The 42,291-nt window shown below is 33.1% G+C and carries 38 protein-coding genes, 1 tRNA gene, 1 pseudogene and 2 riboswitches; of the genes and pseudogenes, 33 read left to right on the forward strand and 7 right to left on the reverse strand.

From position 1 onward, the window contains the following. The first annotated feature begins 331 nt into the window (after positions 1-331). The 10 genes from MUN42_RS03065 (at position 332) to MUN42_RS03105 (ending at position 11,469) form a co-directional block, all read left to right on the forward strand. Entirely contained in the window at positions 332-523 is a 192-nt protein-coding gene (locus tag MUN42_RS03065) for a helix-turn-helix transcriptional regulator (RefSeq protein WP_243342886.1), read from the forward strand. Positions 524-1,384: 861 nt separating this feature from the next. Continuing rightward, positions 1,385-1,552 carry a hypothetical protein gene (locus MUN42_RS03070; protein ID WP_243342887.1) on the forward strand — a complete coding sequence of 56 codons (168 nt, stop codon included), beginning with the start codon at positions 1,385-1,387 and terminating at the stop codon, positions 1,550-1,552. 694 nt (positions 1,553-2,246) lie between these two features. Further along, positions 2,247-3,599: a radical SAM protein gene (locus tag MUN42_RS03075; RefSeq protein WP_243342888.1), complete on the forward strand. Its 1,353-nt coding sequence runs from the start codon at positions 2,247-2,249 to the stop codon at positions 3,597-3,599. Between the two features lie 398 nt (positions 3,600-3,997). Beyond that, positions 3,998-4,180, forward strand: coding sequence for a S41 family peptidase (locus tag MUN42_RS09780; RefSeq protein WP_279323789.1), 183 nt, complete (start codon positions 3,998-4,000; stop codon positions 4,178-4,180). A 216-nt stretch (positions 4,181-4,396) separates the two neighbouring features. After that, a complete protein-coding gene (locus MUN42_RS03085) occupies positions 4,397-5,101 on the forward strand; it encodes an ABC transporter ATP-binding protein (protein WP_243342889.1) in 705 nt (234 codons plus the stop codon). 1 nt (position 5,102) lies between these two features. Beyond that, positions 5,103-7,022, forward strand: a complete 1,920-nt coding sequence (locus tag MUN42_RS03090) for a hypothetical protein (protein WP_243342890.1) — start codon at positions 5,103-5,105, stop codon at positions 7,020-7,022. Between the two features lie 15 nt (positions 7,023-7,037). Beyond that, positions 7,038-8,678, forward strand: coding sequence for an ABC transporter ATP-binding protein (locus tag MUN42_RS03095; RefSeq protein ID WP_243342891.1), 1,641 nt, complete (start codon positions 7,038-7,040; stop codon positions 8,676-8,678). Positions 8,679-9,023: 345 nt separating this feature from the next. Beyond that, entirely contained in the window at positions 9,024-9,134 is a 111-nt protein-coding gene (locus MUN42_RS09830) for a hypothetical protein (RefSeq protein WP_347708754.1), read from the forward strand. Positions 9,135-9,834: 700 nt separating this feature from the next. Then, complete coding sequence (locus tag MUN42_RS03100; protein ID WP_347708755.1) at positions 9,835-10,605, forward strand: hypothetical protein; 771 nt, start codon at positions 9,835-9,837, stop codon at positions 10,603-10,605. Between the two features lie 267 nt (positions 10,606-10,872). Next, positions 10,873-11,469 (forward strand): hypothetical protein, encoded by a 597-nt coding sequence (locus tag MUN42_RS03105; protein ID WP_243342894.1) that lies wholly within the window; start codon positions 10,873-10,875, stop codon positions 11,467-11,469. A 195-nt stretch (positions 11,470-11,664) separates the two neighbouring features. On the opposite strand, the gene MUN42_RS03110 is transcribed toward MUN42_RS03105, so the two are convergent. After that, the gene (locus MUN42_RS03110) at positions 11,665-13,026 is read right to left on the reverse strand and encodes an aspartate kinase (protein WP_243342895.1); all 1,362 of its coding nucleotides are present in this window, start codon (positions 13,024-13,026) and stop codon (positions 11,665-11,667) included. Between the two features lie 221 nt (positions 13,027-13,247). Continuing rightward, a riboswitch (Lysine riboswitch) is annotated at positions 13,248-13,391 on the forward strand. Between the two features lie 56 nt (positions 13,392-13,447). Between MUN42_RS03110 and lysA the strand changes: the two genes are divergently transcribed. The 8 genes from lysA to metF all read left to right on the forward strand — a co-directional run bounded on the left by lysA (position 13,448) and on the right by metF (position 22,580). After that, entirely contained in the window at positions 13,448-14,752 is a 1,305-nt protein-coding gene (gene lysA, locus MUN42_RS03115; RefSeq protein WP_243342896.1) for a diaminopimelate decarboxylase, read from the forward strand. A gap of 1 nt (position 14,753) precedes the next feature. Continuing rightward, positions 14,754-15,731, forward strand: a complete 978-nt coding sequence (locus MUN42_RS03120; protein WP_243342897.1) for an aspartate-semialdehyde dehydrogenase — start codon at positions 14,754-14,756, stop codon at positions 15,729-15,731. Further along, positions 15,732-16,610: a 4-hydroxy-tetrahydrodipicolinate synthase gene (gene dapA, locus MUN42_RS03125; protein WP_243342898.1), complete on the forward strand. Its 879-nt coding sequence runs from the start codon at positions 15,732-15,734 to the stop codon at positions 16,608-16,610. It abuts the gene before it with no gap. Beyond that, positions 16,603-17,361, forward strand: coding sequence for a 4-hydroxy-tetrahydrodipicolinate reductase (dapB, locus tag MUN42_RS03130; protein WP_243342899.1), 759 nt, complete (start codon positions 16,603-16,605; stop codon positions 17,359-17,361). Before dapA ends, dapB begins: the two co-directional genes overlap by 8 nt. A gap of 1 nt (position 17,362) precedes the next feature. Continuing rightward, the gene (locus tag MUN42_RS03135) at positions 17,363-18,319 is read left to right on the forward strand and encodes a diaminopimelate dehydrogenase (RefSeq protein ID WP_243342901.1); all 957 of its coding nucleotides are present in this window, start codon (positions 17,363-17,365) and stop codon (positions 18,317-18,319) included. A gap of 113 nt (positions 18,320-18,432) precedes the next feature. Further along, positions 18,433-19,356, forward strand: a complete 924-nt coding sequence (locus tag MUN42_RS03140) for a LysR family transcriptional regulator (protein ID WP_243342903.1) — start codon at positions 18,433-18,435, stop codon at positions 19,354-19,356. A gap of 112 nt (positions 19,357-19,468) precedes the next feature. After that, positions 19,469-21,748: a 5-methyltetrahydropteroyltriglutamate--homocysteine S-methyltransferase gene (gene metE / locus MUN42_RS03145; RefSeq protein WP_243342905.1), complete on the forward strand. Its 2,280-nt coding sequence runs from the start codon at positions 19,469-19,471 to the stop codon at positions 21,746-21,748. Then, a complete protein-coding gene (gene metF, locus MUN42_RS03150; protein ID WP_243342907.1) occupies positions 21,726-22,580 on the forward strand; it encodes a methylenetetrahydrofolate reductase [NAD(P)H] in 855 nt (284 codons plus the stop codon). The genes metE and metF overlap by 23 nt, the downstream gene beginning before the upstream one ends. 115 nt (positions 22,581-22,695) lie before the next feature. Here metF and MUN42_RS03155 read toward each other — a convergent pair whose 3' ends face one another. Genes MUN42_RS03155 through MUN42_RS03165 form a run of 3 tightly spaced genes read right to left on the reverse strand, consistent with a single transcriptional unit; the run spans position 22,696 to position 26,235 of the window. Then, positions 22,696-24,576 carry a fructose-specific PTS transporter subunit EIIC gene (locus tag MUN42_RS03155; protein ID WP_243342909.1) on the reverse strand — a complete coding sequence of 627 codons (1,881 nt, stop codon included), beginning with the start codon at positions 24,574-24,576 and terminating at the stop codon, positions 22,696-22,698. Beyond that, positions 24,563-25,486, reverse strand: coding sequence for a 1-phosphofructokinase (pfkB, locus tag MUN42_RS03160; protein ID WP_243342910.1), 924 nt, complete (start codon positions 25,484-25,486; stop codon positions 24,563-24,565). Before pfkB ends, MUN42_RS03155 begins: the two co-directional genes overlap by 14 nt. Then, positions 25,486-26,235, reverse strand: coding sequence for a DeoR/GlpR family DNA-binding transcription regulator (locus tag MUN42_RS03165; protein WP_243342912.1), 750 nt, complete (start codon positions 26,233-26,235; stop codon positions 25,486-25,488). The genes pfkB and MUN42_RS03165 overlap by 1 nt, the downstream gene beginning before the upstream one ends. Before the next feature lie 191 nt (positions 26,236-26,426). On the opposite strand from MUN42_RS03165, the gene MUN42_RS03170 reads away from it, so the two are divergent. The 4 genes from MUN42_RS03170 (at position 26,427) to MUN42_RS03185 (ending at position 28,907) form a co-directional block, all read left to right on the forward strand. After that, complete coding sequence (locus tag MUN42_RS03170) at positions 26,427-26,657, forward strand: hypothetical protein (RefSeq protein ID WP_243342914.1); 231 nt, start codon at positions 26,427-26,429, stop codon at positions 26,655-26,657. A 165-nt stretch (positions 26,658-26,822) separates the two neighbouring features. Further along, the gene (locus tag MUN42_RS03175; RefSeq protein ID WP_243342915.1) at positions 26,823-28,238 is read left to right on the forward strand and encodes a CapA family protein; all 1,416 of its coding nucleotides are present in this window, start codon (positions 26,823-26,825) and stop codon (positions 28,236-28,238) included. Continuing rightward, complete coding sequence (locus MUN42_RS03180) at positions 28,235-28,804, forward strand: phosphatase PAP2 family protein (RefSeq protein WP_243342916.1); 570 nt, start codon at positions 28,235-28,237, stop codon at positions 28,802-28,804. The genes MUN42_RS03175 and MUN42_RS03180 overlap by 4 nt, the downstream gene beginning before the upstream one ends. Positions 28,805-28,820: 16 nt before the next feature. After that, a tRNA-Leu gene (locus tag MUN42_RS03185) sits at positions 28,821-28,907 on the forward strand. Positions 28,908-28,945: 38 nt separating this feature from the next. On the opposite strand, the pseudogene MUN42_RS03190 reads toward MUN42_RS03185, so the two are convergent. The 3 genes and pseudogenes from MUN42_RS03190 to MUN42_RS03200 form a co-directional block, all read right to left on the reverse strand. Continuing rightward, positions 28,946-29,137: pseudogene (locus MUN42_RS03190) on the reverse strand (transposase); the annotation flags it as partial. A gap of 319 nt (positions 29,138-29,456) precedes the next feature. After that, entirely contained in the window at positions 29,457-31,079 is a 1,623-nt protein-coding gene (locus MUN42_RS03195) for an ABC transporter ATP-binding protein (RefSeq protein WP_243342917.1), read from the reverse strand. Continuing rightward, a complete protein-coding gene (locus MUN42_RS03200) occupies positions 31,076-32,356 on the reverse strand; it encodes a radical SAM protein (RefSeq protein ID WP_243342918.1) in 1,281 nt (426 codons plus the stop codon). The genes MUN42_RS03195 and MUN42_RS03200 overlap by 4 nt, the downstream gene beginning before the upstream one ends. Positions 32,357-32,737: 381 nt before the next feature. On the opposite strand from MUN42_RS03200, the gene MUN42_RS03205 reads away from it, so the two are divergent. The 11 genes from MUN42_RS03205 (at position 32,738) to MUN42_RS03255 (ending at position 42,064) form a co-directional block, all read left to right on the forward strand. Then, positions 32,738-33,292, forward strand: coding sequence for a hypothetical protein (locus tag MUN42_RS03205; RefSeq protein WP_243342919.1), 555 nt, complete (start codon positions 32,738-32,740; stop codon positions 33,290-33,292). Positions 33,293-33,470: 178 nt separating this feature from the next. Further along, a riboswitch (TPP riboswitch) is annotated at positions 33,471-33,571 on the forward strand. 131 nt (positions 33,572-33,702) lie between these two features. After that, positions 33,703-33,900, forward strand: coding sequence for a sulfur carrier protein ThiS (gene thiS, locus MUN42_RS03210; RefSeq protein WP_243342920.1), 198 nt, complete (start codon positions 33,703-33,705; stop codon positions 33,898-33,900). After that, positions 33,900-34,517: a sulfur carrier protein ThiS adenylyltransferase ThiF gene (gene thiF / locus MUN42_RS03215; protein ID WP_243342921.1), complete on the forward strand. Its 618-nt coding sequence runs from the start codon at positions 33,900-33,902 to the stop codon at positions 34,515-34,517. The genes thiS and thiF overlap by 1 nt, the downstream gene beginning before the upstream one ends. Beyond that, positions 34,507-35,271 (forward strand): thiazole synthase, encoded by a 765-nt coding sequence (locus MUN42_RS03220; RefSeq protein ID WP_243342922.1) that lies wholly within the window; start codon positions 34,507-34,509, stop codon positions 35,269-35,271. The genes thiF and MUN42_RS03220 overlap by 11 nt, the downstream gene beginning before the upstream one ends. A 1-nt stretch (position 35,272) precedes the next feature. After that, entirely contained in the window at positions 35,273-36,427 is a 1,155-nt protein-coding gene (thiH, locus tag MUN42_RS03225; protein ID WP_243342923.1) for a 2-iminoacetate synthase ThiH, read from the forward strand. Positions 36,428-36,598: 171 nt separating this feature from the next. Beyond that, positions 36,599-36,943 (forward strand): CPBP family glutamic-type intramembrane protease, encoded by a 345-nt coding sequence (locus MUN42_RS03230; RefSeq protein WP_243342925.1) that lies wholly within the window; start codon positions 36,599-36,601, stop codon positions 36,941-36,943. Between the two features lie 73 nt (positions 36,944-37,016). Continuing rightward, positions 37,017-37,667: a response regulator transcription factor gene (locus MUN42_RS03235; RefSeq protein ID WP_243342926.1), complete on the forward strand. Its 651-nt coding sequence runs from the start codon at positions 37,017-37,019 to the stop codon at positions 37,665-37,667. Then, positions 37,668-38,528, forward strand: a complete 861-nt coding sequence (locus MUN42_RS03240) for a HAMP domain-containing sensor histidine kinase (protein WP_243342928.1) — start codon at positions 37,668-37,670, stop codon at positions 38,526-38,528. Between the two features lie 45 nt (positions 38,529-38,573). Further along, the gene (locus MUN42_RS03245) at positions 38,574-39,254 is read left to right on the forward strand and encodes an ABC transporter ATP-binding protein (protein ID WP_243342929.1); all 681 of its coding nucleotides are present in this window, start codon (positions 38,574-38,576) and stop codon (positions 39,252-39,254) included. Next, complete coding sequence (locus tag MUN42_RS03250; RefSeq protein ID WP_243342930.1) at positions 39,247-41,679, forward strand: ABC transporter permease; 2,433 nt, start codon at positions 39,247-39,249, stop codon at positions 41,677-41,679. Before MUN42_RS03245 ends, MUN42_RS03250 begins: the two co-directional genes overlap by 8 nt. 16 nt (positions 41,680-41,695) lie before the next feature. Continuing rightward, positions 41,696-42,064 (forward strand): TIGR02328 family protein, encoded by a 369-nt coding sequence (locus MUN42_RS03255; RefSeq protein WP_243342931.1) that lies wholly within the window; start codon positions 41,696-41,698, stop codon positions 42,062-42,064. Positions 42,065-42,291 lie beyond the last annotated feature (227 nt).

Here is a 42,291-nt window from a genome sequence, read left to right on the forward strand (position 1 = left end):
TCCTTTAGGAATATTATATTTATCAGCTACTTTCCTTATTCCTCCTATTTCTCCTGAAAGATATTCTAGTACTAATTTTATTTTTAATCCTTTTGTGTATTTTGGCATACAAAAACCCCTCCATCCGTATTCCGGATTTTGGGGTTTAGGTCACAAATGCTGGATATGATTATTATGCTGTTCAGAAAAGAGTGAACCAACTATTATAACGCTATAGTGAAATAAGAAACCCATATGATAATTAAGAAATCAAAGAAACTATTATTGACATTATCGATAATAAAAGTTATACTACAGTATCATAACTTTTAATTAAAAAGAGGTATTATTTATGGGTAATAACATAAAAACTATAAGAAAGCAGAAAAATATGACACAAAATGATTTAGCAAAAGCAGTTGGAGTAACTAGACAATATATAGGTGATATTGAAAATTTAAAAAAAATGCCAACTATAAAAGTTGCTTTTGATTGTGCAAAAGCTCTAGATGTTGAAGTTAAAGATTTATTTTATTATTTATAATTCCAATTGTCGTCATATAATAAAATTAATATTGATGTATAGAAATTTTAATGAAAATGTAATTAATGCTATCTTATATACAAGTTTGTATAATTCACTTTATTTACTTGAAAATAAAGCGTGTCCCTTGATTAGTGTATGATTCAAGGGTTTTTAACATGTAAAAAAAGATTTTTAAACTTAACTGAGAACATAGAGAAAAGCATGGGAAAAAGATTCTCTATACTTAAATGAAACTATAGTTGCATTATTCTAAGAAGTATTATATAATATTCGTAGAGGAGTGGAAGTGACTAGATAAAAATCAGACGTTTGTATTAAAAATTTTATTTTTGATCTATCTATTTTTATCAGTGTAGTTGATTATATTTAAATTTAATTTATTTTAAGCTGATGTAGGAAAGGTTAATTTGGTATATTCTAGTTATGATAACGTTATTAGGGGTGATATTAATTACGAAAATATGATTTTCTTGAAGATTATATTATTGAGAACAACTATTGTAAAATACTAGGAAAACTTTTGCTATAGATGGAAGATATTTTTTCTATGACTTAGAAACTGGAAAAATTTCAGAATGTTTTCTAGATGAATATAAAATGCTAAAAGATTTGCTAAGACTCAAAGATTTAAATCAGCTGGAGTCTTTATTTTCAAAGTTTGAAAATGAAAAATACAGTATATAAGTAAGTTAGAACGATGGATTTCAATTTCATCGTTGCAAGAGACAATATAATGAACCGAAGAATTAGACGAATGTTGTAGTAAAGTTTTTTAAAAAAGCAAGGTTTAGTATTAGCTGGATATTGAGGTCTTATCAAAAGACTTTAATATAAATCAAACAAAAAGGAGGAACGGAAATGATTAAAGCAATTAATGAAGTAGCAGAAAAAGGTTATTGGGCAGATGCGAATGCTGGAAACTCAAATATTGATTCAAAGGATATATGTGAATTCTGTGACACTCGTGACAGTTGCACTCTGTGTGATTCAGAATGGTGTTGGCCTTTAATTAAAGACTGGGTGTAAACAATAATTAGCATTATGAAACTAATTATTTGAGTAACCGAATATAGGAGAGAAATCCTCTCCTATATTTTTATGGTATGACGGGCATGTTCTAATGCTGGGGTGAAAATCCCTACAGAGCGTAGTTACCGACGAATCTAATAGCGACTTGCAAGTTTTAGATGGCGACATCTAGGAGAGAAGAAGCAATAGCGAAATCGTGGCTTGACGAACAGGAACAGAATACAAGGCGTAACAGGTGGGCAAGCTAGCCATAGATAGCAAAGACCCAAAAGGTAACCGTAAACCCAAGGCGTAAATTCTGCAATTAAACGATGAAAGTATTGGAACTTATCCCGTGAGGTCTCACTAGCGAAATAGTAGTAACAACGAATAGTGAGAAGTCAGCAGAATCCATAGTAGCGAAGAAGTTTCTGTAATGGAAATGGAGCGAAGGGAGGAACGATATTTATTGTAATATTTGAAAAGGATGCACTATGACTTGATGGAACACAAGTAATGACGTATTCATTCTTCAAGGTTCAGATACAAAAAGAATAAAGTTAAATAGATACATCAGTAATAAATAATATGATACAAGAAAATATTGAACCGCCGTATGCAGAACGGTACGTACTGGTGGTGTGAGATGGGCTATGAATTAACCCCTACTCGATTTCTATTCTAATAAATTAAACTATATAGGAGTTATGATATGAAAACATTAAAAGTGAAAACTCATAGACTCATTAAAAATAACGGTAAAAATTATATTTTTATATCTGATACAGCATCTCTGTTTGAAATAGATGACTATGTTAAGAATATGATTAATGAGTCAGATGCATTATTTGCTTACGATAGCGATTCTGAAAAAGATCAGGAAATTATGCAAATTTTGGATAAAGCAGGATTTTTTTCTGATTCTTTTAAAGAGCCAGATTGGAAATCTAAAATTAATAAGTCACAACCTTCAGCATTAGTTTTAATGTTATCTCAGGATTGCAATCTGAGATGTAATTATTGTTATGCAGGTGATGGAAAATATTGCAACAAAGGTCTAATGAAAGAATCTACTGCTAAAATGGCGATTGATTATGCTTTTGATAACTTTACCGCAGACAAAATATCAATCATTTTGTTTGGAGGAGAACCTCTTTTAAACAAAAATTTATTTAAATTTTGCGTGGAGTATTCTAAGAAAAAAGCTGAGAAGTTAGGGAAGGAAGTAGGTTTTAGTACTACTACAAATGCAACTCTTTTAAATACGGAGATTGCTAAATTTATAATCGAGAATAAATTCAGTGTAACCATCAGCATAGATGGTGATGCAAAAACACATAATCGAAATAGATTCTATGCTAATAAAAAGGGAACATATGATGATGTAGTGTATAATGTAAAAAACTATTTGGGATTTAAAAATGTAGCTGCAAGAGCGACTCTTACAAAATACAATCCAAAAATAAAAGATGTATACGAGCATCTTTATGGATTGGGATTTAGATCGATTCATATCTCCCCATCCATTGAATTTATGGATAAAGATGCTTATGATAAGTTAATTATTAGTTACTTGGAACTTATTGATACCTTTGAGAAGAAACTTAAGTCAAAAGACTATGATTATTGCTTAAGGATGTCAAATATTATGGCATTTCTTAACAGATTGAGTAGAGGTGGACTTAGAAGAAAGTTTTGTGGGGCATGCAATAATATGCTGACAGTCGATATTGACGGCTCATTCCATGGATGCCATAGATTTGTTGCTGTACCAGAATTAAGTTACGGAAATATTATGAATCATAATGTTATTGAAGATGATAGAAAAAATGGGATGCTTGAAGCTCTGATACAAACTCATGATACGGTTTGCCGAGAGTGTTGGATATCAGGTATATGTGGAGGCGGATGTCCTGCAGAGAATATGTCTTCGAATAAAGATTTAAAAAGACCTTATGTTTTAACGTGCAATTATTTGAAAAGTATTATGCCTAGAATAATAGAACTATATATCGGATTAAGCAGTGAGGATAAGCGAATTTTCTTTTATTATGAAAAACAGTAGGTCTTCTAATATGTATAGTACAATATTAAAAACGATAAAATGAAATTGGCTGTATAGTGATGAGTATGATTATGAAACAGATATATCTGCAATATTTTATGGCATAAATAGAAGAGATAAATATTCGAGAATCATTAAAGTACATAAGTATGATAATGAAAGTAATAGAACTAATGTAAAATTTAATATAGTGAATAATTCACTATATAATAGAATTAAATATATAAACCAGAGCTCTATTGATAAACTAAGTGAAAATATAGAAAACTATAATAGTATGTCCAGTGTAATTCTAGATTTAAGGAATTGTATAGGTGGCAATTTTATGCAAATAATTTGCATGATGGATGTTTTTTATAGAAGATTTAAATTTAGTCTTATAAAAAAGAGGTACAGACTTGTCTTCTAAAAATCATGATAACAAATTTTCTAGAATTGTACTATTAGTTGGGAGAGGAATTATTTCTGCAGCAGAGCTTGTAACAGGAATAGGATTGAACAATAATAAAAAAGTTGTTATAGGTATTGAAAGCACCTTTGGTAAAAATACTGTTCAAAAAAACTTTGCATTTGGAAGATAATACTATATATGAACTTAGCGTTTCAGAATTTGAATTTGAGAGCATCATATCTAGTGGAAATGGTTTTAACCCAAATATAATAGTTAATAAATTTATTTAGGGAGACTATATAGAATTAAATGATATTTAAAATTATTGTATTTCTGACATTAGTATTAATATTGTGAAAGATGTGTGGATTTAAATTTTATAACTACGGGATTTGGAGGAAGAAATATGATTAGACTAGAAAACGTTAGCAAATCATACAACGATAAGATGATTTTGGAAAATATTAATTTTGAAGTTGAACAGGGAGATCGAGTAGTTATCTTAGGGAAGAGTGGTAGTGGTAAGACAACGCTATTAAATATTATAGCAACGATAGATTCTAATTATTCTGGGAATGTTTATCTTTTTAATAACTATTTAAGTAAATTAAAAAATTCTGATATAGCTAAGTTGCGTAGAGATCAATTAGGGTTTATCTTTCAAGATTTTGGACTATTAGAGAATTTTAATATTGAAGAAAACATATTATTACCAAGTAGAAGTGCTGGAAAGGATATTAAAAAGGATGAATATTTTAACAAACTTATAGATGTGTTAAATATCGAGAATTTATTAAAAAGGTACCCATCAGAATTATCTGGTGGAGAAAAGCAGAGAGCTGCTATTGCAAGAGCGATTATAAAAAAACCAAAATTAGTGGTAGCTGATGAAATTACATCTGCACTTGATATTTATACATCTAAGGAGCTTATTATCTATCTGGATGATGTCGTTACAAAATTTAATATAACTTTATTAATGGTAACACATGATCTTGAAGTTGCTAGAGTATGTAATAAAGTATATTTTATTAGACATGGACATCTTATAGAATTAGATAATTTAAACAGTGCAGAAAAACTATTTTATCAAGAGAGTAATGAGGGATAATATGATAGGGCAAGGAGGTAATAAAAATTATCATTATATGTTTAGTATGTCGTTAATTTTTATGTTCTTTTATGCTGTCTTAATTTTGAGCAATAGTGAAGGAATATACGAATTGGCAGAGAATATGGAAAATATGAAAGTATTCTTTTCAGTCATATTTGTTGTTTCATTTCTTGTAACAATTAAATTTGCCATTGATGGAATAACACAAGTCATTATAGGGGAAAGAGAAAAATTAGGTATATATTCTTTAGCTGGAAATAGAATTACCTTTTTGGCTCGTATGGTAAACGTCAATTTATTAGAAAGTTTTTTTATTGCATCAATTATCGGTGTGATTTTAGGTACTATATATAGTCATTGTATTGTCATACTTTTAGAATTAATATTTGAAATATCTAATATAGAGATAGATATAATAGGATTTAAAACTTTTACGGAGTATATTTTACTGCTGTTTATGATTTTGTGTACTAACTATTTGGTTGCATGCATTATTTTAAAGAGAAAGGATGTCAAGGATTTAATATATTATGAAAATATTTTAAAGGTTGAAGATTCGATTTTAAGAGACAACAATCTTTTTAGGTACTCTGTTATTACAGCTGGAATACTAGCTTTAACAGTTTCTTTTATTTTTTTAATTATAAAGAATATACAATATGACATTACAATATATTATATTATGGCGAGCTTAATATCTTGTTCTTTTCTTATATATAGATTGACTAAGATAATTATTTTGATAAGATTAAATAAAAATGTAAAATTTTCATCTAAAAGTTTTTTTAAATATGTTTTTTCACAAGAAGTTATACGAAATTGGAAAAAATATTACAGAAACCAGTGCTTATCAACGACGATTCTTTGTTTATCCTGCTTATTTTTATTTGGTTCATTGACGATTGGATATTCATATAAAGAAAATATAGCTAAAGAAGCTCCGTTTGATCTGGCTGTATCAGTAGATGCCAAGAGTGTCGACTTTAGTAATGTGAAAGATAAAATTGATCTTAACAACGTAAATTATAAAATTGAATACAAGGTATACTCAAACGAAGATTTAAAAAAATATAATTTACCTACACAGTGTATAAAATTAAGCGATTATAACTATTTACGTAAAATGTTGAATAAAGAGCCAATCAATTTATCTGATTACCAATACTTAGTGCAAGTAGAGGATATGGTTATTGAAAAAAGGATAAAGGATGAAGTTCAAAATACTCAAATTAGCATCAATAACAAAGACTTTTATATGGCTGAAAGTATTCAAAATTTTCCATTTCTACAATCTAATATAAATGGAAAATTTGAGTTATTAATATTTAATGATGAAGTAATTAATGACATGCGACTTCCTGTAAAGAGGAATGTTATGATGGTAAGTTTCAAAAATCAGCCGAAAGCTCAATTAAAAAATGAACTATATAAGACTTTAAATTCTTCAAATAATTTAGTCATGGATAATGAAAAAGAGCATATAACAATTAAAGTTGTCTTGAAAGAGTGGAGCAGACTAAATGGTCTGGTTGGTTTATCTATATTAACTATTTTTGGTATTTTTCTGTCGTCGATTTTGATATTGATCGCTATTAATAATATCGCTTTTTATAGCATTAAAAATTTAGACAAAATCTATATAGAAAATAAAATATATTTTGATTTAGGATGGAGTCTTGAACAGATTAGTCAATATAATGCGTTTAGGAACAAGGCGTTCTTTATAAATGCTACCGAAATGATATTGCTAAGTTTGGTTACTGGGACTGTATCAATGTATTATTTTACAAATCAATATTTAGATAATGATATGTACATATTTGCATTTGCTACGATTTCATTGTTATTATATTTGTTAATCATGTTTGTATATAATATAAGTCTAAATAGAATTTTATGTAACAAAATATATGAGTAGAGTAGGGAGTAGCTAATGTTTGTTGATATAATAAAAGAATTTAAAAAATTTAAAAAAGAGCAAATATTATGCTTTTTGTTTTCCTTTATAAATATCGCATTAATGTTATTGCTCCCATATACTTTAAAAATGATAGTTGATAAAGGTATAGCTGCTAAAAATCAAGAAGTCTTATTAACTTGGACTGCTTTGTATATTATTATGGTCTTTTTTCAACATATTTTTGAGTATTTAGCTAATATAAATAGGGTTAAATTAAAGAAAGAGTATTTGATAAATAAAAGGACGCTTATACTAAACAGAATTAAGAATATTCAAGGGAACGTTCTAAAAGACTACAGCACGGGTAAGATAATTAATATCATTAGTGATGATTTAGAACAAATAGGAGCATCATTTACAACTATCTTTTTTGAACTTTTTAAAAATGTTTTAATGGGTTCTATAGCGGCTATATTTTTATTTAGAATGAACACTCTACTTTTTATGGCTGTTATACTATTACAGCTTGTGATAGTATCTATTAACAATAAGCTATCTCGTAAAGTGCAAGATAAGACAAAAGTTTTTATTAAACAAAAAGATACAAATAAACAGGTTTTATATGATTTTATTAGCGATATTGAAAATATTGTATTATCAAATGAATGTGAATATTATGCTAAGCGTTCATTGAAAGAGGAGATATGTACACAAAATAAATTTATTGATGCTATGAATTTATCATTTTTAAATGCGTTTTCTGGAAAATTTGTTAGTGCTATTTCACAGATTATTATTTGGTTTATTGGTGGGATTCTCGTTATAAAATCACTTATGTCATTTGGAGAAATTATAGCTTTTATGTCGTATTCTTCTATGCTTTTAGGACCTATTTTAGGATTAACTAATATGAATTATGAAATTAGGTCTACTCTCATTTCTTTAGAGAGAGTAAACAATTTTGAACTTGCACTAGATAATTCCATAAATGCAAAAGAACAAATTCATACTGTTGAAACAATTGATTATAATAGTGTTAAGTTCAACTATGGTGAGTCAAAAAATATACTAAATAATATAAACTTACATTTTCAAAAAGGAAAAAAATACGGTATCATTGGGAAAAGTGGTACAGGAAAAACTACTCTATTGAAGCTTCTATTAGGGCTTTGGAATGCAGAAGATGGAGAACTTAGAGTGAATAATATAAATATAAAATATATAGATAAATTTTCGATAAGAGATAGAATTTCACTTGTCACACAAGAAATTATTATCCCTAAAGTCAGCATTAAATCATATCTAACGCTTGATAATAATGTTGAAGAAAGAATAATCTATAAAGTTTTGGATGATGTTAATTTACTCAGTAAAATAAATCAATTAGATAACGGAATTAATTCGGTTATAGGATCAGAGTTTTCTATGTCAGTTGGAGAAAAACAAAGATTATGTTTGGCAAAGGCATTACTTAAAGATAAGGATGTATTGATATTAGACGAGTTTACATCTAATATGGATATGGTTAATGAAGAAGAAATTATTAAGAATATTGTTACTAAATTCAATAACAAAATAATCATAGTAATTACACATAGATTTAAAGTTTTAGAATATTGCGATATTGTTTATGAAAGTAAAGGAGATTATTTTGATATGATTTCATATAAATAATAAATTAATAGGAGATGTTCATCCTATGTGTAAGATTATTTTAGTTAAAACTTGGATAATAAAATTAAGCTAGACATATTGAAATGATCAAAATTAAAGATTTAAGCAAGCATACAAGCATATTAGAATCTTGTATGCTTATTTTTTACTCAAAATTACCCAACTTGTCCTAAGGAATATAGAGGAAAGAAAATTAAGGTTAAAAATAGATCTGATTTCTTTGCCTGTGATATAGGAGGTGGAATATGAAAGTAAAAAGCTTGAAAGGGAAAAGAAGTTGTAAGGACTGAATACACTGAAAGGGATTTAAAGGCAGAGCTTAATTTCTATCTATCGGATAAATTCATCCAAGATCTATTTCTATTAAACGAAATCAGCCTTGAAGAATATAGAAAAATTAGAAGAGAAAATATTAAAAAATTAAGATCTATTCTTTCATCATTATGCTTCTTGTAGATAAATACATCTTGATAGATTTTATGGAACAAACTAAGCGGACTTCATATAAATTTGTAATCATGCCACTTATACTTGTAAATTTAGTAAATATAATTATTGCGATAATATCTACTGGCAAATTTTATCAAAAGCATAGCCAAAATAGTCTTGTAGATAGAATAAGAAGTTTAGAATAAAAATTTATAAATAATTTAAAAAAGCTATAAGGGTCTGTAAATAATTTTACTTTTCTTCTTGACTTTTGTTAGCAGGTTTTTATGGAGATTTTTGTCAAAATATTAATTTAAAGATTCAAATTAATAAAGGAAATATACAAATTTAATCATTTATTTGTTACTAAGAAAAATGGAGTAATTTATTATTGAATTGTTATTGATTCAAAATTAGTTTAACTGTTAAATTTAATTTTATTGCTCACGGAATAAAAGGCAGTAAAATAATGATAATGTTAGTTTTTAATTATCATGAATTTAGAAGAAGTTTAATTTATAAGAGATTATATGCATAACATATATAATATCAGACGATTAAACTAAGTTAGGTGGTTTACATGGTATCAAATGAAAAAATAATCTTGAGTTTAATGATACTTTTCTTTGTCTATTCAATTTTGGGATAGATTATGGAAGTAGTTTTGAAGTTTATTAAATATGGACGATTTATGAACAGGGGATTTTTGATAGGTCCATAGTGTCCTATTTATGGTGTAGGAGTTGTTTTGATTACAATTGTTAACTATCTTTTAGCTCCTGTAGAATCCTCCTATGGTACAACTTTCTTAATCTCCTTTATATTTTGTGGAATTTTGGAATATGTAACTTCAATATATTTTGAAAGGAAATATCATGCAAGATGGCGGGATTATTCTAACAAACCTATGAACTTAAATGGAAGAGTTTGGATTGGAAATCTAGTAGCATTTGGTCTTGGAGGCACGATTGTGACTAGAATATTGAATCCGTTTTTCTTCAAATATATTAATAGAGTGTCTACAAATGTTTTAGTCATTATTGTTTTTATTATGTTTATAGTTTTTATTACAGATATTATTGTATCGCACTTTATTATGAATATTCTTAAAGTTAACGTTGAACAAAGTAATTCAGATAAGAGTGAAGAGATAGCGGAGAAAGTCAGATATTTGCTGGAAAATAAATCTGTACTACATAGAAGGTTAATAAATGCATATCCTGAGTTGATATTTAGGACTAATAAAGTAAAAGAAAGGCTTGAAAGAGTAAAGAGGGATAGTGAACAATTTATAAAGGAAAATGAAGGAAGACTAAGCGAGCTTAATTTAAACGTCAAAGAAAAGTTTTTCCCTGAAAACCTCAAGTTATTAATTGATAGTCAAAAAGATATAATACATATTCAAGATAGATTGATAAAGGCTCTTATAAATGATGAAATCTCTGAAAATGATATGGAAAAGTATATAAAAGAAATTGATGACAAGAAAAAATATTAAATAATAAATATGAATAAACTTTTAGACGTTTTATAATTAAACTAATATAATAATTTAGAATCATATAAAATATTTTATAGTTGTTTATTGAACTTGCATAAAAAGCTGCTATAGTATTATAGGCTTGAGTAACAATTTACAAATCGAGTAGGAATATCACAAGTTTTAAAAAAAGAAACTGAGATGGATTTATACTTTTGTTGTTTTAACTATATCTCAAATCTTTTTGTGATTTTCAATAGACTTATTAATTATTAAGGATTTTAAATGACAGGTAATAAAATAGTTAAGTTTTTGCCGCAAGTTATTACTGTGCTGGCAGGATCGATATCTCTAATTTTGCATACATTATTTATTAAAGTAGAATTAATTCCTTTTGTCCAAGTTATAGCCAGTGGTTGTGTAGTTATGATTTTACCTAAATTAGAATTTATGGCAGAAAAAAATTCACTTTGGTTTTTAAATTTAGTTTATGCATTTTTTATTGTTTTAGCAGTCGATTTGGGCTCCGTATTAGGTTTTTATGACTTATTTTTGTGGCGGGATACTGTGATGCACGGAGCTTTTGGTTTTATTTGTAGTGTTAGTATTTATATATTATTTTTGAAAGATAGCTATGATTTGAAGAATCGGAGTAGATTATTGCTTATATTTCTTGCTACAATGGGTTGTGGATCCTTGTGGGAAATATTTGAATTTTCTGTTGATAATATTTTGGGAATGGACACTCAAAGAGTGGGCGAATCGATAGCACTGGGTAAAACTCCGGTTTATGATACAATGGTAGATATAATTATTACTATTGCTGGATTTATCGTTTTTGTGCTGATATATTCGCTTTATAAAAGAAAATTGAAAAAGTAAAACCACATATAGTGCCTATAATGTTTTTATAATTGTATTTTATAAATGTTGATCAGCCATATTTTTGGTAAATTTGTCAGACTAAAATAGAGCCAATTATTCTAAAATAGATTTATTGGCTCTAATGGTATATAAGTTTTTATAAGAATTAACTTACTTATTTTAAAATTATTTATTAAGATCTAAGTTAACATGCTATTTAAATAGCTCATTGTACAAAGCGTTTATAGCATTTTCTTCGTATTTTTTATTTACAAAGACAAAGATTGAATTGTTGGTTGCCCCGTGGATTATTGATTCTAATTTTATTTTTTTCTCATAGAATACCTTGGATATTTTATAAAGGGTCTCGACCATAATATCTTTGAGTCCTTCTCCTACTATGGCTATGGCAGAGATATTATCCTTTACTTCAAATTCATCGAAATTAAAGTTTGACTTTATAGTGTTTATTATTGTTTGCATTTGAAATTCGCTTGTTATATATTTTTTTCTAATGATAATTGATAGGGAGTCAATTCCTGTTGGGATATGTTCTACAGAAATATGTTGGTGTTCAAAGATATCGAGCAATTTTTTCATATAACCTATTTCCTTATTCATCAGATACTCCGTAATGCTGAAGGATATGAAGTCGCCGACATTTGATATACCTACTATTGGATTTTGGTCTATATTATCCCTATTCCCTTCTATGATGGTGCCACCATTGTTGGGATCGTTGGTGTTTTTGATTTGTATTTTTATATCCTCTGACAAGAGGGGTGTTACTGCATCATCTTGGAAGATCTCGAATCCATTGTAGGATAGCTCTCTCATTTCTCTGTAGGTAATATTGGTGATAGGCCTAGGAGAAGCTATCAATTTAGGGTTGGCTGCGTAGATATAGTTCATGTCTGTGAAGTTTTCGTAGATATCACAGGCAAGTCCCCTAGCAAGGATAGAACCAGTTAGGTCAGACCCACCCCTCTTAAAGGTTATAATTCTTTCTTGTGGGGTATAGGCATAAAATCCTGGTACTATAAATAGGGTATCCTCATCCTTAAATTTCTTTAAATTATCATAGGTCTCATCTGAGATTATGGATTCACTAAGGGTTTGCTCGGCAATAATTCCAGCTTCCTTAGGGGATAGGTAGCGACACTTGATGCCAAGGGATTTGATGTAGGAAGCGATAAGTCTAGCATTGAAGTCTTCCCCACAAGCCTTGATGGCATTTTCCATGTAGAAGTGATCATCAATTTCTCTAAGATTTTTTTCAAGGATTTCTCTAAAAGTGTCTAGTAGGGACTCATCTATCCCTAGATCTTTGATAATTTCTTCATACCTTGCTAAGATAGTCTTTATTGTGTCCTTGAATTTTGGGTCGGAATTTATATATTCCTGGCATAGTTCTATAAGTAAATCTGTTACTTTGATATCAGAATCAAACCTCTTTCCTGGTGCAGATACTGCTACCGCTACTATATCTTTATCATCCAAAATAATATTGCATACTTTTTTTATTTGTGTGGCATTAGCTACAGAAGATCCACCAAATTTTGCTATTTTTCTCATTCTAAACCTTTCTCTTAATTTAATTCTAATTTTGTTTATTATTATACATTAATTCTTATAATTCAAAAGTCCATGCAAAAATTATTTTAGAATTGTTGAAAATCAAAGGATTATTAAAGATAAAAAGCACTCTCTTTTGCGATATGAGAAAAGTTGGTTAAATATTAAAAAAATATTTGACATCTATTTACTTTAGCGTAAATTGGTATAGACAATTTAACAATGTAGTCAAGAGGTCGCGGTTATGATGAGTAAAGCTTGAAAGGCATAACCGCCGAAATGCCATGAGGTGTTGGTTGTATTTAGAATATGGATACAACTGTCAACAAGAGCGTGCCAATTCTTGTTGGAGGACTTACTATGTTGGGGCGAAGGGAATCATGGGCCTTTTGCTCATGATTTTTTTGTATTTGGAGGTCAAATGTTAAAAAATAATTTTGAAAATCAAGAAGGAATTTTGTCAATTGGAGGGGTCAGCGTAGAGGATCTTGCTGATAAGTACCAAACTCCCCTTTATATATATGATCAGAAGTTGTTAAAGGAAACTATAGAAACTTTTATAGGAAATTTTAAGTCACAGGTCTTTGACACAGAAGTAGTCTATGCCACCAAGGCCTTTTCTAACCTCTATGTCCTTGGTCTTATGAAGGGCTATGACATGTACTTCGATTGTGTCTCCAAGGAAGAAATCTTTGTTGCCCTATCAGCTGGGGTAGAAGCTCAAAGGATCCACTTCCATGGCAACAACAAAACCAGAGAAGAACTATCCTATGCAGTAGATAAGGAAATAGGGCTAATAATCATAGATTCACTTGATGAGTATCATCTCTTAGATGAGCTCTTGGCAGAGAAAAATAAAAAGGTCGACGCCTTGCTTAGGATAAATCCTGATGTAAAGACTGATACCCATAAGTTTATTCAAACATCCAATGCTGATTCCAAGTTTGGTGTAAATATCAGGGATGGCGCTATGAGAGATTTGATAGGGGAGATAGTGGGAAATCCTAGGATTAACTTACTAGGCTTCCATGCCCATATAGGTAGCCAGGTAAAAAACGCAGGATTTTTTGAAGAAGAAGCTAGCATCTTACTAGACTTTACTAGGCAAATGGAAAAAGCCTTCAACTATAAATTTACCCATATCAACTTTGGTGGAGGTTTTGGTAGCAAGGAAAGTATAGAAGATGAAGACCTAGACTTGGGAGAATTTTTGAGAAATTTCGTAAAGGTTATAGAAAATCTCATAAGCAAGCACGACCTAGCTATCACAAATGTGGGAATAGAGCCAGGAAGGTCCATGATATCAAAGGCGGGATCAATTCTTTATAGGGTTGGTTCAAGAAAGAAAACCCTGGAGGGCTTGCCCCTAGTCTTTGTAGATGGAGGAATGAGTGATAATATCCGTCCTAGCCTCTATGGAGCCAAGTATTCAGCAATCATCGCCAACAAGTTAAATGAAGAAACGACCAAAGCCTATAGGGTAGGCGGTAAACTCTGTGAATCTGGAGATATTTTGGTAGAGGATGTTAAACTTCCAAGTCCAGAGAGGGATGATTTGTTGTTAATCCCTTATGCAGGGGCCTACACTTATTCAATGAGTTCAAATTATAATAAGTTGCCAAGGCCTGCTGTGGTATTTGTAGAAGATGGAAGGGATTATCTTGCAGTAAAAAGACAATCCTTTAAAGATTTAATAATTAACGATGTAAAATTTGAGGAGAAATAATATGGAAAATGTAAATGTAGCAGTAGTAGGAGCAACGGGAGTCGTTGGTAGGAAGATAATAGAAGTTTTGGAAGAAAGAAATTTCCCAGTAAATAATTTGGTAGCTCTGGCAAGTCGAAAATCTGCAGGAACTACTATAAAATTTAGGGGAGACGATGTAGAAGTAAGGGAGCTTGATGAGAATTCCTTTGATAGTGGCATAGACATAGCCTTATTTTCTGCAGGTGGCTCAATATCAGAAAATTATATTCCAATTGCTATTTCGAAAAATGTAAGGTGTGTCGACAACTCATCATTTTATAGGATGCACGAGGATGTTTGCTTGGTAGTACCAGAAATCAATAGCCAAGAGATTACCAAGGATACTATGCTAATAGCCAACCCTAACTGCTCAACCATCCAATCAGTCCTTGCTATAAAGCCAATCTTAGATAATTTTGAGATAAAAAGAATTGTTTATAATACCTACCAAGCTGTATCAGGTGGCGGAAAAAAGGCCCTAGATGACCTCCATAACCAAACAAATAATAAGTGGAAGTATAAGATTTTTAACAATGTCCTTCCTCAAATCGATGACTTCACAGATAATGGCTACACCAAAGAAGAGATGAAGATGATAAATGAAACTAGAAAAATCTTTGGTGATGATAGTCTAAAAATAACAGCAACAACAGCCAGGGTTCCAGTAGAAAATTCCCATGCCGTATCAATCAACCTTGAACTAGACAGGGACTTCGACTTAGATGAAATCAAAGCTCTCCTAGCTAAGCAAGATGGGGTAAGCCTTGTAGATGATATAGAAAATGAAGTATATCCACTTCCTACAGAAGCTACAGGTCACGATGATGTATTTGTAGGAAGGGTAAGGAGAGACTACTCAATAGAGCATGGTCTAAACCTATGGTGTGTAGCAGATAATATTAGAAAGGGAGCAGCTACCAACGCTGTCCAAAACGCAGAACTTTTATTGGAGGTATAAATGTTATTTGAAGGAAGTGGAGTTGCTATAATTACTCCTTTTAATGATGATGGTTCAGTTAACTATGATGAGTATGAAAGCCTACTAGACTTTCACTTGGCAAATGGAACAGACGCTATTATTGCCCTAGGTACTACTTCTGAGGCTGCCTGCCTTAGTGAAGAAGAAAAAGTAAAGCTCGTTGATATTACTGTCAAGAAGGTAAATGGCCAAATTCCTCTAATAGTAGGAACTGGTTCAAACAATACCTATGCTGCAGCTGAATTTTCAAAAAAGATATCAGACATAGATGGAGTAGATGGTCTCTTGGTAGTAACTCCATATTATAACAAGGCAAACAAGGAAGGACTTTATAGGCACTTCGAATATATAGCCAACAATTCGACAAAGCCAATTATTCTGTACAATGTCCCATCAAGAACAAATGTAAATATCGATATAGACACCCTAGAAAGGCTAGCTAAAATCGACAATATAGTTGGTATCAAGGACGCAACAGGAGATCTTGCCTATACTACAAGCATCAGGTCAAGGCTTGGAGATGACTTTGCCATCTATTCTGGAAATGATGATTTAATCGTCCCTATGCTTAGCCTTGGGGCAAAGGGAGTTATATCAGTCCTCGCAAATATTTTACCAAAGGAAGTTCATGATATGTGTGAATATGGACTAAGGGGCGACTTCGCTAGTGCTGCTAAGCTCCAAATCAAGCTCTATGACTTGACCAAGGCTTTGTTTAATGAAGTAAATCCAGTCTGTGTGAAGTATGCTGCTTCCCTCCTAAACCTATGCAAAAACAAGCTAAGACTTCCTCTTAGTGAAGCAAGTGATGAAAGTAGGGACCTTATAGAAAAAGCATTGGAGGAGCTAAATGATTAGAATATTACTATCCGGTGCTACTGGCGCCATGGGAAATGTTATAAGAAATATAGTAGATACTTCTGATGAATACGAGATAGTGGCAGGCTTTGCTGATGCGGCTACAGAGGGGGAAGGCTTCAAAATCTATCAAAACATAGAAGATATAAATGAAAAAGCAGACCTTATTATAGACTTCTCATCAAAAGCGACCCTAGGCCCTATACTAAAATACGCCCTAGATAAGAATTTGCCCCTAGTGCTAGCATCTACTGGCTACGATGAAGAGGATCTTGATGCAATAGATACGGCAAGTCACGAAATTCCTATAGTCCAAGCAGGCAACTTTTCCCTTGGAGTAAATGTTATGGTCTATATAAGCAAATTATTAGCTGAGCTTTTAGAAGGCTTTGATATAGAAATAGTCGAAGCCCACCACAATAAGAAAAAGGACGCCCCATCAGGCACTGCCAATATGCTATTTGATGCAGTGAATGAAGGACGAGGTGGAAAACTTCAAAAGGTCTATGGTAGAAGTGGCTTTACTGATAAGAGAGATCCAAATGAAGTAGGTATCCATTCACTAAGGGCAGGCACTATTAGTGGGGACCACGAAGTGATCTTTGCAGGAGATGATGAACTTGTAAAAATCTCCCACCACGCAGCCAGCAAAAAAATTTTTGCACTAGGAGCCCTTAAAGCTGCTAAATATATAATAAAGCAAAAACCGGGACTAATTGATATAAATGAAATTTTGAATATAGGAGAATAGAATGATAAGAATTGGCATAGTAGGTTATGGTAACTTAGGTAAGTCAGCAGAAAAAATAATTGATAATACTCCTGATATGGAGTTAAAGGGAATCTTCTCCAGAAGAGATATCGAAGGAGATAGGTTCTATAGGCTAGAAGATATCCTCGACTACAAGGATGATATAGATGTCCTCATCCTCTGTGGTTCATCTGATAAGGATATAATGGAGCAAGGTCCAGAGCTAATAGCAAACTTCAATACAGTTGATAGCTTCGATACCCACAAAAATATTTACGATTATTTTAACCTTATGGATAAAAAGGCTAAGGAAAATAAAAAATCAGCCTTGATAGCGACTGGATGGGACCCAGGTCTATTTTCCCTAGTGAGGACTATAAGCGAATCTGTCTTAGCAGATGGCAATACCTACACCTTCTGGGGCAAGGGCATAAGCCAAGGCCACTCTGCAGCCGTTAGAAATATTGAGGGAATAGCAGATGTTGCCCAATACACCATCCCAAAGCATGACTTTATAGAAGAAGTTAAAGCAGGCAATAATCCAGAATTCACTCCAGAAGCAGCCCATACTAGGGAGGTCTTTGCTGTAGCTGAAGAAGGCTATGACCCAGCTGAGCTAGAAAAAAAGATAAAAGAAATTCCAAACTATTTTGATAAATACGAAACCACCGTTCACTTCATTAGCCAAGAAGAACTAAATGAAAACCACAAGGGTATGCCTCATGGTGGCAGGGTCATAAGGTCTGGCAAGTCACCTAATGGCTTCCAATCAAATGTAGAATTTGCCCTAGACCTTGAGAACAACCCTGATTTTACAGCAGCTGTAGATGTAGCCTATGCTAGGGCAATCTATAGGCTAAACAAGGAAGAAAGATATGGAGCCTTTACCATATTAGATGTAGCTCCATCCTACCTATCTCTTAAGGACAGAGACAGCCTATTAAAAGAAAACATATAATATTGACTTGCTGGATTAATTTCTGGCAAGTTTTTTATTGGGAATAGTCCTCATATCAAGCCAAGAATTCTCCCATAGGGTATAATGAAATAAAAATATACAAGAGGTGTATCATGACCCTGCAACAACTTAGATATATAATAGCCATAGCCGAAGAAGGATCCATATCCAAGGCCAGTAAGAAGCTAATAGTAAGTCAGCCGTCAATCTCAAAGGCTGTCTTTGATCTAGAAAATGAACTTAATATCAAGATTTTTAATAGGACCAATAGGGGAGTTAGCCTTACAGAAGAGGGAGAAGAATTCCTTTCTTATTCTAGGTCTGTCATCGAGCAGGCTGATTTTTTGGAGTCTAAATATAAAAATGAGGGAGGAACCAAGAGGGTATTTTCTATATCTAGCCAACACTATGCCTTTGTTGTAAATGCTTTTGTATTATTAGTTAAAGAATTTGGTAAGAGGGAATATGACTTTTCCTTGAGAGAAACTACTACCTATCAGATTATAGAAGATGTCAAGAAAATAAGGAGTCAGATAGGGATTATGTACCTTTCAAATTTTAATAGGAATATCCTACTAAGGATCCTAGAAAAGGAAGGTCTTATCTTTAATACAATCTTTAAGGCCAAGCCCCATATCTTTATTTCGAGAAACCACCCCCTTGCCAAGAAGGACGAGATATCCCTGGAGGATCTTTCTGATTATCCGAGGCTTTCTTTTGAACAAGATGTAAATAATTCCTTTTACTTCTCTGAAGAGCTATTTCCAACAGAATCCAGTCCCAAAAATATCTATGTAACAGATAGAGCTTCGATTTTTAATCTAATAATTGGACTCGATGGCTATACCATATCTTCAGGAGTCTTGTCAGAAGACCTTAATGGTAGCGAAATAGTTGTAAGGGCCCTCAAGGCAGAAGAAGATATGGATATAGGCTATATTACCCTAAAGAACAGGCCCCTGGACCCAGTGTCCAAGAGGTATATAGAATTTTTGAAGGGCTATATAGATAATTTTAAACCATCAAATCTGCTATAGAAAAAAACTATAACAGTTCATAGAAAACAAGTATTAACACCTTTAGGCTTAATTGTTTTATAATATAAGAAAATAATTAAGCTATTTTTTTATGCTAATAAAGGAGAATACAATGAAAACATCAATAATAGGATTTCCTAGAATTGGAGAAAATAGAGAACTAAAATTTGCAACAGAAAAATATTTTAAGAATAAAATATCTTTTGAAGAACTAGAAGAAACAGCCAAAGAAATTAGGAAAAGTGCCTGGACTAAACAAAAAGAGTCAGGCCTTGACTATATTGTATCTAACGACTTTTCTTACTATGACTTGTTCTTAGATGCAGCTGTAACCTTTAATATCATTCCAAAAAGATATAGGGAATTAAACCTTGACCCAATAGATACCTACTTTGCTATGGCAAGGGGTTACCAAAAGGATGACCTTGATGTAAAGGCCCTATCCATGAAAAAATGGTTCAATACCAACTACCACTACATGGTTGCAGAAATCGAAGACGATACAGAGATTAAATTAAATTCAACCAAGGCCTTTGATGAGTACAAGGAAGCAAGGAAGCTTGGAATTGAAACTAAGTCTACTATAGTAGGACCTTTTACCCTACTAAAATTAATAGACTACAAGGGAGATAAGGGAATAGATGACTTCAAGAATGACCTTGTGGCAGCCTATATAGAATATATATCTAAGTTTAACGACCTAGGCCTCAAAGTCCTTCAATTTGAAGAGCCTTATATAGTAAAAGACCTTGATAGTGATGATATAGCGTTATTTAAGGAAGTCTACAGGGAGATTTTATCTAATAAAAAAGACATCAAGGTTCTTCTACAAACCTACTTTGGTGATGTGAGGGATATCTATGAGGACCTCCAAGATTTAGACTTTGATGGTATAGGACTAGACTTTATTGAGGGAAGAAAAACTCTTGAATTAATAGAAAAATATGGCTTTGCTGAAGACAAGGTATTATTTGCAGGCCTCATCAATGGTAAAAATATTTGGAGAAATTCCTACAAGAAAACCCTAGAAGTCCTAGATGGACTAAAAACCAAGGGAATTAACTGCGTACTATCAACTTCTTCATCATTATTGCATGTACCATACACAATTACAAATGAAGATGAATTAGATGAAAAATATAAAAAACACTTTGCCTTTGCCTATGAAAAGTTAGAAGAGCTAGAAGAGATAAAGACAATAGCTGATACAGACTACGAAAATGAAGAAATCTTCAAGAGAAACCAAGACCTCCTAGCTAATAGGGAAGACTATTTAGACGAGTCAGTAAGGGAGAGGGTTGCATCAATTGACGATTCAATCTTTACAAGGATTGATTCCTTTGAAAAGAGAGAAGAAGTTCAAGCAGAAGAATTTGACCTTCCACTATTCCCAACTACAACTATTGGATCCTTCCCACAAACTGCTAATGTTAAGAGAAATAGGAAGAGATTTAAGACTGGCGAAATCACCAAGGAAGAATACGAAGACTTTAACCTCCAAAAGATTAAGGAATGTATAGCCCTCCAAGAAGAGATTGGCCTTGATGTCCTAGTACATGGAGAATTTGAAAGAAATGACATGGTAGAGTACTTTGGTGAACACCTATCAGGTTATTTATTTACCAAAAAGGCTTGGGTTCAATCTTATGGTACTAGATGTGTTAAGCCACCTATAATTTGGGGAGATGTTAAGAGAAATGAACCTATTACAGTTAAGTGGTCAACCTATGCCCAATCCCTAACAGGCAAACCAGTTAAGGGAATGCTTACAGGTCCTGTTACTATCCTAAACTGGTCCTTCCCAAGAGAAGATATATCAATCCAAGAATCAACTTACCAAATAGCCCTCGCCATCCGCGATGAGGTATTGGACCTAGAAGCAGCTGGTATCAGAGTAATCCAAATAGATGAGGCTGCCCTAAGGGAAAAATTACCACTAAGAAAGACTGACTGGTATAGTGAATACTTAGACTGGGCAATACCTGCCTTTAGGATAGTACACTCTGGCTGCAAGGCTTCTACCCAAATCCACACTCATATGTGCTATTCTGAATTTGGAGATATAATCAAGGCCATTGATAACATGGATGCTGACATAATAAGCTTTGAAGCATCAAGGTCTAACCTAAAGATTCTTGACTTCCTAAAAGAAAATAACTTTAAAACTCATGTAGGTCCAGGAGTTTATGATATCCACTCACCTAGAGTGCCAAGTGTAGAAGAAATAACAACAAGCCTTAGAAAGATGATACAAAAACTAGACTATAAGAAACTATGGGTAAATCCAGACTGTGGTCTAAAGACAAGGGGAGAAGAAGAAACTGTAAAGGCCCTAAAGAACCTAGTAGAAGCAAGCTTGGAGTTAAGGAATGAATACCAAGGAAAAAACTAAAGATAGGGTAGTACTAAGCTTTGAAGTCTTCCCTCCAAAGAAGACTTCTCCCATTAGCTCAATCTATGAAACTCTAGATAAACTTATCGAACTAAAACCAGATTCCATATCAGTAACCTACGGGGCAGCTGGCAATGATACTAGTGCTAGGACCTTTGAAATCGCAGGCCAAATCAAGGAAAGGGGAGTAGATTCTGTAGCCCACCTCATATCAATAGGACTCACCAAGGAAGACCTCCTCAAAAAACTTGAGCTACTAAAGGAAAAAAACGTCAACACTATCCTAGCCCTAAGGGGAGATAAACCAGACTTTCCTTATCCAAAGGGGGACTTTGAACACGCTTCAGACCTAGTGGCAGCCATCAAGGAAAATAGCGACTTCCACGTAATAGGAGCTGCCTATCCAGAAGGCCACTTGGAATGCCCTAGCCTAGTTGATGATATAAAAAACCTCAAGAAAAAGGTCGATGCAGGTTGTGATAGCCTCATAACTCAACTATTCTTTGATAATGAAGACTTCTATAAGTTTAGAGATATGTGCGACCTTGCTGGAATCAATGTACCAATAGAAGCAGGAATCATGCCTGTAGTAAACAAAAGGCAAATCGAAAAAATGGTATCCCTTAACAACATAAGGGTCCCTAAGAAATTTATGAAAATCATGAACAGCTACGAAAATGACAAGATAGCCATGAGGGATGCAGGAATAGCCTATGCAGTTGACCAAATAGTTGACCTAGTATCATCAGGAGCATATGGCATCCACCTCTACACAATGAATAACCCTTACGTAGCAGAAAAAATCTTCGAAGCAGTAAAAAATATCCTATAAAAACTCAAAGCCTTCCTTATATATAGGGAGGGCCTATTTATAGGGGCTTAGGTAAAATAAAAATTGACAAGAAAAAACCAGTTAACCATGGCTAGTGGCAACTGGTATTTTTTGATTATCTTATTTTATTGGCATCTTTTTTAACTAGTCCCAATAATAAGGCTCCCACTATAGAACCCACTAGGATTGATAGGATGTAGAATAATGGATTATCTATAACTCCTATTACCCACATACCACCATGAGGGGCTATCAAGGCACAAGAGAAGATCATAGATAGCATACCGGATATGGCTGATCCGACTACACTTGCAGGGATTACTCTAAGAGGGTCTGCTGCTGCAAAAGGGATAGCTCCTTCTGTTATAAAGGATAGGCCCATGATAATATTGGTAGGGATGGTTTGTCTTTCCTTGTCTGTGTACTTGTTTTTAAAGATAATCATAGATATAGCAAGGGCTAGTGGAGGTACCATTCCTCCTGCCATAACAGCTGCCATTATCATTGATGATCCTTCTGCAAGGCTTGCTGTACCAAATATATAGGCTGCCTTGTTGATTGGTCCTCCCATATCTATAGCCATCATACCCCCAAGCAATAGTCCTAGGACGATCTTGGATGCTGATCCCATGTTGTTTAGGAAGTTAGTTATCGCAAGGTTTAGTCCTGCTAGAGGTGGATTTAGTAATAGGAGCATTATTAGACCGATTGTAAGGATTCCTACTAGTGGAAAGATTAGGATAGGTTTTAGTCCATCCATGCTCTTTGGTAGGGGCTTGGTTATTTTTCTTAATAATATTATGATTAAACCTGATAGGAAACCTGCGATTAAGGCACCCAAGAAGCCTGCTCCACCTTCATTGGCCAAGAATCCACCTACAAATCCTACAGTAAGTCCTGGCCTATCTGCTATACTCATTGCAATAAATCCAGATAGGATAGGAAGCATGAAGCCGAAGGCAGCCCCACCTATCTTGTTGAAGATTGCTGCGATTGGGGTATTTGAACCAAAATTAGCAGGGTCTATGGTATAGTCGTCAAGCAAGAAGGCTATGGCTATAAGGATACCACCACCAACTACAAAGGGTAGCATGTGGGATACACCATTCATTAGGTGCTTATAGATAGTTTGTCCCAGACTTGATGGAGCCTTTTCTTCCCTGATTTCGATTCTTTTATCGCTCTTATAGACTGGAGCCTTTGCATCAATTATTAGATTTATTAGGTCTTTTGGCTTGTTGATACCATCTGATACCTTGGTTTCTACTAGCCTTTTGCCGTTAAATCTTGATTTTTCTACTCCTACATCGCTGGCTATTATTATTCCCTTGGCCTTATCAATTTCTTCCTTGCTTAGTGCATTTTCGATACCTGTTGATCCGTGGGTTTCGACCTTGATTGTGTAGCCTAGGTCTTTGGCCTTATTTTCTAGGGCTTCCTTGGCCATAAAGGTATGGGCGATACCAGTAGGGCAGCCTGTTATAGCTAAGATATCATAAGTAGAATTGCTATCTTTAGCTTCAAAGTCATCAGGGAATTTTTCTATTTCCTTAGCTTCTATGATTTTTAAAAATTCTTCGGTATTTTTTGCCCCTAATAAGGCATTTCTAAAGTCAGCATCCATTAGCATGGTGGATAGTCTTTGAAGTAGGACTATATGATCATCACTTGCCTTTTCTGGAACTGCTATCATAAAAAATAGGTGGGCCAATTCTCCATCTAGGGAATCAAAGTCTGCTCCTTCTTTGATGGTCATGGCTGCGAGGTGGGGTGTCTTTACTCCCTTGGACTTGGCGTGGGGGATGGCTACACCTTCTCCGATTCCTGTTGTGCTAGATACTTCTCTCTTTAGGACATCACTTTTGTAGAGGTCCTTATCAACTAAGACTTGGCTATTGTCCATGAGGTCTACTAGTCTATCTATTAGGTCTTCCTTGGATCCAGCTCTTGCATTTAATTCTATAGAAGACTCACTAAGTAGGTCAATTATTTTCATATCCTTCTCCTTTTTCATATAAGTTATAAATTTCTTCCTTGCTAGCTATAGTAGGGCTAAAGGCTGTGGCAGATCCACAAGCAACAGCGAATTTGAAGGCTTCTTCATCGGTAAATTCGTGGATTTTACCATAAACAAATCCACCTACCATGCTATCTCCAGAGCCTACGGTATCTATAATTTTTCCCTGGTAAGCTTTTTTGAAATATTCTTCATTATCTTTATTTATCATATAGGCCCCATCGCCACCCAGGGACACTATTACATTTTCTGCTCCCATTTCTCTAAGCTTTCTGGCGTAAGTGGCTAGGTCGTCTTTTGTATTGATTTTAACACCAAAAATCCCTTCAAGCTCTCTTAGGTTGGGCTTTATGAGGTAGGGTCTATGGGTTAGGGTCTTGGTAAGGCTTGGGCCACTCGCATCGACTATTATCTTAATTTTTTTATCAGCTAGGCTATCCATAAGCTTTCCATAAAAATCATCTCCCAATGAGTCTGGGATTGACCCTGATAGGAAGAGGTAGTCCCCATCTTCTATAGTATTAATTATTTCAAATAACTTATCTAGGGCATCCTTATCAATATCTAGGCCTGGTCCATTGATTTCAGTCTCGACCTTGCCCTTGATTTTGACATTTATTCTTGTAAAGCCTTCCTTAACCTTGATAAATTTCTCATCTAGGCCAAGGTCATCTCTTACAAGTTGGATTAGCTCCCTTCCAGTAAATCCTCCTACAAAGCCCAGGGCAAGGCTTTCTTCCCCCAAGTTTTTGAGGAGGTTAGTCACATTGATTCCCTTGCCACCTGCCTTTATTTTTTCGTAGGTCATTCGGTTTGTTTCACCAAGTTTCAAATCACCTGTTCCTACTATATGGTCAAGAGCAGGATTCAAACTTAGAGTATAAATCATTAGTCCTCCTTATATGTTTTAATTAGAATTTCATAGGAAGTATCCTTTTTCTTGCTGGTTATAATTTTAAGCTTTGGATCTTTTGAGAAGGAAACTTGAGATACTAGACCAAACTTAGATGAATCTGCCAGGATAAAGGCCTTCTTACACCTTGATAAAGCCTTTCTCTTGACCATGGCCTCATTGATATCTGGTGTCGAAAATCCTGTTTCCTTATGGATTCCATTGGTCCCAAAAAATCCTAGGGTAAAGTTAAAATTATCCAAGAAATCTGTAGTCGCTGGCCCAAGTAGGGACTCAGTAGGCCCCTTTAGATTTCCAGGCAAGATAAAAACATTTTGATTAATTAAAGCAAGCTTTTTAGCACAAGTTATAGAATTAGTAACAAACTTTAGATTATTAGCCTTGATATAAGGAATCATGGCTTCTACAGAAGTACCTGAATCCAGGTAGACAAAGTCATTGTCTTTGATAAAGCTTGCTCCGTACTTACCTATAAAAACTTTTTCCTCAATATTTAAAGTTGCTTTGGAGGTCATATCCTCTTCGGTAGTAATATATTGAGCGTTTTTGATTGAATTAGCACCACCAAAAATTTTATGAATTTTATTGAGCGAGTCAAGTTCATTCAAGTCCCTCCTCACAGTAGCCAGAGATATCCCTAGAGCCTCAGCTATCTCCCTGGTCTTTACTGTTCCTCTCTTGTTTACCAAATCTATAATTTTACCTAATCTCTCTTCCTTTAACATAATTCTCCCTTTCTATTACCATTATAAATCAAAATAAAATCAAAGTCAAGCAAAAACAATCAAAATAAATCTTAACCAAAAATGTCTTATTGGATTAATTATCTAATTAATTTATTATTTTATAATGAAAATTATTTGTATTTTTTTAAAAAAAAGTGATATACTTAGGTAAAATATAAGGAGGAAGTTGTATGGATGATAAGATGAAGAAAAATCAAGTTGAAGGTGTGATAATTACCAAGTGGGGCTCAATCTTTATACCAAATGAAGAATATGAAAAGAAGGGCTTAAAAAGATTGACACGAGATGGTGACAAAGTGATACCTGTAGGTAAGAAAGAAAAAAATGGTGATTCCGTAATGGAAAATGCCATATATTATCCAGACGAAAATAAGATAGTAGTCACAATTGATTTAGATTAACTTACTTGGTCAATATGCATTAATAGATGTGTGTTGACCGAATTTTTTATAATTCACTAATTTTTTCTATTAATAATCTAGGATTCTATATTTTAAATCCTCTTAGTTATAAAAGTCTTTGGAATATTTCCCTAAATAGGTTAAAATATTAGGAGAGGTGAGTGTATGGTTAAGAGATTTAGATATTTATTTTTATGTTTTATTATGATATTTACTCTTGTAGCTTGTAGCTCTTCCAATTCAAATGAGGAAGAAGTAAAAATATCTACCATTGATGACTTGATGGCAAATATTGAAAGATCATCAGGAGATGAAGAAGGTGACCTAAGCCCAGTTGAGGAGCAGGCTAAAAATGATGTCAAGAAGGAAGATGCAAGAGATAAGTGGGAGAAGAGTATAGCCAGGGCCAAAAAAGAAGAGGAAGAAGCAAAGAAGAGGCGAGAGAACCTAACAAGCTTCGAAGATTCTAAGACTAGGACCAAAAGGGAAGGTAGTAAACCAACAAATGAAGAAGCTTCAGCAGATGATGCTAACGAAGAAGAAAAAACTGCTAGGATCAAATTCTTTGGGGATACCATGGCCCACTTGGGTCAAATCCAATATGCCTATAACTATGGTGGCGGAAGCTATGACTTTTCCAACCAATACTATTATATATCTGACTTTGTGAAGGATGCAGATCTAGCCATTACAAACTATGAAACAACAAGTAATCCTAATAGGCAATACGCAGGATATCCAAGGTTTAACACACCTGAGACATATCCACAGGCAATAAAGGATGCGGGTTTTGATGTAGTAACCACTGCCAACAACCACTCCCTAGATACTGATGAAGAGGGAATCTTTACCACAATAGATGCTATAGAAAGTGCTGGTCTAGACTATGTGGGTACTCATGAAGAGGAAGGAGAAAGGATCTTATATAAGGAAGTAAATGGAATGAAACTTGCTATTCTTTCCTACACCTATGGAACCAATGGCATAGAAGACCTCCTAACTCCAAGGGAAGAAGTCCCATATATCAACTACCTTCACGAGGATGAAATAAAAAAAGACATAGAAGAAGCCAAGAAAAACAAGGCTGATTTCATAATAGCCTACCCTCATTGGGGGATAGAATACCAATCCTACCCAGAAGGAGAAATCATAGAACTAGCTCGTTCCATGGTAGAATGGGGAGCAGACCTGGTAATCGGTAACCACCCTCACGTTGTCCAACCTATGGAAAGATACAAGGCAGAAGATGGTAGGGAAGGATTGATTGCCTACTCCCTTGGAAACTATATATCAATCCAATCCTTAGAAAACAACAATGACATAAGGGTAGAGCAATCCGTGGCCTATGAAGTAACCTTAAAGAAAAATGGCAAGGACAAAAAAATTGCTGACGTCAAAATCCATCCCCTATGGGTAGGGTCAACCTATGATGATTATGGCCAATCCATCAAGACCTACTTGGCTGAAGACTTCCTTGATGGTGGCAAATACTACAATGAGGTTGACGAAAACCAAAGATATAGGATCCAGCAAGCATACGATATGACCATGGAAACAGTAACTAGTGAGGTTAGTCAATGACAAACTTTGAACTAAGCATACTAAACGCCCTTCAGGGCATGAGAACAGAATTCTTGGATAGATTTTTCGTAACGATAACTTCCCTTGGAAATCTCTCCATAATATGGATTACAATGATAGTAATCTTTATGACCACAAGACGCAACAAGTCGCTAGGCAAGGTCATGATAATAGGATTTATACTAAACCTAATCCTAGTAAACCTAATCCTAAAGGTCCTATTTGCAAGGGAAAGACCCTACGAAGTCGCACACTTTACTGGCCTACTAATCCATGGCCTAAGCGATAACTCCTTCCCATCAGGACACACTTCCTATGCCTTTACCTTTGCAACAATATTATTCCTATTGACCAAGTCAAAATTCCTAAAGGGATATATATCACTACTGGCATTACTAATAGCCTTCTCAAGACTCTACCTCTATGTACACTTCCCAACAGATGTCATAGCAGGAGCCTTGGTAGGGATAATAATAGGAATTCTATCAATTAGAATCTACCAGTCAAAAACTTATAAAGACCTAGAAGAAAAAATCACTTTACAAGTTCTAAAAAATAAAGTATAATTAAATGGTAACATAAGCCGGTGTGTTGGAATTGGCAGACGAGACAGACTCAAAATCTGTTGTCCGCAAGGGCGTGTGGGTTCGAGTCCCACCACCGGCACCATTTATTTTTGAGAAATGTTGTTTTCAGCATTTCTTTTTTTATTTAAGATGATGATCTTTCTCATATTTTCTTAAAGACTGAGGTTCAAATGTTCCTTCTCTATCTCTTAGAATACTTAAATATATATTTCTATATGATGATTTAACTGTTTTTTTACTTGATCCGTTTCTTGTGTTAAGGGATAAGGGCTTTTCTCCGTATTCATAATCTAAATGTTCATCAAGTTCTGCTTTTAAAAGCTCTTACATTGTATCGCCTAAAAGATCTTTTAGTGCTTCTTGAATATCTTGTGCGCTTTGAGGCTTATATTCTTCAATTAACATTTTTGCTATTTTGCTTCTTTTTGTCTCCAGTCTTTTTCTTGGAATAAAAATTCCTCCTGATTAGTTTGTACTTACCCTAATCAGGAGGTTTCTATACACAAAATTTTACACAGTCTCTTTAAAAGTGCTTAAAATTGTTATTTGAATTCTCAAATCACACAGTACAATCTTATTTGTTACACAGCAGACCTTTAGGTTATTTATTAAGTTTTTATAATTTTAAAAATTATATTGTTTCACTCTCAATGTTATTGTAAATTGTAGCATGTTTCTCTAAATCTATGACTTGATCAAATAATTTCTTTTGTTCATCGCTAATTTTATGACTTATCATTATTAACAATATATCCATGTTAAGTAATATATCCATAACTGACCTTGCTGACTCATCATCTAAGCTTGATGTTATTTCGTCAGCAAATATTACTTTTTTATCTCTAGCAAGCGCCCTTATTATAGATATTTTCTGTCTTTGTCCTCCAGAAAAATTTTTACCATTTTCAGATAAAATATATTCACCTTTATATTCATCGATTCCTACTAGTTTTAATAGTTTATTAGCTGTTTGTTCATCTGTATTGATATTTCTTGCTAAACTTTCATTAAATAGAAATGTATTTTGATCTATGTATGATATAGATGTAAATACATTAAAATTGTCAATTTTTCTGCCATTAATTAAAACATCGCCTTCAAAATTATTAATTTGACCTGTTAAAACTTTAATAAAGGTACTTTTTCCATACCCACTAGGTGCTTGAATTAAATATTTTTTACCAGCTTTAAAAATCATATCATCATATGCAATTTGTTTCGCACCAAAATCTACTTTTATATTTTTGCTCTCAATAGTTTTTATTTCTACGGATTTCTCTTTGACCTCAAGTGGTGGTAATGTTTCTTTCTTTTTAAAAAATAGTGGTTTAGTATAGAAGTCTGTATATATCTCTTCAAATTCACTAAATCTATTTTCATATAAATCTAAACCTGACTTATAAAATGTTTTATCTGATACATACATAGAAATTGTCTCAGATAAGAAAGGAATTAATGATAGTGTAGAGAGCAAATAACCAGCTTTTACTTTTCCAGTTATGACGAAGTAAGATACTAAACTTAATGAAACTAATGTGAAAATATCTCCAGCTAGAGTTAACACAGCGCTCATTAACCCTGCAAACTTATCTGCTTCTGTAATATCATCCGCAAACTTTTCGCCAGATTTTTGACTTTTAAGAGAAAAAAATTTAAAATTATTATTTTGAACTAATGATGTAAATCCAGACAATAGTTCTGTAATATTTTTTAAATAGCTTTCAGTTGTATCCTGTGATAGTGCTATATATTTAGATAGTTTTTTTTCAAATAATTTAGGCAATATATACATAAATAGCATCAACACCAAACCCAATATAAATAAAAAATAATGAATTCTAAGTAAAGAAATAAGTATCAAAACTATAATTGCAGCATCGAAAGTCATATTCAAAAATCTTACCATAGTCAAGTTGATTAGCTTAGATACATCATTTACGTAAGTAGAACCTCGTGCACCTATGGGTTTTTTATTAAAATCGCCAATACTTATTTTTTTATATTTTTCATCAACCCTAAAGTAAAATTGTCTCTTTAAGTAATATTCAATTATAGATCGCTGTCTTAAATTTAAATATTGTAATAAATCCTTAGCTAAATATATAGACAATATAATTAAAATAGATTTGTACAAATCTGAAATTGTGTCTACTACAATTAAAGAAAGAGCGTTCATTAATAAGACATTAAGTAATGCATAAATAATAGAAAATAAAATGCCCAACTTAAAAGAATTGAATTTAAACATTTTCATATTTTACCTCTTATACATAAATTATGTTTATTAGTCATTTCATCAAATTTTAAAACTTCATCTATATCAACGATACCTTTATATTTGGAACATCTAGCTTGGCCATGTTTCAAATAAAATAAAGGACACGCCCCTCCTCCACAACCTGCATACATGTGACATCCTACACATTTTTCAGAAAATCGAGCTGCTTTCCAAATATTATTAAATTTATTAAATTCAATTTTTCCATCGTAATTTAATTTACCAACTATACTGAATTCATCATTCACATCAGTGCACCTTGCTACAGACATATCGGAATTTATAGAATAATGATTGTCCTTTATAGCATAGCAAAACGATGTATCCAAAGTTAAATAAGAAGATAATCTTGCAAATCTTATATTATAATTATACGCTATTTTCATTTCTTCTAAAACATCTCTATCAGTCACATCATGGCTTAAATCACTAAAATTAACTACAGGATGAAACATTGCTATAAACCTCTTATCATCAAAAAACTCTGAAATATCTTTATAATACCCCTCCATATTTCCGAGCATAATTTTTGATATATTACTTCTCAATATAATTTTATATTTATACCTTGTAGACTTAATATATTTTAAATTATTTATAATTTTATCAAAAGTGCCACTACCATTCTTTAATAACCTTTGACTATCGTGGAGTTTGCTGTCTCCATCGATGGTAATTTGATATGTATTTACATAATTTACCAACCTATTAAAATTGTTCTCATTTAAATTATAACCATTTGTTACAACACTCGATGAATAATTAATATTATTTAAATTGCTAAAATTAATAATATCTTTAGATAAACTTTCAATAAAATCTATATTTAATAAAGGTTCCCCACCAAAGAAAACGATTATCAAATTTCTAAAATTATTTTCTTTATATTTCCTTATAATAAATTTTAATATAGCATTTTTTTCTTCCACGCCCATATTAATTACATCAAAATTTTCGTAACAATATGTACATCTAAAATTGCAATCTTTTGTAATCTTGATTATGAGTTGAAGTGTATCATCTGACTTAAGCACATTTTTATGAATCATCTTTATTTCTTCAGTTTCATTTTCAGTTTTGAAAAATAATTTTTTCTCCAAAAAATCACTAATTTTTTTATTGCTTATAAAATCATTTGTATCTTTGAAATCACTATTTGGATATTTAATAAAGAAACCATTTTTACTATTAAAAAGTATTTTATATTCTCCATTATAACTATCTGTTACAAAAACATATTTTGATAATTCCATAAATCTCTCCTAATGAGATCATTTATATAACTAGTATTTAAAATGATCTTTTACATACTAATTCATATTTATTACAATATATGAATCATTTTGAACTACTATTTCTTCATCATTAAATTCAAATACTATTTCTTGCATTTTAACTCCTTATTTGATAAATAAATTTATTTAATTCAGTATACTAATAAAATTATACTTATCAATATTTTTTTGTCAAAATAATAATAATCAGTTTGATTTTATTCAGGTCTTTGACAGTTGAATAATAAAAGTTTTCGTGTAGTTATTGATACGCCTATATTTTTTTGTTAAATTTTTAATTTTTATTTGAGTAATGTGATGTAATGTTTAATAATATTAATATGTCCTTGGAGGAATATTATGCGAATAGCTATGTCTAAATCTACTAATACTATTAATTTTTATCTTGTAGATGATGTTAAGTTGGATAATGGGAAAAGAAAAACTATTACTATTGAAAAACTTGGTAATTCTCAATTTGTAGCTAAAAAAAACGGTACTGATGATTTTATTGATTTTCTTAAGGATTATGCTAAAGAGAATACTATTGAGCTCAATGAAGGAAATCTGGATATTTCTTTTTCTCTTTTTAATTACAAGTTGATTGATAAGGATTCTTTCAATTCATTTAAAGGTGGTTCCTTTTTTCTTCTAGATATTTATTACAAACTTAAGGTTGATGAGATTTGTGAAGATATTTCTAAGAGGCATAAATTTTCTTTTGATTTGAATGAGTGCCTAGCTTTTATGGTTTTTGATAGGGTTATTAATCCATCTAGTAAATTGACTACTTTTGAGTCGACTTCTTCATATCTTTTAAGGCCTAAGTATGATATTCAGCATTTGTATAGAGCTTTGTCTGTCCTTGCATTGGAGTCTAAGACTCTCATTGCTTTGATACAATTTAATGTTTGACTTTTTGAGAGCGAATTTTATTATTTTGCACACCCCTATTTGAAAAGCGTTAAAAGGTATAAAGGCAATAAAAAAAGACGGTGATTTTACTGTCTTGGGTATGTAAAATTATGAAATTCAAATAATAAAATCTCCCCACCCATTTCCTTTTGCATTATCCTCAAACTTGTATTATAATATAAGTAGCTAGGGGTGCTTTTTAGCTGAGAGATGGTAAAACATTAACCCTTTAAACTTGATTAGGTTAGTACCTTCGTAAGAAAGCTATTTATTTTGAAGTTTAATGGTCCCTGGCTTAGGGGGCTTTTTTTTAATGGCTCTGTAATATTTATTTGTTGTGTTTTACACGAAAGGGGCATACCACCTCGGGTATGGTTGCTCTTTTCGTGTTTTTTATAGGAGGTGAGCTTTTGTTAGTTATTAATGGTAAGGAAGTTCCTTTTGAAAAAGAGAAGTCCTTGTATGAGATTCTTGTGGAGAATTTTTTTGATCCTTCTTTTGTGGCCGTTGAGGTTAATGAGAAGCTGGTTAAGCGTGAGGATTTTAGAGATTTTCTCGTAAAAGATCAGTACAAGATTGAGGTGTTTTCTTTTGTAGGAGGGGGCTGATGGAAGATTTAAGGAAAAAGATTTTAGCTAGGCAAAGGAATGAGGATAATGAAATTTTTAAGGAGGCTACAGTTTCTATTTTAGGATGTGGAGGTCTTGGTTCCAATATTGCCATGATGCTTGCAAGGTCTGGTATAGGTCATATCAATTTGTATGACTTTGACGTGGTTGAGTATTCTAATCTTAATAGGCAAAATTATTCTGTCAATGAAGTTGGCCAAAGGAAGGTAGATGCTACGAAAAATAGGCTAGAGGAGACCCTTCCCTTTGTAGATGTCAAGGCCTATAATATCTACCTTGATGATGAAAATCTCGATCAGATACTTGATGGGGCAAATTATTTTATTGAGGCCTTTGACAATAAGGAGTCAAAGATTAGGGTCTTTGATTATTTTGTAAATAGGGAAGGTAAGTATCTTTTTACTGCATCAGGTCTTTCTGGCCTTGGTAGTCTAGAAGATGTTAAGATAAAGAATTTTGATAATATTACTATGGTTGGAGATTTTTATTCAAAACCGGAGGAAGATGGCCTGTACTTGCCTTATGTTTCTATAGTGGCAAGTCTTGAGGCTTTGGAATGTTTAAAGAAGATAAGGGAGGATTATTATGGACGATAAGTTTATTTTAGGGGATAAGGAGTTTACTTCTAGGTTTATCCTTGGAAGTGGTAAGTACTCAGTAGATTTAATCGATGCGGCAGTCAAAAATGCAGGCTGTGAGATGATTACAGTAGCCCTCCGTAGGGCAAATACTAAGAATGTGGCCAATATTTTAAATTATATACCAAAGGATGTTACTATTATCCCAAATACATCAGGAGCTAGAAATGCAGATGAAGCTATAAGGATAGCCAGGCTTGCTAGGGAGATGGGCTGTGGTAATTTTGTTAAAATCGAGATTATGAGGGATAGTAAGTACCTCTTACCAGATAATGAAGAAACTCTAAGGGCAAGTCAAGTTTTGGCCAAGGAAGGTTTTGTAGTTCTTCCTTATATGTATCCAGATCTAAATTATGCAAGGGACCTAAGGGATGTAGGAGCTGCTGCAATCATGCCACTCGCAGCCCCAATTGGATCAAACAAGGGACTTGTTACCAAGGAATTTATTAAGATAATTATTGATGAGGTAGATCTCCCTGTCATAGTAGATGCTGGAATTGGCGTACCTAGTCAAGCAGCCGAGGCCATGGAGATGGGAGCTGCTGCAATTATGGCCAATACTGCTATTGCCTCTGCCAAGGATATTACTTTGATGGCTAGGGCCTTCAAGCTAGGAATTGAAGCAGGAAGACTCGCCTACCTATCAAAGCCAGGAAGGGTTTTGGAAAGTGGTGCAGATCCATCATCACCATTGAGGGACTTCTTTGATTAATATGAATATAGAGAAAGTTACAGATTATTTCCCATCAATGGAAGTAATTGATTCAGATATAAAAGATATTGTTGATAAGTCTTATGAAAATGTAAGGGAGACTAGGGTAAGTGTCGATGATATTAGGGCAAGCCTTGCCAAGGATAGCCTAAGTGATAGGGACTTCTATAACCTCCTCCAAGACGGGGGCCTAGAGATCCTTGATGAGCTAGGAGAAGTAGCTAGGGAGAAGAGGACAAGGTACTTTGGAAATAATGTGAGCCTTTTTTCTCCACTTTATATAGCAAATTATTGCGAAAATTCTTGCAGGTATTGTGGCTTTAGGGCCAAGTCTGATATCAAAAGAGCCAAGCTAACCTTTGTAGAGATAGAAGATGAAATGAAGGCTCTGGCAGCTACAGGCATAGAAGAAGTCCTAATCCTAACGGGGGAGAGTGAGAGATTTTCTTCAATAGACTATATAGCAAAGGCTTGTGAGATAGCCAAGAAATACTTCAAGACCATAGGGGTCGAGGTTTATCCAGCCAATACCGAAGACTATAAGAAGTTGAGGGCAGCAGGAGCGGACTTTGTTACAGTCTTTCAAGAATCCTACAATAAAAAGGCCTACGACTACTACCATCCTTATGGCCACAAGAGGTCCTATGTCTATAGGATAGAGACCCAAGAGAGGGCCTTGAGGGCAGGCTTTAGGGGAGTTGGCTTTGGGACCCTCTTTGGACTGAATGACCCGATAGAAGAAGCCTACAAACTAGGTATCCATGCCAAGGAAGTCCAAAAGAGATATCCCCAAGCAGAGATAGCCATCTCCCTACCTAGGATTAGACCAACCCATGGGGCAGATAAATTAGATTTTTATGAAGTTAATGACAAGAAATTCTTCCAAATAATGCTTGCGATTAGGATATTCCTGCCCTTTGCATCAATTACCCTATCAACTAGGGAGGATAGGGACTTTAGAAACTTGGCGGTAAAATATGGAGCTACTAAAATATCAGCATCAGTTGATACCTCCATCGGTCATAGGTCCAAAAAATCTAAGGACGAAGGAGATGAACAATTCGAAATCCAAGATGGAAGGTCTTGTGATGATGTCATAAATGATTTGAAAGAAATAGGAATGAGTCCCGTTTTGACAGACTATATAAACTTATAATAGATGCCACCCCAAAAGGAAGGAAAGCCACCGACTTTTTGGGGATTTTTGTACAAGGCTTATATTATTTTATCTAGCAGTCTTGTCTTGATAATTGGCTACTCATTTATTAAAAAAATTAATTATCAAATATAAGGATGAAAGACTTGGTATAAGTAAGTCATAAGAAATATGAAAATAGGAATAAAAACTTCAATGATTTACACCCTATTCTCAGCCATCGTTTTTTCACTCTTGCACTCAGTAAATATCTTGGGAGGTCTTCCAATTAACCAAGTACTTAGCCAATTTATAACTACCTTATCTTCAGGTCTATACTATGTTGTAGTCTATATGGCTGCAAAGAATATAGCCTTACCGATTATCTTCCATGGATTATGGGACTATATTTCCCTATCAGAGATAACCAAGACCTACCCTATCGTAAATTGGATAATCATCTTTCCTGTACTGGCACAATTAATAGCAAGCCTTGTCGTAATTTTTAGTCATAGGAAGTATTTTATGGACAAGTAGGAATATTTGATTATAGATGGTCTATATTGCAAACTTTACCTAGACAAGTATTAATAGAAGGAGGGGGTAACTTATGGATAAAATTTTAATAATTGAAGATAATAAAGACCTTGCCCAACAAATTAAAAGTTATTTGGAAAAATCTGCCTATGAAGTCGATGTGGCCTACTCATTTTATGAGGCTAGCTATAAGATTAATATAGACTTTGACTTGGCTCTATTAGATATTAACCTCCCCGATAAGGATGGAGACTATTTGCTTGGAAAGCTAAAGGATAAAAATATTAGGGTAATAGTTACGACTGTGAAGGACGATGAGGACTTTATAATCAAATCCCTAGATCATGGGGCAGATGATTATCTAACTAAGCCTTTTTCTCTAGCTATACTTAGAGCGAGGATTGATGCGGTTTTGAGGACTCTACCCCTTAGCCAGGATAAAACTATCATCTTTAAGGATATGAGGGTAGACCTCAATAATTCTAAGATTTATTATAAGGAAAGGCCAGTTGATTTAACAGCTCTCGAATATGATATCTTGTTATTTTTTATAAGAAACCCCCACAGGGTCTATACCCGTAGGCAGTTACTGGAAGCCTTTTGGGAAGATAGGGATAGGTTTGTAAGTGATAATACCCTAACATCAACCATCAAGAGGATTAGGGGCAAGCTAGCTCCTTCTGTAATAACTACGGTTAGGGGTATTGGATACAGGATGGATTAGATGGTATATATATTATGGATAATGAGCCTCATTGTTTTTTATTATTTCTTGGAAACTAGGAAGAAAAAAAGAATAGGAGAGCTTAGAGACTTGATTGATAAGTTACAACATCAAGACTATAGGCTTCCTATGAGACAAGATGACTTTTCAATATTGGAAGATGCTATTTACAAGCTTTTTATTGAAATCGTGGAGGCAAAGGAAACTACCGCTAGGTCTAGCGACAAGCAGGTGGAATATTTAGAAGATATAGCTCACCAAATAAAGACTCCCATAACAGGTATGGTCTTTTCTGTAGAAAATCTAGAATTAGACTACCCAGAAGATACTAATATAACCATATTGAAAAAGCAAATTTTGAGACTTAATTCCCTATCGGATATCTTGCTTAAGCTATCAAGCTTAGACGCCAATAAAAATTTGATGAAGAAAGAAGACTTCACGCTAGAGGAGCTAGTTAACTATTGTCTAGAAAGTCTTAATATGATGGGAAGTATTCAAGTGGAACTTAGTGAGAGCCTAGAAAACCATAGGGTAGTTGGTGACTTCTATTGGCTCTCGGAAGCCATTATAAATATTTTAAAAAATGCTAGTAACAGAGAGCTTTGCAGTAAAATATCAATAAAATCAACCAAAAATCCCCTCTACACAAGCCTCTTTATAGAAGATGATGGGGGAGGGATTGCTAAGGAAAATATGAGGAAAATCTTTAAAAGATTCTATAAGACACCTGATTCCAATGGCTTTGGTATAGGTCTTGCCATGGCCAAGTCCATTGTAGAAAAAAATAATGGGGGAATTTCTGTAGAAAATACTGGTAGTGGTGCTTGTTTTATAATTAACTTCTATAATGTCACCTAAAAATCACTTTACTTGTATATACTTACCTTAAAGAAGGAGGCAAGTATGGAAATACTAAGAGTAGAAAATTTAAGAAAAGAATATGGCGAGGGAAATTCTAAGGTAGTGGCCTTAGATGGGGTTGACCTCACAATAGAAAGAGGAGAATTTGTCGCCATTGTAGGCCCTAGTGGGTCTGGTAAATCAACCCTACTACATATCATAGGAGGAGTAGATAGTCCAGATGATGGCAAGGTTTATATAGATGGTAACGACATCTCAAAGTATTCTTCAAAAGAATTAGCATACTTCAGAAGAAGGAAAGTTGGACTTATTTATCAATTTTATAATTTGATTCCAAATTTAACAGTTAGACATAACATAGAACTTCCACTAAAACTAGATAAAAGAAAAATAAATCAAGATGAATTTTCAGATATAGTAAAAAAACTTGGTATAGAAAGTAAACTTGACTCTTTTCCAAGTGAGCTTTCAGGAGGTCAGCAGCAGAGAGTTGCCATAGCCAGAAGTCTTATCTACAATCCATCTATTATATTGGCAGATGAACCGACTGGAAACTTGGATAGAAAAAATTCTAAGGAAATAATTGAAATTTTTAAATATTTTAACAAGACTTTAAAACAGACGATTATCCTAATCACCCATGATGAAGAAATAGCCTTACAAACAAAACGAATTATCACAATAGTAGATGGAAAAATTGTAGGAGATGAAAAAAATGAATAAGAAGAATTTTCCCATTTTTATTTCCTTATTTATTGTAAGTCTATTTTTCACCATTATTTTTTATTTTGGATATAGAAGCTTGACATCCAAATATGGTAATTATATGGCTTCAAGCTTTGATCATGGGGAGATTAAAGAGGAACTCTCAAGTGAAGATGTTAAAAAGTTAAAGTCCATTGAAGATATAGACCTGGTCGGGAAAATGTCCCTTAATCCTGACAACGGAAAGCTTGGAGACGATTTAGTCGTTGTCAACTACCAAGACCAAGCAATCAATAAAATGAGAGAGTATTCAAGACTTATTGAAGGCAGATTTGCTGAAAAGGAAGACGAAATTGTACTATCTAAAAGCCTCGTAGAGAAAAATAAACTTAAAATAGGCGAGCGTGTAGAACTTGATTTAGGCAAAAGGTTTTTAGATGGAGAAGAGATAGGTCCAACAAGTGCAAATACTGGCAGGGAAAAATTTGAGAGCCAAGGTTCTAAAAGCTTTAATTTAGTCGGTGTTTATGGAGACGTCTACAATAAGTACAGTAAACTAAGTTTTGCTCTAGGGCTACAAGATAAAATGACCACTTTTAGAACCTTTGTAAAATTTCATTCATTTGAAGAAGCTTACAAAAATAGAGATAAGATACAAAGTGAAATAAACAAAATACTAGGTAAAGATGTTCATTTAGAATTTTCTGAAAGTCTCATAAACTATTATGGATTAAAAAACGAACCCTTACAAAACTTAACGAGCAAGGCAGTTCTTGTTCTTTCAGTTATTGGATGCATAGCAATATTTGTGTTTTTTATAAAAAACATCTTTTGGGTTTGGGGGCTAAGGAAGATTCGAGAGCTTTCCATTTACAAGTCTATAGGATCTACTAATGGACAAATATATCTCTTGCTCCTAAAGGAAGGACTTGTTACATCTGGAATTCCAATACTTTTAGGACATCTTGTAGGCTTTTTCTCTATATATTATCTGTACAAATACATTCAAATAGACAAACAATTAAGTGAATTTAATCTAGTAAAGTTTAATCCCTTATTAAGTTTAGCAATAATTTTGGTTTCTTTTATTATTGTGGCACTAGCCATTAAATCCCCTGCGAAAAAGATTTCTAAAATAAACATTATAGACGGCATAAGAGGGAATATAGATTTTTCCAAATCAAAGAAGAAAATAGCAAAAGATTTTTGGAAGGAATTAAAACTCAATAACTTAGCTTCAATAAAATCACAGAGATATATTTCTGCCATAGGGATAATAATTATTTCAGTGTTTATAATCATCATAGGCATCTCAAGTTACTACAGAGATTTTTCGTTTTACGATGATGGCTATAATTTCTCTGTTGATTATTTTAGTGAAAACAACCAAGTCCCAAAAATATTAAAAGAAATTGTAGATAAAATTCCTAACGAGAAGTCATATATTTCAAAAGATAAATATGTTCGAGTGGAAAATACTAACGAATTCTCAAAGAAAGCAAAGGCAGCAGGTTTAGATGAGGAAGCGAGAAAGAATATTAAAAAATATAAGGCAAAGGGTATGGATGGATTTATCATCGCCTTGGAAGAAAAAGACTTAAAAGAACTTGGAGGAAAGAAGGGTGAATTTATTCTCTACAATACAATTCAAGAAGATTCTTCTATTCCAATAGCTAAGGCAAAGAGAATTCCATATTTTGAAAACCCACAGACTTTAGATATTAACTTAAATGATTATAAGAAGACGATTAAAATTTCAAAGACTATAACAGATTTGGGGAAATTTAAGTCGAAAACAAGACCCTTCGATGTAAAAGTTTATACAGATTTTGACACTTATTTTAAACTTATGGAAGAGTCCGGAGATGAAAAAAATAAAAACTATGCCTACACTTTAAATATGAAGGTAAAAGATTCTGATACCAAAGATGTAAAAGAATATGTAGAGGCCATGATCAGGGAACAAATTTCACCTGAAGATAGATTTAATATCACAACAGGTGAAGAGACCGCAAAAGATGAATATAATGATTTGAAAAGTCTAATAAAAATTGTAATAGGAATTGCATCGATCATCTTTGTACTAAATATCACAAATGGCTACTCATCCATTAATTTAAGTCTTATGAGCAGAAAAAAAGAAATCGGCAGCCTTTACTCTTGTGGAATGGATGTAGATGAGTTAAAGAACATTTATCAAAAAGAATTTATTGAAGAACAGATAAAGTCCTTTATAATTTCTATTATGGTGAGCTTAGGAGTTATGTTTGTAATATCATTAGTAGCCCCTAGTTTAAGGATGAGTACTTTAATAAAATATTATGACTACAAAAGCTTCCTAGGATTTTCATTAGTCGTCTATGGTATTAATCTAATTATCTACCACTTCTCCTTAAAGAGAATACTAGAAAGGCCTACAATAGAATTGATTAGGACAATATAAAAAAGAAAGGATACCTATGAGACTTTGGCATGAGGACTTAATAAACAAACTACCCAGACAACAACTCCTGGGCCAACACAGGGAGTGTTGCGCCCTTAGGGGCAAGGGTTGGGGGAATAAACATTCGGTAGTCGACTATGTTTTCAAATACTCCCCCTACAAACTCTACCAATACCACACCTTAGTAATGGAAGAGATGACAAGACGAGGCTACAAGGTAAGCAAGGAATGGATAGACAAAAACTATAGGGGCAAAAACACCCCGGCCTATGAAGACCTAGAAGAAATCGCAACTACTAAACCAATTTACAAAGAACACGACAGTGCCTACTTAAGAGAGTGCCTAGATAACCTTAGGGATAAGGGAATAGTAATTGGTGGTTGATTGTAGGGTAAAAAGAATTAATTTATAAAATTCCATAGTATAAAATATTATGTGTAAAATAGAAAAAGAGAACTCAAACTAGTAAAGTTTTGTTAAGAAATAAAATATTTTTGTGGAGGGAATTGTTATGCTGAAAGAGTTAGTGGTGGTCAATCCTAACGTTGTAATTGTGAATTTTTTAAAGAATTAATTATTTTTTCACTGTTTAATTATGATAATCAACAAAG

The organism is Anaerococcus sp. AGMB09787 (assembly GCF_022808955.1).
Lineage (GTDB): Bacteria > Bacillota > Clostridia > Tissierellales > Peptoniphilaceae > Anaerococcus.

Coding starts and splice junctions, on each gene's coding strand:
- dapB (WP_243342899.1), top strand. CDS start 16,603: ATGATTAGAATATTACTATCCGGTGCTACTGGCGCCATGGGAAATGTT.
- metE (WP_243342905.1), top strand. CDS start 19,469: ATGAAAACATCAATAATAGGATTTCCTAGAATTGGAGAAAATAGAGAA.
- MUN42_RS03240 (WP_243342928.1), top strand. CDS start 37,668: ATGGTATATATATTATGGATAATGAGCCTCATTGTTTTTTATTATTTC.
- MUN42_RS03135 (WP_243342901.1), top strand. CDS start 17,363: ATGATAAGAATTGGCATAGTAGGTTATGGTAACTTAGGTAAGTCAGCA.
- MUN42_RS03090 (WP_243342890.1), top strand. CDS start 5,103: ATGATAGGGCAAGGAGGTAATAAAAATTATCATTATATGTTTAGTATG.
- dapA (WP_243342898.1), top strand. CDS start 15,732: ATGTTATTTGAAGGAAGTGGAGTTGCTATAATTACTCCTTTTAATGAT.
- MUN42_RS03165 (WP_243342912.1), bottom strand. CDS start 26,235: ATGTTAAAGGAAGAGAGATTAGGTAAAATTATAGATTTGGTAAACAAG.
- MUN42_RS03180 (WP_243342916.1), top strand. CDS start 28,235: ATGACAAACTTTGAACTAAGCATACTAAACGCCCTTCAGGGCATGAGA.
- MUN42_RS03095 (WP_243342891.1), top strand. CDS start 7,038: ATGTTTGTTGATATAATAAAAGAATTTAAAAAATTTAAAAAAGAGCAA.
- MUN42_RS03175 (WP_243342915.1), top strand. CDS start 26,823: ATGGTTAAGAGATTTAGATATTTATTTTTATGTTTTATTATGATATTT.
- MUN42_RS03195 (WP_243342917.1), bottom strand. CDS start 31,079: ATGAAAATGTTTAAATTCAATTCTTTTAAGTTGGGCATTTTATTTTCT.
- thiF (WP_243342921.1), top strand. CDS start 33,900: ATGGAAGATTTAAGGAAAAAGATTTTAGCTAGGCAAAGGAATGAGGAT.
- thiH (WP_243342923.1), top strand. CDS start 35,273: ATGAATATAGAGAAAGTTACAGATTATTTCCCATCAATGGAAGTAATT.
- MUN42_RS03110 (WP_243342895.1), bottom strand. CDS start 13,026: ATGAGAAAAATAGCAAAATTTGGTGGATCTTCTGTAGCTAATGCCACA.
- MUN42_RS03170 (WP_243342914.1), top strand. CDS start 26,427: ATGGATGATAAGATGAAGAAAAATCAAGTTGAAGGTGTGATAATTACC.
- MUN42_RS03105 (WP_243342894.1), top strand. CDS start 10,873: ATGACAGGTAATAAAATAGTTAAGTTTTTGCCGCAAGTTATTACTGTG.
- MUN42_RS03155 (WP_243342909.1), bottom strand. CDS start 24,576: ATGAAAATAATTGACCTACTTAGTGAGTCTTCTATAGAATTAAATGCA.
- MUN42_RS03140 (WP_243342903.1), top strand. CDS start 18,433: ATGACCCTGCAACAACTTAGATATATAATAGCCATAGCCGAAGAAGGA.
- metF (WP_243342907.1), top strand. CDS start 21,726: ATGAATACCAAGGAAAAAACTAAAGATAGGGTAGTACTAAGCTTTGAA.
- MUN42_RS03070 (WP_243342887.1), top strand. CDS start 1,385: ATGATTAAAGCAATTAATGAAGTAGCAGAAAAAGGTTATTGGGCAGAT.
- MUN42_RS03085 (WP_243342889.1), top strand. CDS start 4,397: ATGATTAGACTAGAAAACGTTAGCAAATCATACAACGATAAGATGATT.
- MUN42_RS03075 (WP_243342888.1), top strand. CDS start 2,247: ATGAAAACATTAAAAGTGAAAACTCATAGACTCATTAAAAATAACGGT.
- MUN42_RS03200 (WP_243342918.1), bottom strand. CDS start 32,356: ATGGAATTATCAAAATATGTTTTTGTAACAGATAGTTATAATGGAGAA.
- MUN42_RS03205 (WP_243342919.1), top strand. CDS start 32,738: ATGCGAATAGCTATGTCTAAATCTACTAATACTATTAATTTTTATCTT.
- pfkB (WP_243342910.1), bottom strand. CDS start 25,486: ATGATTTATACTCTAAGTTTGAATCCTGCTCTTGACCATATAGTAGGA.
- MUN42_RS03255 (WP_243342931.1), top strand. CDS start 41,696: ATGAGACTTTGGCATGAGGACTTAATAAACAAACTACCCAGACAACAA.
- MUN42_RS03220 (WP_243342922.1), top strand. CDS start 34,507: ATGGACGATAAGTTTATTTTAGGGGATAAGGAGTTTACTTCTAGGTTT.
- MUN42_RS03065 (WP_243342886.1), top strand. CDS start 332: ATGGGTAATAACATAAAAACTATAAGAAAGCAGAAAAATATGACACAA.
- MUN42_RS03120 (WP_243342897.1), top strand. CDS start 14,754: ATGGAAAATGTAAATGTAGCAGTAGTAGGAGCAACGGGAGTCGTTGGT.
- MUN42_RS03230 (WP_243342925.1), top strand. CDS start 36,599: ATGAAAATAGGAATAAAAACTTCAATGATTTACACCCTATTCTCAGCC.
- lysA (WP_243342896.1), top strand. CDS start 13,448: ATGTTAAAAAATAATTTTGAAAATCAAGAAGGAATTTTGTCAATTGGA.
- MUN42_RS03235 (WP_243342926.1), top strand. CDS start 37,017: ATGGATAAAATTTTAATAATTGAAGATAATAAAGACCTTGCCCAACAA.
- MUN42_RS03250 (WP_243342930.1), top strand. CDS start 39,247: ATGAATAAGAAGAATTTTCCCATTTTTATTTCCTTATTTATTGTAAGT.
- MUN42_RS03245 (WP_243342929.1), top strand. CDS start 38,574: ATGGAAATACTAAGAGTAGAAAATTTAAGAAAAGAATATGGCGAGGGA.